Origin of the sequence: Marinomonas sp. PE14-40 (assembly GCF_051623805.1) — a bacterium.
Lineage (GTDB): Bacteria > Pseudomonadota > Gammaproteobacteria > Pseudomonadales > Marinomonadaceae > Marinomonas.
The window spans coordinates 2,131,121-2,188,791 of record NZ_CP130700.1 but is presented as its reverse complement, the minus strand read 5'-3'; the positions used below and the strand labels follow the sequence as shown (position 1 = coordinate 2,188,791).

Annotated in this window: 47 protein-coding genes (1 of these 47 cut by a window edge); 22 read left to right on the top strand and 25 right to left on the bottom strand. The window is 39.5% G+C overall.

What is annotated here, in order from left to right; genetic code table 11:
• Positions 1-12 precede the first annotated feature (12 nt).
• From Q0A08_RS10020 to Q0A08_RS09975, 10 genes are all read left to right on the top strand, one after another.
• Positions 13-1,812: an acyl-CoA dehydrogenase C-terminal domain-containing protein gene (locus tag Q0A08_RS10020; protein ID WP_438466850.1), complete on the top strand. Its 1,800-nt coding sequence runs from the start codon at positions 13-15 to the stop codon at positions 1,810-1,812.
• An 85-nt stretch (positions 1,813-1,897) separates the two neighbouring features.
• Complete coding sequence (locus tag Q0A08_RS10015; RefSeq protein WP_438466848.1) at positions 1,898-2,212, top strand: SCP2 sterol-binding domain-containing protein; 315 nt, start codon at positions 1,898-1,900, stop codon at positions 2,210-2,212.
• Positions 2,213-2,326: 114 nt separating this feature from the next.
• On the top strand, positions 2,327-4,012 hold the full coding sequence (locus Q0A08_RS10010; RefSeq protein ID WP_438466846.1) for an AMP-binding protein: 1,686 nt from the start codon (positions 2,327-2,329) through the stop codon (positions 4,010-4,012).
• Positions 4,013-4,015: 3 nt separating this feature from the next.
• On the top strand, positions 4,016-4,591 hold the full coding sequence (locus tag Q0A08_RS10005; RefSeq protein ID WP_438466844.1) for a DUF2889 domain-containing protein: 576 nt from the start codon (positions 4,016-4,018) through the stop codon (positions 4,589-4,591).
• A 109-nt stretch (positions 4,592-4,700) separates the two neighbouring features.
• Complete coding sequence (locus tag Q0A08_RS10000) at positions 4,701-5,450, top strand: enoyl-CoA hydratase-related protein (protein WP_438466842.1); 750 nt, start codon at positions 4,701-4,703, stop codon at positions 5,448-5,450.
• 283 nt (positions 5,451-5,733) lie between these two features.
• Entirely contained in the window at positions 5,734-6,486 is a 753-nt protein-coding gene (locus tag Q0A08_RS09995) for an electron transfer flavoprotein subunit beta/FixA family protein (protein WP_438466840.1), read from the top strand.
• Positions 6,483-7,412: an electron transfer flavoprotein subunit alpha/FixB family protein gene (locus tag Q0A08_RS09990; protein ID WP_438466839.1), complete on the top strand. Its 930-nt coding sequence runs from the start codon at positions 6,483-6,485 to the stop codon at positions 7,410-7,412. Before Q0A08_RS09995 ends, Q0A08_RS09990 begins: the two co-directional genes overlap by 4 nt.
• 116 nt (positions 7,413-7,528) lie before the next feature.
• Complete coding sequence (fadB, locus tag Q0A08_RS09985) at positions 7,529-9,688, top strand: fatty acid oxidation complex subunit alpha FadB (protein ID WP_438466838.1); 2,160 nt, start codon at positions 7,529-7,531, stop codon at positions 9,686-9,688.
• Positions 9,689-9,716: 28 nt separating this feature from the next.
• Positions 9,717-10,892, top strand: coding sequence for an acetyl-CoA C-acyltransferase FadA (gene fadA, locus Q0A08_RS09980; RefSeq protein WP_438466836.1), 1,176 nt, complete (start codon positions 9,717-9,719; stop codon positions 10,890-10,892).
• Between the two features lie 158 nt (positions 10,893-11,050).
• Positions 11,051-11,584 (top strand): GNAT family N-acetyltransferase, encoded by a 534-nt coding sequence (locus Q0A08_RS09975; protein WP_438466835.1) that lies wholly within the window; start codon positions 11,051-11,053, stop codon positions 11,582-11,584.
• 51 nt (positions 11,585-11,635) lie between these two features.
• On the opposite strand, the gene Q0A08_RS09970 is transcribed toward Q0A08_RS09975, so the two are convergent.
• Complete coding sequence (locus Q0A08_RS09970) at positions 11,636-12,676, bottom strand: alkene reductase (protein WP_438466833.1); 1,041 nt, start codon at positions 12,674-12,676, stop codon at positions 11,636-11,638.
• A gap of 161 nt (positions 12,677-12,837) precedes the next feature.
• Between Q0A08_RS09970 and Q0A08_RS09965 the strand changes: the two genes are divergently transcribed.
• From Q0A08_RS09965 to Q0A08_RS09950, 4 genes are all read left to right on the top strand, one after another.
• Entirely contained in the window at positions 12,838-13,434 is a 597-nt protein-coding gene (locus Q0A08_RS09965; protein WP_438466831.1) for a TetR/AcrR family transcriptional regulator, read from the top strand.
• Positions 13,435-13,548: 114 nt separating this feature from the next.
• Positions 13,549-14,529 carry an MDR family oxidoreductase gene (locus Q0A08_RS09960; protein ID WP_438466829.1) on the top strand — a complete coding sequence of 327 codons (981 nt, stop codon included), beginning with the start codon at positions 13,549-13,551 and terminating at the stop codon, positions 14,527-14,529.
• Between the two features lie 97 nt (positions 14,530-14,626).
• Positions 14,627-14,977, top strand: coding sequence for a DOPA 4,5-dioxygenase family protein (locus Q0A08_RS09955; RefSeq protein ID WP_438466827.1), 351 nt, complete (start codon positions 14,627-14,629; stop codon positions 14,975-14,977).
• Positions 14,978-15,178: 201 nt separating this feature from the next.
• Positions 15,179-16,729 (top strand): glutamate synthase-related protein, encoded by a 1,551-nt coding sequence (locus Q0A08_RS09950; protein WP_438466825.1) that lies wholly within the window; start codon positions 15,179-15,181, stop codon positions 16,727-16,729.
• A 56-nt stretch (positions 16,730-16,785) separates the two neighbouring features.
• Here the strand turns inward: Q0A08_RS09950 and Q0A08_RS09945 are convergent, their stop codons facing one another.
• From Q0A08_RS09945 to Q0A08_RS09930, 4 genes are all read right to left on the bottom strand, one after another.
• The gene (locus Q0A08_RS09945; protein WP_438466823.1) at positions 16,786-17,460 is read right to left on the bottom strand and encodes an HAD family hydrolase; all 675 of its coding nucleotides are present in this window, start codon (positions 17,458-17,460) and stop codon (positions 16,786-16,788) included.
• A complete protein-coding gene (locus tag Q0A08_RS09940) occupies positions 17,453-18,511 on the bottom strand; it encodes an ABC transporter ATP-binding protein (protein ID WP_438466821.1) in 1,059 nt (352 codons plus the stop codon). The genes Q0A08_RS09945 and Q0A08_RS09940 overlap by 8 nt, the downstream gene beginning before the upstream one ends.
• A gap of 45 nt (positions 18,512-18,556) precedes the next feature.
• Positions 18,557-20,752: an ABC transporter permease gene (locus Q0A08_RS09935; protein WP_438466819.1), complete on the bottom strand. Its 2,196-nt coding sequence runs from the start codon at positions 20,750-20,752 to the stop codon at positions 18,557-18,559.
• A gap of 134 nt (positions 20,753-20,886) precedes the next feature.
• Positions 20,887-22,059, bottom strand: a complete 1,173-nt coding sequence (locus tag Q0A08_RS09930) for an extracellular solute-binding protein (RefSeq protein WP_438466817.1) — start codon at positions 22,057-22,059, stop codon at positions 20,887-20,889.
• A gap of 224 nt (positions 22,060-22,283) precedes the next feature.
• On the opposite strand from Q0A08_RS09930, the gene Q0A08_RS09925 reads away from it, so the two are divergent.
• The 3 genes from Q0A08_RS09925 to Q0A08_RS09915 all read left to right on the top strand — a co-directional run bounded on the left by Q0A08_RS09925 (position 22,284) and on the right by Q0A08_RS09915 (position 25,994).
• Positions 22,284-23,027 (top strand): response regulator transcription factor, encoded by a 744-nt coding sequence (locus Q0A08_RS09925; RefSeq protein WP_438466815.1) that lies wholly within the window; start codon positions 22,284-22,286, stop codon positions 23,025-23,027.
• A 148-nt stretch (positions 23,028-23,175) separates the two neighbouring features.
• Entirely contained in the window at positions 23,176-24,975 is a 1,800-nt protein-coding gene (locus tag Q0A08_RS09920) for a sensor histidine kinase (RefSeq protein WP_438466813.1), read from the top strand.
• Between the two features lie 14 nt (positions 24,976-24,989).
• A complete protein-coding gene (locus Q0A08_RS09915; RefSeq protein ID WP_438466811.1) occupies positions 24,990-25,994 on the top strand; it encodes an extracellular solute-binding protein in 1,005 nt (334 codons plus the stop codon).
• Between the two features lie 37 nt (positions 25,995-26,031).
• Here Q0A08_RS09915 and Q0A08_RS09910 read toward each other — a convergent pair whose 3' ends face one another.
• Genes Q0A08_RS09910 through Q0A08_RS09895 form a run of 4 tightly spaced genes read right to left on the bottom strand, consistent with a single transcriptional unit; the run spans position 26,032 to position 29,548 of the window.
• Positions 26,032-26,628, bottom strand: a complete 597-nt coding sequence (locus Q0A08_RS09910; RefSeq protein WP_438466809.1) for a PqiC family protein — start codon at positions 26,626-26,628, stop codon at positions 26,032-26,034.
• A 2-nt stretch (positions 26,629-26,630) separates the two neighbouring features.
• Positions 26,631-28,289 (bottom strand): intermembrane transport protein PqiB, encoded by a 1,659-nt coding sequence (gene pqiB, locus Q0A08_RS09905; RefSeq protein WP_438466807.1) that lies wholly within the window; start codon positions 28,287-28,289, stop codon positions 26,631-26,633.
• Between the two features lies 1 nt (position 28,290).
• On the bottom strand, positions 28,291-28,923 hold the full coding sequence (locus tag Q0A08_RS09900) for a paraquat-inducible protein A (protein WP_438466805.1): 633 nt from the start codon (positions 28,921-28,923) through the stop codon (positions 28,291-28,293).
• On the bottom strand, positions 28,913-29,548 hold the full coding sequence (locus Q0A08_RS09895) for a paraquat-inducible protein A (protein WP_438466803.1): 636 nt from the start codon (positions 29,546-29,548) through the stop codon (positions 28,913-28,915). The genes Q0A08_RS09900 and Q0A08_RS09895 overlap by 11 nt, the downstream gene beginning before the upstream one ends.
• Before the next feature lie 556 nt (positions 29,549-30,104).
• On the opposite strand from Q0A08_RS09895, the gene Q0A08_RS09890 reads away from it, so the two are divergent.
• On the top strand, positions 30,105-32,210 hold the full coding sequence (locus tag Q0A08_RS09890) for a sensor domain-containing protein (protein WP_438466801.1): 2,106 nt from the start codon (positions 30,105-30,107) through the stop codon (positions 32,208-32,210).
• 108 nt (positions 32,211-32,318) lie between these two features.
• Here the strand turns inward: Q0A08_RS09890 and Q0A08_RS09885 are convergent, their stop codons facing one another.
• Positions 32,319-33,095, bottom strand: a complete 777-nt coding sequence (locus Q0A08_RS09885; protein ID WP_438466799.1) for an SDR family NAD(P)-dependent oxidoreductase — start codon at positions 33,093-33,095, stop codon at positions 32,319-32,321.
• 114 nt (positions 33,096-33,209) lie between these two features.
• Here Q0A08_RS09885 and Q0A08_RS09880 point away from each other — a divergent pair, with 114 nt between their 5' ends.
• Complete coding sequence (locus Q0A08_RS09880; RefSeq protein WP_438466797.1) at positions 33,210-33,551, top strand: winged helix-turn-helix transcriptional regulator; 342 nt, start codon at positions 33,210-33,212, stop codon at positions 33,549-33,551.
• Positions 33,552-33,669: 118 nt separating this feature from the next.
• Positions 33,670-34,107 (top strand): DUF411 domain-containing protein, encoded by a 438-nt coding sequence (locus Q0A08_RS09875; protein ID WP_438466795.1) that lies wholly within the window; start codon positions 33,670-33,672, stop codon positions 34,105-34,107.
• A gap of 57 nt (positions 34,108-34,164) precedes the next feature.
• On the opposite strand, the gene Q0A08_RS09870 is transcribed toward Q0A08_RS09875, so the two are convergent.
• From Q0A08_RS09870 to Q0A08_RS09825, 10 genes are all read right to left on the bottom strand, one after another.
• Entirely contained in the window at positions 34,165-37,485 is a 3,321-nt protein-coding gene (locus tag Q0A08_RS09870; RefSeq protein WP_438466793.1) for a hybrid sensor histidine kinase/response regulator, read from the bottom strand.
• A 213-nt stretch (positions 37,486-37,698) separates the two neighbouring features.
• A complete protein-coding gene (locus Q0A08_RS09865; RefSeq protein ID WP_438466791.1) occupies positions 37,699-38,184 on the bottom strand; it encodes a hypothetical protein in 486 nt (161 codons plus the stop codon).
• Positions 38,185-38,427: 243 nt separating this feature from the next.
• A complete protein-coding gene (locus tag Q0A08_RS09860) occupies positions 38,428-40,161 on the bottom strand; it encodes a sodium:solute symporter family protein (protein ID WP_438466789.1) in 1,734 nt (577 codons plus the stop codon).
• Positions 40,162-40,173: 12 nt separating this feature from the next.
• The gene (locus Q0A08_RS09855) at positions 40,174-40,422 is read right to left on the bottom strand and encodes a DUF4212 domain-containing protein (protein ID WP_438466787.1); all 249 of its coding nucleotides are present in this window, start codon (positions 40,420-40,422) and stop codon (positions 40,174-40,176) included.
• Between the two features lie 208 nt (positions 40,423-40,630).
• Positions 40,631-42,301, bottom strand: a complete 1,671-nt coding sequence (locus tag Q0A08_RS09850) for an aminotransferase class V-fold PLP-dependent enzyme (protein ID WP_438466785.1) — start codon at positions 42,299-42,301, stop codon at positions 40,631-40,633.
• A 34-nt stretch (positions 42,302-42,335) separates the two neighbouring features.
• Entirely contained in the window at positions 42,336-42,800 is a 465-nt protein-coding gene (locus Q0A08_RS09845; protein WP_438466783.1) for an Lrp/AsnC family transcriptional regulator, read from the bottom strand.
• Between the two features lie 282 nt (positions 42,801-43,082).
• Positions 43,083-44,189, bottom strand: a complete 1,107-nt coding sequence (locus Q0A08_RS09840; protein WP_438466781.1) for a hypothetical protein — start codon at positions 44,187-44,189, stop codon at positions 43,083-43,085.
• A 283-nt stretch (positions 44,190-44,472) separates the two neighbouring features.
• A complete protein-coding gene (locus Q0A08_RS09835; protein WP_438466780.1) occupies positions 44,473-47,640 on the bottom strand; it encodes an efflux RND transporter permease subunit in 3,168 nt (1,055 codons plus the stop codon).
• Positions 47,640-48,905, bottom strand: a complete 1,266-nt coding sequence (locus Q0A08_RS09830; RefSeq protein ID WP_438466778.1) for an efflux RND transporter periplasmic adaptor subunit — start codon at positions 48,903-48,905, stop codon at positions 47,640-47,642. Before Q0A08_RS09830 ends, Q0A08_RS09835 begins: the two co-directional genes overlap by 1 nt.
• Positions 48,902-50,365, bottom strand: a complete 1,464-nt coding sequence (locus Q0A08_RS09825; RefSeq protein WP_438466776.1) for a TolC family protein — start codon at positions 50,363-50,365, stop codon at positions 48,902-48,904. Before Q0A08_RS09825 ends, Q0A08_RS09830 begins: the two co-directional genes overlap by 4 nt.
• Positions 50,366-50,636: 271 nt before the next feature.
• On the opposite strand from Q0A08_RS09825, the gene Q0A08_RS09820 reads away from it, so the two are divergent.
• Complete coding sequence (locus Q0A08_RS09820) at positions 50,637-50,960, top strand: hypothetical protein (protein WP_438466774.1); 324 nt, start codon at positions 50,637-50,639, stop codon at positions 50,958-50,960.
• A gap of 68 nt (positions 50,961-51,028) precedes the next feature.
• Here Q0A08_RS09820 and Q0A08_RS09815 read toward each other — a convergent pair whose 3' ends face one another.
• The 4 genes from Q0A08_RS09815 to Q0A08_RS09800 form a co-directional block, all read right to left on the bottom strand.
• Positions 51,029-52,960: a calcium-binding protein gene (locus tag Q0A08_RS09815; RefSeq protein ID WP_438466772.1), complete on the bottom strand. Its 1,932-nt coding sequence runs from the start codon at positions 52,958-52,960 to the stop codon at positions 51,029-51,031.
• A gap of 55 nt (positions 52,961-53,015) precedes the next feature.
• Complete coding sequence (locus Q0A08_RS09810; RefSeq protein WP_438466770.1) at positions 53,016-53,522, bottom strand: hypothetical protein; 507 nt, start codon at positions 53,520-53,522, stop codon at positions 53,016-53,018.
• Between the two features lie 109 nt (positions 53,523-53,631).
• Positions 53,632-55,377 (bottom strand): type I secretion system permease/ATPase, encoded by a 1,746-nt coding sequence (locus Q0A08_RS09805; protein ID WP_438466769.1) that lies wholly within the window; start codon positions 55,375-55,377, stop codon positions 53,632-53,634.
• Positions 55,378-55,734: 357 nt separating this feature from the next.
• Positions 55,735-56,460 (bottom strand): sulfite exporter TauE/SafE family protein, encoded by a 726-nt coding sequence (locus tag Q0A08_RS09800; protein ID WP_438466767.1) that lies wholly within the window; start codon positions 56,458-56,460, stop codon positions 55,735-55,737.
• A 160-nt stretch (positions 56,461-56,620) separates the two neighbouring features.
• Between Q0A08_RS09800 and Q0A08_RS09795 the strand changes: the two genes are divergently transcribed.
• On the top strand, positions 56,621-57,514 hold the full coding sequence (locus tag Q0A08_RS09795; protein WP_438466765.1) for a LysR family transcriptional regulator: 894 nt from the start codon (positions 56,621-56,623) through the stop codon (positions 57,512-57,514).
• A gap of 80 nt (positions 57,515-57,594) precedes the next feature.
• Here the strand turns inward: Q0A08_RS09795 and Q0A08_RS09790 are convergent, their stop codons facing one another.
• A protein-coding gene (locus Q0A08_RS09790) for an SDR family oxidoreductase (protein WP_438466763.1) crosses the window boundary here: on the bottom strand, positions 57,595-57,671 show its 3' end. It continues 661 nt past the right edge of the window; the window shows 77 of its 738 coding nt (coding positions 662-738); the start codon falls outside the window, past its right edge — the gene reads right to left on this strand; it ends in the stop codon at positions 57,595-57,597.

Here is a 57,671-nt window from a genome sequence, read left to right as displayed (position 1 = left end):
GAGGTCAAGGCCATGCCTGAGTATAAAGCGCCATTGCGTGATATTAAATTCGTAACAGAAGAAGTGTTGGATGTTAAGAGTCATTATGCCAACCTACCGGGAGCTGAAGAGGCTACCCCTGATATGATCGCTGCAATACTAGAAGAAGGTGCTAAGTTTGCTGAGCGTGTTTTATCTCCACTAAACCGTGTCGGTGACCAGCAAGGCTGTACTTTTAAAGATGGTGTAGTAACAACACCTGAAGGCTTTAAAGATGCTTATCAACAATATGTTGAAGGTGGCTGGCCATCTCTTCCTCATCCTGAAGAGGTAGGTGGACAAGGTCTACCTGAGTCTCTTGGTTTGATGGTGACAGAAATGATCGGTACCGCGAACTGGTCTTGGGGTATGTACCCTGGACTTAGTCATGGTGCAATGAATACGCTTGAATCCCATGGTACAGATGAACAGAAACAAACTTATTTAACCAGACTAGTGTCAGGTGAATGGACAGGTACCATGTGTTTGACTGAACCTCATTGTGGTACAGATCTGGGCTTGTTGAAAACGAAAGCTGAGCCTCAAGCTGATGGTTCTTATGCAATTTCAGGTACTAAGATCTTTATCTCAGCGGGTGAGCATGATATGGCTGAGAATATCGTACATATCGTTTTAGCACGACTTCCTGATGCACCAGCTGGAACCAAAGGTATTTCTCTTTTCATCGTACCAAAATTCAACCTTGATGGTGCTGGTGAAGTGGCTGATCGTAACGATGTAGCCTGTGGCTCAATCGAGCATAAAATGGGTATTCATGGTAATGCCACTTGTGTCATGAACTTTGATGGTGCAAAAGGTTTCCTAATTGGGCCTGAAAATAAAGGCTTGAACTGCATGTTTACCTTTATGAATACAGCGCGTCTTGGTACAGCATTGCAAGGTCTAGCGCACAGTGAATGGGCACTGCAAAATTCTGTTACCTATGCCCGTGATCGTTTGCAAATGCGCTCTCTATCTGGACCTAAAGCACCAGAGAAAGCAGCGGATCCAATTATTGTGCATCCTGATGTACGTCGTATGCTACTGACTCAAAAAGCCTTTGCAGAAGGCGGTCGAGCTATGATTCATTATTGCTCTATGCTGGTGGATATTACCAAAAAAGGTTCGCCTGAAGATAAAGCACACGCTGATGAACTGATGTCCTTGTTAACTCCTATTGCAAAAGCCTTCTTAACTGAGACAGGTTATGAAGCTGCAAACTTAGGTATGCAAGTATACGGTGGCCATGGCTTTATTTCTGAATGGGGTATGGAACAAAATGTACGAGATTGCCGTATTTCAATGCTTTATGAAGGCACAACTGGTATTCAGGCGCTAGATCTACTAGGTCGTAAAGTATTGATGTCTCAAGGTAAAACTTTAAAAACCTTCACTAAAATTATTCATAAGTTCTGTAAAGAGCATAAGGGTGATAAGCGCTTCAAGCCATATATTTCTGCACTCAGTAAGCTAAATAGTGAGTGGGGTGATATCACACTTAAAGTTGGAATGAAGGCGATGCGTAACAAAGACGAAGTGGGCGCAGCATCTGTTGATTACCTAATGTTCTCTGGTTATGTGGTACTAGCATACTTCTGGGCAAGAATGGCTGTGACTGCACAAGTGCAGTTAGATGAAGGTTCTGATGAAGAAGGTTTCTACAAATCTAAATTGCAAACAGCAACCTTCTATTACGACCGTATTTTGCCTCGCACTCGCTCTCATGTTGAAGCGATGCTTTCTGGCTCTGACAACCTATTGTCGATTGATGAAGAGAACTTTGTTTTCTTATAAGTTGTTAATTAATATGAACAAAAAACCTTACTTTCAAACTGTTTGAGAGTAAGGTTATAAACAGATAAATATGTAAGAGGTATATATGAGCAATTCTAAAGTAGTTTTTGATTCAATGATTGAGCGTTTTGATGCAGGGGAAGCAGATGATATGGAAGCTGTTTTTCAATTCGAACTAGATGATGCTGATGACTATCATATTGCGATAAATGACGGTGCTTGCGAGCTTGCTGCTGGTGAACATGATGATGCAACAGTGACATTGTCTATGGACCTTGAAACACTGAAAGACATTATGAGTGGCGAACTAGATGGCATGGCTGCTTTCATGCAGGGTAAGATTCGCGCTGATGGCGATATCATGCTTGCGACAAAATTGAATCAAATTTTTCCTCAGTAATTTGATTGCCAACTCATACCGTATGAGTTGTAGAGCCCAACGTTAATAAGCTAACGTTGGGCTTTTGACATAAGAACTTTCCCCAATATAAAAAAAACAAAGCGGAGCATTAAAATGCTGACAGAAACTGAGTCTTCACTTCATAAAGAGCCTGGTAGCTGGATACCAGAATCATTAAATCCACATAATTTTCAGTCTGTTACAGAAGTATTGAAAAAAAGCTGTAATGACTTTGCTAACCTACCTGCATTTAGCTGCATGGGTAGAACCATGAGCTTTAAAGAGCTAGATGAAAAATCCAATCATTTTGCTTCTTATTTGCAGAATGAAACTGACCTGGTACCAGGCGATAGAATTGCTATTCAATTACCTAACGTTTTGCAATATCCTGTCGTTACTTTCGGTGCATTAAAAGCAGGTCTAATCGTAGTAAATACCAACCCTTTATATACCGCAAAAGAGTTAGAGCATCAGTTTAATGACTCTGGCGCTAAAGCCTTAGTTGTGTTTGCTAATATGGCGAGTACGAGTGAATCAATTCTTGCAAAAACAGGCATTAAACATGTTTTTGTGACTGAAATAGCAGACTTTCACCCACAACCTAAACGCTTGTTAATTAATAGTGTCGTTAAATATCTTAAAAAAATGGTACCGGCTTATAGCTTACCTATGGCTAAGACGCTGAATGATGTCATTGCTAAGGGACAAAGTTATCAGGTCAAGATTGTAGATAAGAGCCCAGGTGATATCGCTGTTTTACAATATACTGGTGGTACAACAGGTGTGGCTAAAGGTGCAATGTTAACCCATGCTAACTTGATATCTAACATGCATCAGCTAGGTGATCGTCTGGATGCCCATTGTATTAAGGGTGAAGAGACATATGTAGCGCCTCTTCCTATGTACCATATTTATGCTTTTATCATTCATGGTTTAACCTTGCTTGAGAAAGGGGCTCAAACGGTTCTTATTCCAAACCCAAGAGACATTCCTGGTTTTGTAAAAGAGCTAAGTAAATGGAAAATTACAGGTTTTGTTGGCCTAAACACTTTGTTTGTGGCGCTTTGTAATAATAAAGACTTTCAAGCTTTAGATTTTTCTACATTGAAAATTACTGCTTCAGGCGGAATGCCTTTAACCCATGCAGCAGCAGATGAATGGGAAGCGGTGACTAAGTGTAAAGTTGTTGAAGGTTATGGCTTAACTGAAACCTCTCCTGTTGTGTCATTTAACCCGCCAGGAGAACAACAAATAGGTACCATAGGCATCCCTGTTGCGGAAACGCTTGTTAAGATTCTAGATGATGATGGTAATGAAGTGCCTCAAGGTGAGTCTGGTGCATTGTGTGTTTCTGGACCTCAAGTCATGAAGGGCTACTGGAAAAGAGAAGCCGCAACACAAGAAATTATGGTCAATGGAAGCTTCTTAAATACAGGCGACATTGCGCTATTCCAAGCTGATGGTTATTTAAAAATTGTCGATAGAGCTAAGGATATGGTGATTGTCTCTGGTTTCAATGTTTATCCAACTGAGATTGAAGATTGCTTGTGTTCACATCCTGATGTGCTTGAAGCTGCCGTTATTGGTATTCCTGATGAGAAAACAGGTGAAGCAGTAAAAGCATTTGTCGTATTAAAAGGTGATGATGTGCAATTTGATAGCAAGAAACTTCGCAACTACTGTCGCGAAAGTTTAACTGCTTATAAAGTGCCTAAAATTATCGAGGTAAGAGAAGACTTGCCAAAAACAAATGTAGGTAAAGTTCTGCGTCGTGCTTTAAGAGATGAAGAGGTTGCTTAAGCTGTGAGTTTGTTATCAAGCTCTTCAATAGCTACTCAACCTAATGAGCCTGTGGTGCGAGAGTTAAAGCATCGCAGGCGAGTTATTAGCGATGGTTATCTGAGAAGTGACGAATTGTGGGAAGTCGAAGCTAAAATGCAAGACATCAAAGCGTATGATGTATGGCGTGACTTTGATGGTGAACTTGTTGCTCAAGATACGCCATTTCATGATATTAGTGTTCGTATTGCGCTAGATGACACATTTGTTATTAAGGAAATTGAAGTTTGTATAGATGCTCACCCATTTCCTAATTGCCATGAGGTTGCACCAAACTTTAACAGCCTTGTTGGTACCTCAATCACATCTGGTTGGCTATCTCATGTGAAAAAAGAGTTTAAAGGTGTTGCTGGATGTACTCATGTTCTTGAGTTGATGCCAGTAGTGGCGACAACTGCTTTTCAAATGATGTGGTATCCATTGAGTGATAAATATCCAGAAAGAGCTAAATTGGCTATTCATTCTTTCTCTGACAACTGCCATGGTTGGGCTGAAAATGGACCTATGATGGCTAAGATTAGACAGGATGAAGCCAGCTAATCTTTATTTAGATTAATTTAGATGAATGCTCATGACATTTAATTGTGTCATGAGCATTTTTTTGCCCAAAAAAAGTTAGAAAAACGATAAAAATATAATGGAGCTTAATATGCAAAATATGATTCTTGAAAAGATAGAAAATGGTATTCAAACATTAACTATCAATCGTGCAGATAAAAAAAATGCAATTACGCTCGATATGTATTCAGCTTTAACGCAAGCACTTGATAAAGCAAAGCATAATGATGATGTAAAAGTAACTCTAGTGACTGGTGCGGGTAAAGATTTTAGTGCAGGTAATGATCTAGCAGAATTTGTAACGCTTGCCCAAACTCCTGAAAAGTTAAATACAACATTTGATTTTCTTCATTCTATTGCAACTTATCCAAAGCCATTAGTTGCTGCAGTTGAAGGTATGGCGGTTGGTATTGGTGTAACTATGCTTTTACATTGTGATTTGGTTGTCGCAAGCCAGTCGAGTAAGTTTATCTTACCTTTCGTAAAACTGGGGCTGGTGCCTGAGGCTGCCTCAAGTTTTCTTATACCAAGTTTAGTCGGGCATCAGAGAGCGTTTGAACTTTTGGTGTTAGGTGAGGCTTTTGATGCAAATTTAGCCCTTGAGTTAGGTTTAATAAATAAATCATGTGATCTTGGATTAGCTTATGAAGAGGCGTTAGCTTATGCCAATAACCTCTCTGCTTTACCTGCACAGGCGGTGCAGTTAAGCAAGCAGCTATTAAAGCAGCCTAAAGCTGATAGTGTGCAGTTAACTCTAGCTAAAGAAAGTCGAGTGTTTAAAGAAAGGTTAGCCTCTCAAGAAGCAAAAGAAGCCTTCATTGCCTTTCTTAATAAAGCTTAATATTCAATTATTTTAATATTAGATATACATGTTTTGTTGAATTAATAATCGGTTGATGGGTGTTTTCGATACTTATATTTCATGTATAGAGTGAGTGCTATCAAGGGCTAGACTTAGTTTGGAGATTTTTGTCAGTTAACTGTGGCTTTTTTGTTATTGATGAAAATCTGTCAGAATTTAGTATTAAGTACAAATGACAGCCATCCAAAATAAAAAAGCATTAGGATGCTTGTAGGTTCTAAATCAGTTTAGAACTTAGTTTAAAAATAGACACGAGGGGCGTATGAAAGTATTAGTCGCAGTTAAGCGCGTTGTTGATTACAACGTCAAAGTAAGAGTACAGGCAGACCACAAAGCGGTCGAGCTTGCTAATGTCAAAATGTCTATTAACCCATTTTGTGAAATTGCGGTTGAAGAAGCGGTACGCTTAAAAGAAAAAGGCATAGCAACTGAAATTGTAGTTGTTTCAATTGGTTCTAAAGGTTGCCAAGAAACACTAAGAACGGCACTGGGTCTAGGTGCTGATCGTGCTGTTCAAATTGAAACAGAAGACGGTGTAGATTCTTTAGCTGTTGCTAAGCTTCTGGCTGAGGTTGCTAAAACTGAGTCACCAGATCTTATTATCTTAGGTAAGCAGGCTATTGACTCTGATAACAATCAAACTGGCCAAATGTTAGCTGCTCTACTTGATATGCCTCAAGCAACTTTTGCCTCTGAAGTTGTTGTTGAAAACGGTGAAGCGCAAGTGACTCGTGAGATTGACGGTGGCTTACAAACACTGGCAGTGAGTTTACCTGCCGTTGTGACGACAGACTTACGTTTAAATGAACCTCGTTTTATCAAACTACCTAATATTATGAAGGCGAAGAAAAAGCCTCTAGATGTTAAGACACCAGAAGAATTAGGTGTTTCAGTTGCATCGAATGTAAAGGTTATTTCTGTGACTCCGCCAGCTGAACGTCAAGGTGGAATTAAAGTAGGCTCTGTCGCTGAGCTTGTAGAAAAATTGAAAAACGAAGCTAAGGTGATTGCATGAGCATTTTAATTATTGCAGAACATGATAACGCTAATCTAAAACCAGCAACTTTAAATACGTTAGCTGCAGCAACACAAATTGGCGGAGATGTTGATTTATTAGTTGTTGGCGCTAACTGCCAAGCCGTTGCGGAACAAGCCTCAAAAGCACAAGGCTTAACACGTGTCTTATTAGCCGATGATGCTGTTTATGAATATCAGTTGGCTGAAAATGTCAGTAAGTTAGTCGTTGAATTGTCTGAAAGATATAGCCATATTCTAGCGCCTGCGACAACGACTGGTAAAAATATGCTGCCACGTGTCGCTGCTTTGCTTGATGTTGCTCAGCTTTCAGATGTAATCAAAGTTGAAAGTGCTGATACGTTTGTTCGTCCTATCTATGCAGGTAATGCTATTGCCACAGTGCAATCAAGTGATGCAGTTAAAGTGATTACAATCCGTGCGACGGGTTTTGACCCTGTTGCAGGTGAAGGTGGAAATGCAGAATTGGTTACTCTTTCTCAAGTGATTGCGTCAGATAAGAGTCGTTTTGTAGGTGAAGAACTTGCTGTCTCAGATCGCCCTGAACTAACTGCTGCAAACATTATTGTTTCAGGTGGGCGTGGTATGGGGAGTGGTGATAACTTCAAAATTCTTGATGGAGTTGCAGACAAACTTGGCGCAGCGGTTGGTGCATCACGAGCTGCGGTTGACGCAGGCTTTGTGCCAAACGATTTACAGGTTGGTCAAACAGGTAAAACCGTAGCGCCTGATTTATATGTCGCTGTTGGTATTTCTGGTGCGATCCAGCATCTAGCAGGTATGAAAGATTCGAAGATAATTGTGGCTATCAATAAAGATGAAGAAGCACCAATTTTCCAAATTGCAGATTATGGTTTAGTCGCAGATCTTTTTGAGGCTGTACCTGAGTTAGAAAACGCGTTGTAAGCGATTGGGTATCCCCCGATTATCAACTTTAACGAGGCAGTGAATACTGCCTTGCCTTAGGCTCATTTTTGAATGAATCCAAGGAAAGGTCAAAATAAGAAAAATTGGAGATCAGCATGATTTTTGAAGGACAAGCAATAAAGGTAGCTGAAAAGTCACCTGGCATTGCCATCGTCACTCTTGATTTACAGGGTGAATCAGTAAATAAATTTAATAGCTTAACTTTGCAAGAATTAGGCGAAGCCGTTTCTGCATTGAAAGTACAACCGGGCTTGAAAGGTGTTGTTTTTGCCAGCGCGAAAGATGTTTTTGTTGTTGGTGCAGACATTACTGAATTTTCGACTTGGTTTGAATTAGAAGACGAGCTATTGGCTGAAAAGCTGCGTGCAGCCCATAAAATCTTCAATGATATTGCTGCTCTTCCATGTCCAACAGTTGCTGCTATTAATGGTGTTGCACTAGGTGGTGGTTTTGAGCTTTGTTTAGCCTGTGATTATCGTGTTATGGCTGATTCAACAAAAGTTGGTTTACCAGAAACGCAATTAGGTATTTATCCTGGTTGGGGTGGTACTGTGCGACTTCCTCGTGTAATCGGTGTTGATAATGCGTGTGAATGGATTTGTGGTGCTGGTCAAAAACGTGCCAATGTTGCTTTAAAAGATGGTGCTGTTGATGCGGTTGTTAAAACTGAAAAAGTTTTAGAGTCTGCGCTTCATCTTGTTGAGCAAGCAGCTTCTGGTAAGCTTGATTATATGGCTCGTCGTGAAGAAGAAACTGCACCTATGGTTTTCTCTGCGATTGAAAAAATGATGATTTTTGAATCTGTACGTGGTGTTGTTGGTGCTAAAGCAGGTAAACATTATCCAGCGCCTATGGCTGCGATTAAATCAGTAGAGAAGAACATTGGCCAAGCATTTGAAAAAGCCTGTGAAACAGAAATTGCTGGTTTTATAAAAATGGCGAAAACGCCAGTTGCAAAATCCCTTGTTAACCTTTTCTTAAGTGATCAGCAAATCAAGAAAACATCAGGGGCATTGATTAAAGATGCGACGCCTGTCAAGCAAGCTGCTGTATTGGGTGCTGGTATTATGGGGGGTGGTGTTGCTTACCAATCCGCTTCTAAAGGTACGCCTATCATTATGAAGGATATTCGCACAGAAGCGATCGATCTTGGTTTAAATGAAGCGACTAAGTTGTTAAATGGTCAGGTGTCACGTGGTCGTTTAACGGCTGATAAAGCAATGAAGTCACTAAGTAAAATTGTGCCTGCTTTGACCTATGGTGAATTTGAGAATGTTGACCTAGTGGTTGAAGCTGTTGTTGAAAACGTTAATGTTAAAAAGTCTGTATTAGCAGAAACAGAAGGTCATATTGCTGATGATGCTATTTTGACCTCTAACACTTCAACTATTTCGATCACTGAGCTTGCGACTGCGCTTAAACGTCCTGAAAACTTTGTCGGTATGCATTTCTTTAACCCAGTGCATAAAATGCCTTTAGTTGAAGTGATTCGTGGTGAAAAATCTAGCGAAGCAGCCGTTGCTAAAACAGTGGCTTACGCACAGGCTATGGGTAAAACACCGATTGTTGTGAATGACTGCCCAGGTTTCTTAGTTAACCGTGTCCTATTCCCTTATTTTGGTGGTTTTGCTGCCATGATGAAAGAGGGCGCAGATTTCCGTCAAGTTGATAAAGTGATGGAAAAATTCGGTTGGCCAATGGGTCCTGCTTATTTGATGGACGTAGTCGGTATTGATACGGCTTACCATGCTGATGAAGTGATGGCGCAAGGTTTCCCTGATCGTATGCAACACGAAGGTGTGAGTGTCATTGATCGCTTATTTGAACTTGAGCGTTTTGGTCAGAAGAATCAAAAAGGCTTTTACACTTACGAAAATGATCGTAAAGGTAAGCCGAAGAAAATTTACAATGAAGAAATCGTCGAGCTTCTAGCGCCGACTGTTGAGTCTCAAACTGAGTTAACAGAAGAAGACATCATTGCTCGTATGATGATCCCTCTATGTATCGAAACTGTTCGTTGTCTTGAAGAAAGTATCGTTGCTTCGCCAGCTGAAGCGGATATGGGCCTTATTTATGGTATCGGCTTCCCTCCATACTTAGGTGGTGCAATACATTATCTTGACCAAATGGGTCTAGCTGCATTCTGTGAGTTGGCTGATAAGTTCAGCCACTTGGGTAAACTTTACCACCCAACAGAACAAATGCGCGCTATGGCAGCTAATAACGAAACTTACTACGGCAATGCTGCTAAGTAATTCATAGGTCGAGATTAGGAGATAATCCATGAAATTGAATCCAAACGATGTAGTCATCATTGATGCCGTACGCTCACCTATGGGTAAGACGAAGAACGGTGTTTTTAGAAATGTACGTGCAGAAAACTTATCTGCAGGTCTAGTAAAAGCTTTATTTAAACGTAACCCTGGAGTTGACGTAAATGAAGTAGAAGATTTGATCTGGGGTTGCGTTAACCAGACGCTAGAACAAGGTTTTAATATGGCTCGTGCTGTTGCTCTTATGGGTGGCTTGCCTGTGACGTCTGCTGCTCAAACTGTGAACCGTTTGTGTGGTTCATCAATGTCAGCGATTCATACTGCTGCTCAAGCAATCATGACAGGTCAAGGTGATGTGTTTGTGGTTGGTGGTGTAGAGCATATGGGTCACGTCAATATGATGCATGGTGTTGATGTAAACCCTGCTATGTCTAAGCATATGGCAAAAGCGTCCATGATGATGGGTGTGACAGCTGAAATGCTAGGTAAAATGCACGGAATTAGCCGTGAAGATCAAGATGCAATGGGTGTGCGTTCACACCGTCTTGCTCACGAAGCTACTTTGGCAGGTCGTTTTGATAATGAAATCGTACCGATTGAAGGGCATGATGCAGAAGGTAATAAAGTACTGGTTGAAGTTGATGAAGTAATTCGACCTGAAACAAGCCTAGAATCTCTAGGTGGCTTACGTCCTGTATTTATGCCAAAAGGCGGTACAGTAACAGCCGGTACTTCTTCCGCTTTATCTGATGGTGCTTCAGCTATGTTGATGATGTCAGCTAAAAAAGCAGAAGAGTTGGGAGTTACACCTATCGCTCGAGTTAAGAGCATGGCTGTGGCTGGTTGTGATCCTGCGATCATGGGTTATGGCCCTGTTCCAGCATCGAAGAAAGCACTTAAACGTGCGGGTTTAACTATCTCTGATATTGAAATTGTTGAGTTGAATGAAGCTTTCGCAGCGCAGGCGCTACCTGTAATGAAAGACCTTAAACTGCTTAATGATTTAGAAACCAAAGTGAACTTGAACGGTGGCGCTATCGCCCTCGGTCACCCTCTGGGTTGTTCAGGTACGCGTATTTCGACAACATTGCTTAATGTAATGAAGGAGAAAGATGCAACACTAGGTCTTGCTACTATGTGTATTGGCATGGGGCAAGGTATTGCAACCGTTTTCGAACGTTTGTAATTGAAAAGGGGTGCGCCCCCGCACCCAATTTCAATGTTATTTGAAAGTCCATCTCTGTCTTTTAGCCCCTCTTTGAGGGGCTTTTTTTTGTTTAAAAAAAGTGCTTATAATTTATCTACTTTGAGCTAGAGGTTAAACCATCAAAAAGGAGTTAAGGTGTGGAGTATCGACAAGCAGGCTTGAGAGACCTAGAAGCTATTGCAAACCTACATGCTAAAAGTTGGCAAGAAACCTATACCGGTATTTTGTCTGATGAATATTTAGATAAATGCGTATTACAAGACAGACTAGATGTTTGGCGTGAAAGGTTGACTAACAAAAGTACAAATCAAGTTGTTTTACTTGTTGAAGAAGCGAATAACCTGCTTGGCTTTATTTGTTTAGTGAAATCGCCAAGTGCAAAAACTATCTTGTTAGATAACCTACATGTTGATTCAAGCTATAAAGGCAAAGGCTTAGGTAGGCAGCTTATTTATAGGGTTCTATCGAGTATGGGTGAGCTCGAAGGGCTTAGCTTATATTTAGAGGTGCTAGTAAAGAATGAAAATGCTATTCGCTTTTATGAAAAATTAGAAGGTAAGCGTGCCGAGACCAATATATGGAATTCACCTTGTGGTAGCAAGGTAGAGGAGTTTGTTTATCTCTGGCCAAGTGCCTTGACGCTCAGGAAGTCTCTAAGACTTATTAGATAATTCTAGAAAGGAAGTGCCAGTTAATACTGACACTTCTGAAAATATATCATTTTACGACAGCTCAGCTAACATCTCATCTGAGTATTCTATCAAAGCTTTATTGTATCTCACTTTTTCAATATAATCAGGGTTGGCTATAAAGGGCCTGCCTATGGCTAAAAGATCAAATTTTTCTTCTTCTATCGCTTGGCTACCTGTTTCAGCGCTGAAGCTGCCAACGCCTACTAGCGTTTTATGATAATGTTTTCTGACATAGCTTGAAGCTCTACCACCTAGGTAGTCAAATTCCATCGCATCATCGAAAATACCTATGTGTAAGAAAGCCAAGTTACGTTTTTCAAGTTCAGGTAGTAGGTAATCAAATACTTCTTTGTCTTTTGGGTTACCTTCTAGATTAAAATAAGCACCAGGGCTTACTCTTAGAGCGGTTTTCTCATTACCAATTCTCGCTGTAATGGCATCTACTACCTCGAGGGCAAAGCGAGACATATTCTCTGGTGTTTCTCCGTAATTATCATTTCGCTGATTACTTGCATGATGTAAGAATTGGTCGATGAGATAGCCATTAGCACCATGTATTTCAACCCCGTCAAATCCTGCATCTATAGCATTTGAAGCAGCCTGTGCATAATCTTTCACAAGTTGATTGATATCTTCCTGAGTGGCTGCTTTTGGCGTTTGGTAAACCAGCTCTCGCATTCTAGGTACAGTACCCTCTACTTTAATAGCTGAAGGTGCCAGTACATCTGTTCCAAAAAAGTGTGAATGAGCCACTCTGCCAGTATGCCAAAGTTGCGCAAAAATTCTGCCGCCTTTTGCATGTACTGCCTGAGTAACTTTTTGCCAGCCTTCAATTTGTGCACTTGAATATAGCCCTGGTGTATTAGGGTAACCTTGTCCATCGGGGCGAATGATGGTTGCCTCACTAATAATTAATCCTGCATCAGCGCGTCTAGCATAATAATCTGCGACTTCTTGGGTAGGCACTAAATCATTATCAGCCATGCAACGGGTGAGCGGTGCCATAAGAATACGATTTTGTAATTTGATACTGTCGTTTAATGCGTATTCTTCAAATAAATTAGCAGTCATTTTTAATTCCTATTGTTTACCTGCGACTTTGAAATAACAGGTGTATACCTTGAATGTTTATTCAAGATATAACTGTTTGAGTAATCATTCAAGGTTTATTTTGAATAAACATTCAAAATAAAGTATTATTTTTCAATCATACAATAAGTGAGACAAATTCAATGCCACCGGCAAAGTTCGATCGTGAACAGGTGTTAAGGTCTGCAATGAACACCTTTGTTCAAAAAGGCTATAGCAAAACAAGCATGCAGGACTTGACCAAATCTACAGGCCTTCACCCAGGTTCAATCTATTGTGCTTTTGAAAATAAGCGCGGGTTACTATTGGCTGCATTGGCTCAATACAAACAAGATAGTGAATTAAAATTTAAAGATCACTTTACGCAAGATGTCGCTGTATTGGATTCTCTAAAGCAATACCTTGATGCCATAGTGCTAGATTGTGCTGAGAAAGAAGGCAACAAAGCGTGTCTTTTAACTCGAGCACTGACTGAAATAGCAGATCAAGATAAGGAAATTAAAAGTGTAATTAGTGATAGCCTTTATGATTGGCAAAAGGCATTTCAGAATCAATTCGAAATAGCTATCGAAGCTAAGGAACTATCTCCAAAATGTGATATTTTCCATATGTCGCGTTACCTCTCTATGGGGATTTATGGGTTACGTACTTTTGCTCAAACCAACACAACCCAAGTGATTTTACAGGAATTGGCAGATCAACTTTTTAACGATATAAAACGCTTAAGTCTTACTCACTAGTATAAGACTAAAGGTGCATATATTTTAAAATTAAAGACTCTATATGATGGTTAATGAATAGCGTTTTTAATTTGTATTCAGTTGAATTTAGCCTCATTTGATTAGGATGACAGTATGTTTGATGCATTAGTATTGACACAAGAAGATAAAACGACAAAAGCAAAAGTTGAACAATTAGAAATAGGCGATTTGCCCTCAGGAGATGTGCTTATTGAAGTGGCTTGTTCATCTCTTAATTATAAAGATGGTTTAGCAATCACAGGAACGGGTCGAATTATTCGAGATTTTCCTATGGTTCCTGGGATTGATTTTGCCGGTACTGTTGTTTCTTCAAATGATGCTAGATACCAAGAAGGCGATTCTGTCATCCTGACTGGTTGGGGAGTGGGTGAGAATCATTGGGGTGGCATGGCTAAAATGGCAAGGGTAAAAGCTGATTGGTTAGTGCCTATGCCAAAAGGATGTAATGCAGATAAAGCAATGATGATAGGCACAGCAGGCTTAACTGCTATGTTGTGTGTTCAGGCTTTGCAAAGTGCTAATATTAAGCCCGAATCTGGTGAGGTATTGGTGACAGGCGCTAGCGGTGGCGTAGGCTCAGTTGCGGTGAAGTTATTATCAGAACTAGGTTATCAAGTCGTCGCATGCTCGGGTAGAGTTGAAGAAAATGGACCATTATTAAAAGAGCTTGGTGCTAAAGAAGTGATTGACCGACATGAGCTTGAGCAAGATGCTAAACCACTAGAGAAACAGCGTTGGGCTGGTGTGGTCGATACCGTTGGGAATAAAATATTGGCTAAAGCTTTAGCGCAAATTGACTATGCAGGTGCTGCCGCTATTTGTGGTTTAGCTGGTGGATTCGCTTTACCAACAACGGTGATGCCTTTTATTCTTCGTGGGGTTAACTTGTTGGGTATTGACTCTGTACACTGCCCAATAGAGAAAAGACTAGCTGCCTGGGAGCAAGTAGTAGACATTCTACCTGAGTCTTTTTATCAAGCAGCATGTCAAAAAATCAGCTTAAAAGATGTGCCTAGCTATGCCGAGAAAATCATAAAAGGCCAAGTAACGGGTCGTGTATTAGTCACACTTTAATATAAAATAGAGCTAAGCCTTGATAGTGCTTAGCTCTATTTTAAAGTGGAGCGTTTCTAGTTATATGTGTAAGTGATCTAAAGGATAAAAGAGCTAAATGAGTAAAGTTAAAAGACCTGTAAATCGTCATAAAGCCTATCATGCACATGTGTACTTCGATGAGTCGACATTAGCTTTAGCAAAACAAGTATGTTTACAGGCAGGTGAAATACATAAAGTGAAAGTCGGTAGAGTTCACGAAAAGTTAGTGGGCCCGCATCCTAAATGGAGTTGTCAAATCGCTTTTTCGACAAGTGTTTTTGATACTTTAATTCCTTGGTTGGAAGTAAATAGGCAAGGGCTGAGTATTTTCGTTCATGGTCTAACGGGTGATGACTTAAAAGATCATACTGAATACGCTTATTGGTTAGGCGAACCAGAAGAGCTTAACCTTGCAATGTTTCGATAAATAAAATGTTCGTACGTTTCCCTTAACAGGTAAAACAACGGGTATAAATTCCGCAACTATTTCTTTCAAACCTTCAGCTCTCCAATTTAAGAAGAGCAAGCATTCTCTAGCAGATTAGCTTATTTGAACCATACTTATTTAACGCTTTTAGCCATGACTCTCTACAGCAAGGCTGAGCAGATTTAAATTTAAGGGGTACTTATGAGTAATCAACCAATCATAGCAAATAATAAACCTATGAAAATTAGCCTAGAGATGGGGCAAGAGTATTACTTCTGCACCTGTGGTCGCTCAACAAAACAACCTTTTTGTGATGGTTCCCATAAAGGCACAGGCTTTAAGCCCCAAATGTTTAAAGCAGATTCTAATGATGATGCTTATTTGTGTGCTTGCAAACATAGTGCGAATACCCCATTTTGTGATGGCTCACATAAAGCGTTTTCAAATGAACAAGTAGGTAATGAAGGGCCTGGTATTCAGCAATCTAAAGGTTCAATGCCTATAGCCGTTGCTACAGAGGAAGAGCCAACCCTAGCATTCATTCATCAGTTAGCGAGAGAAGGCTTATCCAAATTAGGACATCATGGGCCAATGACATCAATGGGGGTACCAAGACACCTCTTACCCCATTGGGATGATTTACAAATTATGACGGCACAAATGGCAACCAAGCCTTTACTAGAAGATGTGCCAGTAGCCACTGAGCTCATTATTGGGCCCAATGCCAATAAGCCTCTCAAATTAGATATTCCATTATTTGTTTCTGATATGAGCTTTGGAGCTTTATCAGAAGAAGCAAAAACCGCATTAGCCATGGGAGCAGAGTTAGCTGGTACGGGTATTTGCTCTGGTGAAGGCGGTATGCTGCCTGAAGAGCAAGCTGCAAATAGTCGGTACTTCTATGAATTAGCTAGTGCCGGATTCGGTTATCAAGAAGAGCTGCTAAAAAAGGTTCAAGCTTTTCATTTTAAAGGTGGGCAAGGTGCTAAAACAGGTACGGGTGGGCACCTTCCTGGTAATAAAAATAAAGGAAAGATCAGCCAAGTTCGGGGTATTCCTGAAGGTCAATCTGCGGTTTCTCCACCGACCTTTAAAGATTTACATAGCTTAGATGATTTTAAACGATTCGCCGATAGAGTAAGAGAAGTGACTCAAGGTATTCCTGTCGGATTTAAATTAAGTGCAAATCATATCGAAGCCGATATGCAATTTGCTCTAGATGCTGGTGCGGATTACATTATTTTAGATGGTCGTGGCGGTGGTACTGGGGCAGCTCCTGAGATGTTTCGTGATCATATTAGTGTCCCAACCATTCCTGCTTTAGCGCGAGCACGACGTTTGCTGGATGAACAAGGAAAGTCTGGTCAGGTTACGCTTATTATCACAGGTGGTATTCGAACACCCATAGACTTTGTTAAAGCCATGGCACTTGGTGCGGATGGCGTGGCTGTTTCAAATAGTGCCATGCAATCCATTGGTTGTGTCGCTGCCAGAATATGCAACACGAATAATTGCCCAGCTGGAATCGCAACTCAGAATGAAGATTTGCGTCAAAGACTCAATGTTGAAAAATCGGCAAAACAGCTAGCAAACTTCTTTAATGCCTCAGCTGAGTTGATGGCTGTGATGGCAAGAGCTTGTGGCCATAATCACCTGAATCAATTTAATAAGAATGATCTAGCCACTTGGCATAGGGCAATGGCGTACTTATCTGGCGTGAGATATGCTGGTTTTTCTCAAATAGATTATTGAAATGTAAGAGGGGCTAGCTGTCCCTAGCTCCTCTTTCTTAATATTTTATCTGTAGTTTATTGAGGATTTATTAAATCTCCTAGAGCTTGATAGCTTGGCACTGTTTTATTTGCGCCAGCTTTTAATAAGTCTTGAGATGAAAACTCACCTACTAAACCAACTACAAAGCAACCTGCTGCTTTAGCGGATATCACGCCATTAGGAGAGTCTTCAATAACTAAACAATGCTTAGCAGTTAACCCATTGCGTTTTATGCAAGTTAAATAAGGCTCAGGGTGAGGCTTGTGCTGAACCACGTCATCACAACAAATTAAGTCCTTAAACTCATTTAATAATGCATGACGTTCAATAAAACAAGCCATTTGCTTTCTAATTGATGAGGTGACGAGATAACAAGATTTATATCTCGCTGTATTCTTAATAAAATCTAAAGCACCCTCAATGGCTTGGATTTGATGTATGCCCTGATCAAATAGGTCCCTTTTGTAATTTAGTAATGTCTGCGAGTTTTGTTGATGTAGTGCTGCAAAATGATCAAAAAAATGTGATTCTGGACTGCCTTGAAACGACATGATTTGATCATGATTATAAGGGATTCCAAAGGCATCTAATGTTGCCGTTTTTGTTTTCACATGTAGCGGCTCTGAATCTGCTATCACACCATCAAAGTCGAATATAATCGCATCAAAATTTATGTGAGTGGAAGCTTTGTTAACCGTAGAATTAAACAATGGAAACTCCTCTAGCATCAATGCTGACATGGACTTCACTCTGATTAGAAAAAGGTTCATCGAAACTGTAATCTATCATAAAGAGAGGTACTCCCCATGGCGTATCTAATTGGTACTCAGTGTGGCTACCGAGATAAACTGACTTGATTACTTTGGCCGGAAAGTGCAATGCATCGCTTGTTTCTGGGTTCACAAACTTTAAGGCATTAGGACGAATAAATACTTGGTGCTCTCCTTTCGATTGACTACCCTGATAACTAAATAAACTGAACTCATCACGCTTAAAGACTATTCTCTCTTCTACTTGGGTGAGATTGCCAACAAGCTTGTTTGCGTCACCGATAAACTGAGCGACAAAATCATTTTTAGGTGATTTATACAGCGTTTCCGGGCTCCCAATTTGGCTGATATTTCCGTCTTCCATCACAATAATCTCATCCGAAATAGCCAAGGCTTCTTCTTGGTCATGGGTTACATAGATAGCTGTCACGCCTATCTCTTGCTGTAGGTCGCGGATATCTTGCCTAACCTGACGTCGTAATTTCGCATCTAGGTTTGATAGCGGTTCATCGAAGAGTAAAACATCAGGTTGAATAACAATTGAGCGAGCAATCGCCACTCTTTGTTGTTGCCCACCTGACAGCTCACTGGGAAAGCGCGATGTTAAGTGGGTGAGTCCCACCGTTGCCAACGCCTTATTTGCTTTATCTAGCATTTCTGACTTTTGTGACTTGTGATTACTTAAACCATAACAGACGTTTTGTAATACTGTCATATGAGGAAAGAGTGCATAGGATTGAAAGACCATGCCCACATTACGGCCAGAGGCCGAAACTTTACTGACCTCTTGACCACTAATGTATATTTCACCTGATGTCGGTAGTTCTAGGCCTGCAATCATGCGTAAAGTAGTCGTTTTACCGCAACCAGATGGACCTAATAAGGTCACCAATTTGCCTGAGTCTACTTCAAAATTAATGGATTTAACGACTTGGGTATCGTTAAACGCTTTAATCACATTTTTAAATATTACTGAAGAGTTGTGTGACATGTTAATACCTGACTATTTTTGTTTTTGTACGTGATTTAAAAGACGTTATTTTTGTGCTCTTAAAAAAACTCGACGTTTACCGACAAATAGCTTCATCAATAAAATGGCGAGGCTCATTATGACGATTAGCGCAGTGGCATAAGCGATAGCAACGCCAAAGTGGTTGCCTTCAACTAACCCTATGATATAAGCAGACGATAAGTTGTAATCCGCACTGACCAGAAAAATGACGGCACTGATACTGGTAATAGAGCGAATAAAGCTATAGATCATCGAAGAAACAATTGCTTGCTTGATAAGCGGGAAGATAATGCGCCTTAAAGTGGTGAAGCCTGTTGCACCCAGTGTGATGGAGGCTTCATCCAAACCTTTGTCTAACTGAGATAAAGACGCGATGCCTGAGCGTACACCCACTGACATATTACGAAATACAAAACAAAGCACGATGATCATGCCTGTATAAGTTAAATCAATGGGAGCCTGATTAAAGGCGATCACGTAAGATACACCAATCACTATGCCTGGGATCGCAAAGCTCAACATGGTGCCAAACTCAAAATAAGCCTTACCAGGAAAGTCCACACGAGATAATAAGTAGCCAGTTAATAGGCCCAAAAAGGAGGTTAACGGCATGGCTATAATAGCAAGCAAAAGAGTGGTGAAAAGAGAGTCCCAAGCGACACCTGTTGCCACCAAAGCGTTATTCATAAACTCCACTCTAAAGGCTTCTGCGTAATGTGACAGAGAGAAGGAATTATCTACGCCCCAAGTTTCAACAAAACCGCCTAATAAAATCATGACATAGATAGTCAGTGTGAATGCAACCCAAGGCAGAGCAGTTCCAATAGACAAAAACTTGACCAGTTTAGGTAGCGGGCCATAACTACCGCCATCACCTTTACCTGTTACCGTGGTGTAGCTGGTTTTACCGACCCATTTCTTTTGAATGAAGAAGGTGGTTAAGGTGAATATGAGCAGCACAATTGCTAGGGTAGCTGCTTTGCCATCATCGGCAGAGGCTCCAGCAATAGCAAAAAATATTTGTGCTGAAAGGACTTGATAGTCCCCCCCTAATACAAGGGCGTTACCTAAGTCAGCCATACTTTCAATAAAGCCTAATAGAAATGCGTTAGCCAGACCTGGCCTCATCAAAGGCAGCGATACTGTAAAGAAGGTTTTAGTCGGGCTCGCACCTAATGTTTGAGATGCTTCTTCCATAGAAGGGCTGACACCTTCAACCACGCCAATTAAGACTAAAAAAGCGATCGGTGTATAAGAGAGAGTTTGTGCTAACCATAGCCCCCAAAAACCGTAAATCCAGCCTCCTAGCTCGACTTCAAATACGCTGTTTAGCCATTGAGTCAAGGAACCAGATGCACCCAATAATAAGATCAGAGCCATGCCCACAACAAAAGGCGGCGTGATCATGGGCAAAATGCTAAAAAAGCCTAAGAATTTTTTACCAATAAATTGTGTACGCGTCACTATCAAGGCAAATGCTAACCCTAATAAGGTTGTGCTTAACCCTGTCATGATGGCAAGAAAAAGCGTAGACCAAGCGACGCCACAAATAGAAGTGGCATTGGGGCCGCAATCTAGTCCCCATAAATTGATAATGGCAAAACGTTGGTAGAAGGCTTGAAATGAATAACCAACCTCTTCAATGAAAAAGGCACGAATGAGGATGTTGATGACAGGAAAGGCGACAAATACTAAGACTAAAAAAATGATAATAATGAGGCAAGATGTTGCAAAAACATCGCCTTTCATAAATCCACGATAGGCTAAACCACTGGCAATCATGAGTAAGAAGCTGAGCACCATTAATAGGGTGCCTGCACCTGTGCCTAATTGATAGGCATCTTCAGGAAGAAGCGGAATAAGCCAATCAAAATTAACCCCAAAATCGCCTACTAAAAAGGCTTGTACTAAGGTAAAGCCAAGGCCAAATAAACCGTAATGTAGCTGACGCTTGAGAAAAAGAGCTTGTCTTAGGTGATTTGAACTTTTATGGCTGAGGACATAGTCGACCATGTAAAGTGAAAATGGGATAAGGGGTAGTGCTAACCAATACTTTTCTAATTGAATAAGTTGGTTTAGAAGTGGTGCTGTTTCTTCCATGAAAAGAAAATTTATTGTTAGCCATTGGAAAGACCAAAAGTTTCCATCAATTCGATACCAAGGCATTAACAGGACGGCAATAAGCCCCAATATTAATGTGTTTCGATGAAATTGGTTCACGGGTAAGTTCTCCCAGACGTGAGACATTAATGACAAAAAAGAGATTAGAAAGGCATAAAGTTAGTGTTATGACTTTGTTGTAAGTATCTGTTTGAAAACGCTAACTCAGAGGTGTCTGAGCTAGCGTATTTTTGTTAACGTGAGATAGGGAAAATTTCATTGGTCCATTTTTGAATGATGGCATTCTTAAAGGACTTGGTAGAATAGCGTGAGTCAGACAGAATTAATTTAGCATCGGTTAACTGTTCTGAACCTTTTGGTGCTGCCGCTGAAGTATTAGAAGGGAACTGTAATGATCCCACACTAGCTAATAGTTCTTGCGTTTCTTTTTCATATAAAAAGGTGGTGAATGCTTCGGCTGCTGCACGGTTAGGTGCTCCGCGAACAATACCAACAGGCCCTACTTCATAAAGAGTGCCTTCGCATGGGGCGATCATTTCAATCGGGAAGCCTTTTTGTCTCAAATCGACGATGTCATGGCCAAATCCTATACCAATGAGCGTTTCACCCGCGGCTGCCATTTTTACGCCTTTAGAGCCTGATTTTGTATATTGGCTGACATTTTGGTGAACCTTAGTAACGGCATCCCAACCTTTTTCTTGGTCTCCGTCAAAAGCTTGTAACATGGTTGCCGCAAACTTATAGGCAGTACCAGACGTGTTCCAGTTAGCCACGACAATTTGATTTTTATAAGCCGGTTTTTCAAGGTCTTTCCAACACATAGGCTTTGGAATATCTAACTTCGTTAACAAGTCTGTATTGACACCTAAACCTAGTACCCCCATGTAAAGTGCCCCGAGGCGATTACCACTATCCCAGGTTAAAGATGACGCCCAAGGTTGAACGGATTCATCTACTGGGTATTTATGCTGAGAAAATAAGTCGTCTTGCAGCGCGGTTTTATACGGATCGTCTGTACCATAAAAGGCAACATCGACTTTAGATTTGTAGACTTTCTCTTTACAGTTTTCTAATGCATCATCGGTAACAGATTTACATTTACGTTTAGCTGCTCGAGCAGATTTCTCTAGTTCACCCTTAATTCGGGACATCATTTCACTGGTGCTTAAACGAATAAACTTGGCTTCGAATTGATTTGTTCCGTTAACTTGAGCAACTTGGCGGTTAAACTCATCAATGACCACAGCGCAAGCGGCAGATTCGGCGCCACAATAGGTAACTAGTTTGCCATTAATTCCTTTTAAATACTGATAGTCACTTGATGCTGCATTCGCAGGGGTTAGAATTAAGCAAGAGGATAGACCTAGAAGTGCTGGAATGAGTTTAGACTTTTTGAGAGATTGCATAATATTTCCTGTTGTTTTTATTGTGTCCTATTCATCTTGTAAGTTGGAGGGTTTATATACAAACATTTTAATATTAAAGAATTTGGTTATATTTGTTAGATTTAAAATAAATGACAAGAGGTTGTAATATTTGTAATTTTTGTAATATTAAAACCAAATTATAAGGTGTAATTTATTAGCATAAGAGATATTTTATATTGCTAGGTTAATTTATAGGTTTCCCTATGAGTAGAGTGAAAATATTAGTTGTTGATGACGATAAGGATATCCTAGACTTTTTAAAGAATTTTCTGCAGGAAAATGAGTTTGAAGTTTACTCCCAGGATCATGGAGAGAATGTATTAACATTAATCGAAGAGCATAAAATTGACTTATTAATTATCGACTTGAAGTTGTCAGGTATGAATGGCCTAGACATTTCTAAGGATGTCGCTTTAAATTTTGATATTCCTATTATTATGATTTCTGGTGTTAACGATGATATTGAAAAAATTGTAGGTCTTGAGTCGGGCCTCGATGACTTTATTGATAAACCTTTTAATCCAAGATTGCTTTTGGCGAGAATTCGTTCTCGTTTGAGGCGTTCTTTACAACCTCAAAAAGAAAGATTAAAAGCAAAAGAAAGCATGACTGGTAAGCATCATGCAGATTTAAGCTTTGGCGATTTTCTGTTGGATTCGAAACGTTGCACCTTATATCGAGAAACGGAAGGTTTTATAGAGCTGACTAATACTGAATTTAGGTTGCTAGAGTTTTTTGTAAAAAATGCGAATAAAATTATCTCAAGACAAGATTTGTCGGATGAGCTGGGACTAGAATCTAGCTCTTATATGATGCGTAGTATTGATGTACTGATATTAAGGCTTAGACGAAAGATAGAGCTTATTCCTTCTAAACCTAAATACCTCCAAACACGGCGAAATCGTGGGTATATGTTTTCGACAGTGTTAGAAGGTGAAGATGAATAACTTGCTTTCTCATAAAAATAAAAGTCGTCTAATAAGCCTTCTCATTATACTTTTTCTAATCTGTCTAAGCAGTATTTTATATCTCTCAGAGGGTTTTTATCGTAATAATCAAACCCTAATAAATAATCAAAATAACAATGAATTGTTATTGTCCGCTATTGATCTTATGCAGGTTTCACAAACCTTGAATGGTTTAGATAAGCAGCGCTCTCCCAGTGTTTTTTCCTATGAATATACCCAAACATTACAAATATACAGACAAATAAAAGCTGATTTAGAGGTTCTAAATGCTGTTGAGTATAGCAAGCAACTTGAGGAGATTATCGTACTTTTAGACTCGTTTAATAGCGTTGTAAAAGTGAGGAACGATTACAATTACCGTAAGAATAACCTCAGAGTCACTGTTGATAATGGTATAAACCTCAATGCTAATAATGAAAAACTTTATCTTTGGAATTTATTGAAATCTGCAATTGAAGCAAAAAACCTGTTGTCATTAGGAGAACTTTATCGCGATTTTATTCATGTTGTTGAGTTAGTTGAAAGTGAAAACGATGCAGAATCAAAAATAATTAAAAACATTTCTTTTGGGGCATTAAATGTTTTTTCGACATTAGAGAAAATTATCACGCTTAATGTTGTTTTAAATAGGAATCTTGAAGAGATCGTTATTAAAACGAATTTCCTTTCGAATGAAATAATATCAAATTCAGATAATAGGCTAGTAGATAAGGGTTTTATTGAAACTAAATCTATTTATTTTTTATCTCTTGCTTTTGTTTTATTTTTTTCTTTATATCTTGTTATTACTATTTTTTCATTAATTAGAAAAAATAGAAAGGTAATGCTGTCTCTCTCTGATATCTCAGACATTAAGTCATTTGATAAAAATGACATGATATCTAGTGAGTTAACTGATAAAGATCTATTGTTCTATAGCAAAATGATACCTTCGATTGTTAGAGAAAATAATGCTAATTTTATTGTGCTAAATAAAAGTGATAGTCCCATTTATTGTTCAAAAGCTTTTTATGATCAGAATAAAACCGCCTTACTAAAAACTCAAGAACGAGATCGTCAAGATAGATTAATTTACCAGGTACAAGATAATCACTATTTTCTTTCTCTTGCACATAACCAGCAAAATGAAGCGTTGGACCTTGATGCAATTGAGCCATTATTCTCCGTTGAAATTGCGTCAATCCAAAAATTAGGCAGTAGTGAGTTTAGGTTAGTCTTCATTAAATCTGAATCAGATGAGCAATCGAAACAAAGCGAAAGGCTGGATTCCTTGGCTATCATCACGGGCGCAGTGGCTCACGATATCAATAATATGATCAGTGTAATCGTTAGTTCACTGGGTATTTTGCGTGACTCGAAATCACTTATCTTGTCAGAAGATGGAAAAGTGATTGATAGAGCTTTGTTTTCAGCAGATAAAAGTATCAGTTTGATTGATCGCTTATTAACCTTCTCCCGTTGTAAAAAGCTTGCACCTGAATTAGTTGAAATCAATGATCTCTTAGAAGGTCTTTATGAGGTCATTTGTTTTGCCACAGATGAGAAGGTTAAAGTTGAGCTTGTTTTGACTGATAAGCCTTTATATACCTATATCGATCCAGGGCAACTAGAAACCAGCATCATTAATTTATGTATTAACTCCAGTAATGCTATTCAAGACGAAGGTGTGATAACGATATCTTCCAAAGTGAATGCGGCTGATAAATTAACGATTAGTGTGGAGGACAATGGTCATGGCATTCCGAAAAATATTCAGGGGCGTGTGTTCGAGCCTTTTTTCACCGGTCGTAAAAAGGGAGAAGGGCATGGATTAGGCTTGAGTATGGTTTATGGCTTCGTTAAACAAAGTGGCGGTTCTATTGAGCTCTCGAGCCAGATAGGGCAAGGCACCTTGGTTTCCATTAGTTTTTCTTTAAAACACAGTTAGAGAAGTGAGTTTTTATGAAAACATGTCGTTCGTTACTTCTACTTAGTTTTTTAACTTTGTCTTCTTTGACTGTTGCTCAAGAGCCGACACTTAAGGTGTATTGCAGTGCTAAACCTAATAGTTGTTTATGGCTGAAAGAACAGATGTTGTCTGAGTTTAAAATGCCAAGCCAAGTGCAAGTCAAAAGCTCTGGTGACGTATTAAATCTAATTGAAGCGGGTAATGAAGCGGGTTTTGATATCTGGTGGGGAGGCACAGGTGATACTCATTTAAAAGCTGCTGAAAATAATCTTTTAGCGCCCATTTTTTTAAATAATCTAGAACAGCAACTTTTTTGGTCACGCAATATTTTAGAAATTTCAAAACAGCGAAGTATAGGAATCTATGCCGGTATTCTTGGAATCATGATTAATAAAAAGGTTTTGTCTGAATTTAATCTTGAAATTCCTCAATGCTGGTCTGATTTAGGTGATACTCGATATAAGAGCCAAATTATTATTGGTGACCCCAACTTATCAGGCACAGCGTATACTTTTTTAAGTACGCTATTTCAGATCTATAAAGGGAAAAGAACGCGTCAGATGGTCTCAGATATCAAACAAAATGTGAGGCGAACAACAAAGAGCGGTCATAAGGCATTAACACCACTTATTGCCGGTGAGAATGGTATTTCTATTGCGTTTATTCATGATGTGGTTTCGGTACTTGATGATAATGATGATCTAGAAGTTATTATCCCTTGTGAGGGAACTGGGTATGAAATTGGGGCAGCTAGTATCATTAAGAACAGTCCTTATTCAGATGCAGCACAGCGGTTTATCGAGTTTAGCACCTACCCCGAAATTCAAAATAGTTTGGCTTCGGATATTGGTTTGCAACTTTACTCAAATATTCATTCAGTTAAATCTAGAGCTTACTTCGATGATAGCTACTTCAACTTAATTAACTATGATTTTTTTACCTATTCGCGTCCGCAAGTTAGACAGCGTATTTTAGATATGTGGAACTCGTTAGATTAAGAAAGTAATGAGCTGACATAGTTAACTTAATACATTTTTACTGTTTCTGTTTTATTAAAGTTTGATAATTCGTATTAATGTCTTGAGCTAAATCGTTTATTAAGTAGCGCATTTTTGCAACTGAATGCGGGTAGCCGTCAGCTTCTATTTCTGCTTTAAAGGTAAAGTTGTATTTAGGTGAAAGCGCTTGAGTTTCTTGGGTATTAATAAAGCTATAGCTACCAGTAAGTACGACTTTGGAATCTATCGTGGCATAAAAGTGGTCGATATCAAGGATTAAATTTACTTGAGAGTTTGCATTGATATCCTGCTGTTTACCTGATGTAACTTGTTTCTTTACTAGTGTCCTTAAATCCTGATGAAGCCCTTTTTGAATCGCATCATCTAAGCTCTCAGCCCAAGTATGGTAATAAGCATAACTTAGTTCATGCTCACTTAACTGTATTACTAAATTAGGTTGTTTTAAGTACTCTGGTAAGCTTAATTGTATATCTCTAATTGGACTAACTTTTTCTAAACCTTGCGTATCAAACTGTTGATTAAGAATATAATAATGGCTAGTGGGTGTAGGTTGGCTGTTACAGCCTAATAATAGAACACTGATAAATATAGGGATGATACGCATTAAATTCATTGTTATTGGCCTGTGTTTGGAGCTTTAAAGGGTTCAATATCAGAAGGCTGATTATCTGAAAAGATTAAGCTATTAGGTCTATTTTTGACCTTATTAAGTAAAGGCTTAAGCTCATGTAGACTAGATTGTACCGCTTGTAATGTGTTCAGTAACTCGTCGTAGCCAGGTGACCCTTCTGAAAGCCCTTGTGTCATGGTGGATACTTTTTTAAGTGTATCTTGTAGCTGCTGAGGTAATTGAGCGGCATGGGTTTGATCAACTAATGCATTTACCTTATTACTAGTTTGATTAAGGTCATTTAAGGTAGTACTCAAATCTTTTAATACTTGTTGTGTATCTTTTGTTAAGGATTCAAGTGGCAACTTGTTAAGTGTATCAATAAAGTCACCTGCTTTATTTGCTATCTGGCCTAGGTTGTCTTCAATCGTTGGAATGACCTCATAGCCATCTTTAAAGGAAACACTTGTCATAGGATGTTCAGGAAAGTGCTGTAACTCGACAAAGAGACTACCTGTCAGTAAGTTACCTGTAGCGAGGCTTGCTTTAAGCCCTTTTTTTATCCATTTTCGTGTTTGTAATTTAATACCCTCAGCGCTAAATTCTGTATCAGGTAAACCAACAAGACCAGGTTCTAAACTAAGTAAAACAGGGATTTTAAGGTCATCCTCTAATATAGCTTCATGCTTATTTTCATTGAAATTAGTATCTAACACTTTACCAACATGTACTCCGCGATATTCAACTGGAGCGCCAATTTCTAGCCCTCTAATTGAGCTGCTAACAAGCATAATATATTCGACTGTGTGCAGGTATTTTGTTGCACTTGCTTGCTCTACATTAGTATAAATTCTAAAGATATCTTCTTGAGTTGCTTGAGGGCCGGGCTCCATACCTTGGGGAACACCAAAAGTAATGCCATTGGTCAACAAGGTCTCGACATTACCTGTTTGTACACTAATACCATCGCTATTTAGATCTAATCGCAAACCACTGGTGTTCCAAAAACGTGTATTTTTAGTAATTAATTGATGGAAAGGCTCATTAACAAAGGCATCATAATAGACAACTCTTTCTTCAAAATTGAATTTAACTTTCTCAAAGCGACCTATGGTTAAACCCTTATATACGATGGGGTCTCCTGTTGTGAAAGCAAATTCGTCATCACTGTTTAAAGTGATTCTTAATCCTGGAGTGCCCGCTGGGGTAATGGGAGGGGTTTCAAGGCCGACAAAATCATACCTAGATACATCACTGTGTCCTGGGGATATTTCAATATGACCACCTGACAAAATAGTACTTAGCCCTGAAATGCCTTCTTTACCTACTCTGGGTTTTACTACCCAGAAATTGCTATCTTCTTTAAGTAGAGGGTCTGTGTTTTTATCAAGGCGAGCAGTTAGCTCAATACTATCAAATTGATCGGATAGCTTTAAATCAACTACCTTTCCTATGGTGATATCCCTTAATTTTATCTTAGTGATATCAATCTCGAGGCCTTCAGCATTCTCAAACGAAATTGTGATTAAAGGGCCTTGATTACTCCAATTATAATAGAGCATCCATAGGCCTATTGTGAGGGCAACAAAAGGAACCAGCCAAACTTTTGAAATAGGTCTTGCCTGATCTACTTTGGCTGGTGAAATATACACTTCTGGTGGCATTTTATTTCTCATTCTCAAATTGGTGGGGCTGATTTGCCCACATTAATCTGGGGTCAAATGACATGGCAGCTAACATGGTGGTGATTACCATACCTGCAAAAGCTATTGCAGCCATCCCTGGATAAACGCTCATTACTTTTCCCATTTGGATAATAGAGGCTAAAATTGCAACGGCAAAAACATCAACCATTGACCAGCGGCCTATTAGCTCCGTAGTACGATACAGTTCAAGGTTAATGCGCCTCGAATCTGTTTTCTTAATGGTGACACTTAGACATAACCAAGATAAAGCAAGAATTTTTCCTATGGGTACCAAGATACTAGCGACAAAAATGACCACTGCGATAGGGTAGGTACCAGGTTCCCATAGAGAAATAACACCCCCTAAAATTGTACTGGCTGTTTCTTGTCCTAACCAATTGGTATACATAATAGGTAGAAAGTTCGCGGGAATATACAAGAGAATACTCGTTATCAACAAAGCAATCGTGTGTTGTATGCTATTGCTGTTTATAAGGTGCAAATGACGGTGACAAGTACGACATTTAGGTTGGCTCATGTCATTTAAAGTTAAGCAAACGGGGCAACCGTATTGGTGATTCTGTTCGGCATTATCTCTATGGTTATCTTTCATGAATTTTTACCTTTCGCCAAATCTGATATCTATCAAGCAGAGACAAACTTGCCACTAAACAAATGATAAAAAAAACATAGCTCCAAAAAGATAGGCCTAAGGTTACAGTCGCCAAAGATGATATTTTGATAAAACTAATCAAAGTTGCGACTAGAAAAATTTCAGCCATATTCCAATCAATAAGAAAAAAGACACTTTGTAGAAGTTGCTGAGTATAAGGGAGTAAACGCTTTTGCTGTAAAGAAATAAGCACGTAAATGAGAGAGACAAGGCAAATAGCAGGAATAAGTAAAGTGCTAAAAAAGAGCAAGACGGCAATACTAAAGTAGTCCATTAAGACCATATTAATAATGCTATCAGCAAAACTGATGACATACTCTTTTCCCTGATTACTAAAGTATAAAAAGGGAAAGGGCAAAGCAAAAATAAGAAAAATAAAACTAGAAATAGAGAGGGCTAGAATTTTATTGTGCGCACCAAGTTGACGGCGAGTAATCAAATGATTACATCTTGGGCAAGAAGCTGTTTGCCCGTAATCAAGTTCAGGTAAAGAAATGAGCAAGTCGCACCCATGGCAGGCGAGTGTCGTATCGCTTTCTGGTAAGTCTTGAGTCAAATCATTCATCTGTTTAAGTGTTTTTTTTACCTATTTCAGATTTTAATTAGCTAGCCTAATGAAAACTTTAAGCTAGTTCAAATTTACAATTGAACCTACTTTACTGATAGAGGGGGTTATCGCCTAGTGGATTTTCGATTTAAGTTGTTCAGAGCGAGTATCACTTCAAGATAACCAAACCTATTGTCACTTATTTTGATCAAGTTAAGTTAGCAAAAACAGTGTAATTAATTAATCAGCTTGATAATTTAAGCACGTATTTCATTTAATTCACCGAACGAATAATTATGCGATGAATTAAAGCTTTTAAATTGATCAAAGAGGTTGCATGGTTTTTGATCAGGTTAGCCTGTAACCTTAGTACTAGATTTAGGTTAAGTAAGGTAAAAACAAACCATTTCACTGAGTTTATTGTCACGATTATCTCATTTTGCACAAGCTTGTTGCTTATTTTAATGAGAGGTAGGTAAACTAAATTTGGTTTTATATAGACTATAGTTTATTGCTAAAGCCGTTGATTAAGGTCTTTAGTGATGAATTTGATGAGAGTTTGAAACAGTAATTTATGTCTAATGTCGATCGAGTAAGTTCAGACATGGATGAAAAAGTTAAAAGGATTTTCGATGCAACACCTGTACCCATGGTACTGTCTCGTCCAGATGGTAGTTTTGAGTACGTTAACAAGGCCATGCTAGACCTATTGGGTTATAGTCAAAGTGAAATCTACCAAACCGATATTATCATCTCTCACCCAGATAATTTTGAAGCAAATGAAACCATCCGCGAACACCTAAGAAATGATCCTTACAGCAGTGTTGTCATAGAGAAAAAATACCTACATAAATCTGGCAGAACCATTGAAGGTTTATTAACTCTGACAGCAGAGCCTGATGAAGATGGGTCAATTAAAAGAATGATTGCACAAGTGGTTGACCTAACTGAACAGAAAAAGACAGATGCGTCTTTATTAATGTTTAAAACCTTGCTCGATAGCTCTAGCGATGCCATTTATGTAATCGATTCTAAAACGTCTTACATTATTGAATGTAACCAGCCTGGTTATCTTAATCTTGGTTACCAAAGGGATGAGGTTGTCGGAAAGCTCAAGGTTTCAGATATTAATCCTAAGATGGCTCGTAAAGGCGCATGGAAAAAATTAACTGATGAGTTAAAAGAAACGAAAAGTATGCTGTTTGAGCGAAATAGCATACACAAAGATGGAACAAATTTACCGGTTGAAGTTAGCCTTAGTTACATTCAGTTTGATTCTCAATCTTATGTATTGGCTGTTGTTAGAGATATAAGACAACGTAAAGCTGCAGAAAAACTGATTTGGCAACAAGCTAATTATGATCATTTAACCGGATTGCCTAATCGCCGTTTAGTTACAGATCGAATTCAGCAAGCTATCCATCAAGCGGATATTAATGACACCTATATAACGCTTTTGTATCTAGATTTAGATAGATTTAAAGAGGTTAATGATACCTTTGGTCATGCTAAAGGAGATCAGTTATTAATTGATGTTGCTCGTAGGTTGAATGAAGCAGTAAAACCATCTGATACCGTAGCAAGGTTAGGTGGGGATGAGTTTACGTTAATCTTATCTGAATTCGATAATACTGAACCATTTAATAAAGCTGCAGTAGAGAGTGTGGCGAATAAAATTTTATATAGTCTTAATCAATCATTTCAGCTAGATAACGAACAAGTATATATCTCCGCTAGCATAGGTATCGCTTTTTACCCTGGTGATGCTAAAAACTCAGACGACTTATTTAAAGCAGCAGATCAAGCAATGTATTCGGCAAAAGCACAGGGGAAGAATTGTTTTCAATATTTCTCAGCAAGTATGCAGGAAGAAGCAATCGCCAGAGCTCAGTTAATCAATGAACTACACAGGGCGATTGAAGAAAAAGAGTTCAGTCTAGAATACCAACCAATTGTCGAGTTAAAAACAGGTAAAATCTGTAAAGCAGAGGCCTTAATCCGCTGGCAACATCCTCAAAAAGGTATGGTCGCCCCTGACGCATTTATTCCGATGGCTGAAGATACGGGTTTAATTTGCGAAATAGGCGATTGGGTATTTAAAGAAGTCGCTCAGCAAGTGGCACGATGGCGGATAAAGTTAGATCCGAACTTTCAGCTCAATATTAACACTTCACCAGTTCAATATTTAGAAAGTAACTCATTCTTAGGTAATTGGATGACTTATTTAAATGAGTATAAAGTGCCTGGAGAGGCGTTAGCGGTTGAAATAACTGAACGCATTTTGATGGACTCCCATTCATCTATTTCAAAGAAATTGGTTAACTTCCAGTCTTTAGGGATAGATGTGGCTTTAGATGATTTTGGTATGGGTTACTCTTCTTTGTCTTACATTAAAAAGTTTGATATTGATTATCTAAAAATAGATCGTTCTTTCGTCAAAAATGTAACAACCAGTATTAATGACAAAGTCTTATGTGAAGCTATGATTGTAATGGCTCACAAGTTAGGTATTAAAGTTGTCGCTGAAGGTATTGAAACAGAAGCACAAAGGCGCTGTTTAAAAGATATTGGCTGTGATTACGGCCAAGGCTTTTTGTTTTCAAGACCGATTGGAGTAGAGGTATTCGAACAAAAAATGATTCAAAGTCATTTAGAGGCGATTAAGCTCTCTAACGGATAAGTTAAGTTTTCAAAAGGATAAACTTAACTGGATAGAAATAAAAAAGGTAGAGATAATTCTCTACCTTTTTCTATTCAGTTCAGGTGGGCCTTTCTAGTGAGTTTTATACTAGTTACGGCCAGATAAAACACCACCGTCAACATCCCAAATCGCCCCAGTTACCCAACTGGCTTTTTCACTCAATAAGAAACAAATGCTACTGGCAATATCATCTGGTGTACCAATGCGGCCAATTGGATGAAAATCATCAAAGCCAGCTAAAGCATCATCAAGCTCATTTTGATCAATAAAAGAATGATAAATAGGTGTTTTGACAACCGCTGGGGCGACCGCATTAACTCTAATGTTAAACTCAGATAACTCCATTGCCATATGTTGTGTTAAAGCATGCAGTCCTGCTTTTGCCATTGAGTAGGCGCTTGATGGCGTTGCTTTAATGGCCTGTTTTGCCCACATTGAACCTATATGCACTATTGAACCTGATTGGTTTGCAATCATGTTTTTAGCAATGGCTTGACTGATAAAGAAGCTCGCTTTATTTAGGACCATATATTTATCGAAATCAGACGCTTGATGCTCGATAAATGCAGTTGGCTTAAAGTAGCCCGCCGCATTAACAAAGTAATTAATTGGGTGTGTTTGTTCTGTAATTGCGTTAATTAGGGTGCTAACCTCTTGCTCCTGATAAAGGTCAACTTGTAAAGTTTCTACTTGGTTGACACTATTTATCTGGTTAAGCTCGGCTTTTGCTGCTGCTAACTTCTCTTTTGAACTAGATGCAATAATTAAATCACATCCTTGTGCGGCAAGTTGTTTTGCAGTGGCTAATCCCATACCGCTTGAACCGCCTAGAATAAAGGCTAAAGGTGTATTTGCTTGTGTCATAATATCTCTCCTAATTAGGTCTTGTTAAAGAATATGTAGTTAGCTTAAATGGAGAACTAGCGGCTTGAAAACCAAGCACAAATTGGTTCTATAGGTACTTTTTGGTATATCTTGATGAAAACATTAGAAAATAAAATTAGTCGAAAAAAAGCCCCTGAAAACAGTGCGCGTATGGTTGAGACGATATATGGCTGTAAATGGTCTTTGACGGTTTACCAGCTATTAAAAGAAGGTGTTAATCGTCCAGGAAAAATGGTGAAAAGTGTTGAGGGATTGAGTACTAAAGTACTGAATGAGTGCCTTAGAAAAAACACTGACTTTGGCATATTAGAGCGAATAAGCTTTAATGAAGTACCCCCAAGAGTGGAGTATCAAGTGACTGAATTTGGGCAAAAATTCATTCGTATCCTAGATGAGCTTGAGCTATTGCAAGATGAAATAAATCAACTGAATTGAACATTGTTTTAATTTTTATAAAAACTGTTTGACCTTAGACCTATCTCCAAGCCTTAGAATCAATTTCTAGAACAATACCCAGAAATGGTTTTAGCCATGGATTCTATGTGGAGTACCTATGAAAATTAAATCGAACACCTTTATCTTGGCCGCAGCACTTGTTAGTTCTCAAGCATTTGCAGCAACGATAGACCTTTATAAATCTGCGAATTGCGGCTGTTGTGCTGCATGGGCCAAAATTATGGAGAAAAACGGTCATGAAGTGACTGTCCATGCTGATAAGGATTGGTCAAGTGTTCGTCAAAGTCATGGTTTACCTTACCAGCTAGGCTCTTGTCACACCGCAATTATTGAAGGCTATCTTATCGAGGGGCATGTACCTCAAGCAGAAATAGAAAGATTACTGAAAGAGAAACCCACAAACATTGCGGGCCTTTCTGCTCCTGGTATGCCTATGCATTCTCCTGGCATGGCAAAAGAAGGTGCGCCTTTTAAAGACTTCCAAGTGGTTGCCTTTGATAAGTCGGGCAAAACTAGCTTATATCGTCAATATTAATGCTGAATAATTAGCATCTATGATTTAGCTTTATCTTAGTTTCTAACTAAGATAAAGCTATTTGATTGCTTGAATAATACTACGCAGCTTAGCGGGTTTAACTGGCTTAGGTAAATAATTCACCTTTTGTTGCTGGCAGTCCTGTATCACTTTAGGATCACGCACTGCCGTGATTAATACCGCAGGAATATTTGTTTCAAACTTGTCTCGAATTACTTTAATCAAGGCTAATCCATCTAAATCCTGAGCAAGCTGATAATCCACTAATAAAAGGTCGGGAGCGTGCTCTTGATCTAAAGCCTCTTGAATTCTTGTAAAGCAGAAGACAGGGTGTTGCCAACGTTCGAGTAAAGATTGCATCGCATCTAAATTGTTTGGATCATCATCAATACACCAAGCTGTAATTTGATGTTTAGCCTCAAATGTTGTCTTGATAGTCGGACTTTCCTGTTGCTCTATTTCTTCTTGTTCTTTCGCTAGAGGGACTTTGATACTGAAACAGCTACCAGAATTTACTTTAGATTTAACCTCGCTAGTAAGACCTAAAACGTTTTGCATACGTTTCACTAATCCAAGCCCAAGACCAATACCTTCTTCATTGGTATTTTGCCAGCGATAAAAGTCTTCAAAAATGTGACCTTGTTCTTGAGCTGGTATGCCAACACCTGTGTCCCATACTTGAATTAATAAGTGATCATTGCGTTTTCGACAGGCTATGAGTACTTTGCCTTCTTGAGTGTATTTGACTGCATTAGAAACAAAATTTTGAATGATACGTCTAAGGTATACAGGGTCGCTATGTACCTTGTACTTGCCTATATGGCTTTTAAGTAAGACATTTTTATCTTCGGCGATAACAGAAAATTCATTAACGATAGGCTGTAATAAGTCATTTAAATGAATATCAAGAAGCACAGGTTTAATGGCGCCTTGGTCAAACCGTGCTATTTCTAACAAGGTTGAAATCAAGGTCTCTGTGGATTGCACAGACTCATTCAACTTATCTACAATAGATTGGGTTGAGCCTTGAAGTGATTCCGCATCTAGTGCACCTAAATAAAGTCTAGCAGCATTTAATGGCTGTAAAATATCATGGCTTGCTAAGGCCAAAAACTCAGTTTTAGTATGGTTCGCTTTTTCGGCTTCAGCTTTGGCTTTAATTAACTCTAGCTCTGCTTTTGCCCTGCGATTGATCTCTTGAATAAGCTCTTGGTTGACGCTTTTTACTTCATCAGATCGAGCCTGTACTCGGTTTTGTAAGTCTATATTGGCTTCTTTGAGTGCGTGTTGGCTTTCTATATGTTCGGTAACATCGGTAAAACTGGTAACAAACCCACCTTCTGGCAAAGGGTTACCTAGCATTTCAATAACTCTGCCGTTTGCTCTTCTTCGTAAGAACCTATGTTGGCTGGCATTACGTAAATGGGTCAAACGCTTTTGCACTAAGGTCTCAACATCACCAAAGCCACATTCGCCATTTTGCGCATTAAAACGAATCAAACTTTCGATTGGTACGCCAACTTTGAGTAAGTTATCGGGATAATGGTAAAGCTCTGCGTAGGTTTTATTCCAAGCAACCAGCTGTAACTCTTTATCTATGACACTAATGCCTTGGGCGAGATTATCCATAGAGACAAAGAGCAGGTTTTGATTGAATTGAATGGCTTGAGTTGCTTCATCGAGATAGGTCACCATCTCTTCCACCTTCATGCGTTTACCTACCATGACCGAATTGATAATGGTTCTGGCTGATGAACCACCAAAAACACCGCCTAAGATACGTTCACAAAAGTCGATAAATTGACGATTAGGAGAGTCTTTTTCGAGTAAGGTGAAATTATGCTGCTCTTGATACTCAAATAATATTTGTTGGCTTCTCTGTTTACCTAAGAAGGTTTCCAGCAAGACAATAAGATCACCGTTTTGTGCCAAGGATTTAGGCTTAATAAAACGGCCTTCTAGCTCAGAGGTTGGGCTGACAAATGCCGTTGCTTGAATTCTATCTATGAGCCTTTCGCTCGCTAGAAGGGAGCCTGCAATATAGCCTACAATGTTTGCAATGAGGCTAATACATGCCCCTAAGGATATAACCTCTGCACGGGTTTCAAAGTTATGGCTTGACCACTCTTGAGTGCCCAGTAGAGGGAAAATCAACCAAAGTAGCCAAAACACAAAACCTAGCCCGAAGCCCGTATACACACCAACAGCATGTCCACGACGCCAGTACAAACCACCAATAACAGCAGGTACAAGTTGCAAGACCAAAGAGAAGGCTAATAAGCCAGTGCCCGCTAAGGATTCACTGGTGGCCATTTCCTGATAGTAGAGGTATGACAAGATAAGAATGGCGGCAATGACAAAGCGTCTAATATGCAACATCTTTTTATGGTAAAGCGGCTGAGCCTGATTTCGAGAGGAGGCTCTTGCCAGCATAATTGGCAGGATCACATCGTTCGAAATCATGATACTTAAAGAGAAGGTCGCAATGATGATCATGGCGGTGGTGGCTGATAAACCACCAAGGAAAATTAATACTTCTAAAAAGGTGTTATCTGAGGCCAAGGCAAATTGAATAACATAGGTATCTGCATTTGTATCTATGCCAAATAAGTTTTGGCCTGTCATAGCTATTGGCGGAATGAGTATGGCAAATATGGTCAGATAAATAGGGAAAACCCAACGGGCCATATTCAGCTGTTTTTTCTCTTGGTGATCAACAACGGTAACGTGAAATTGTCTCGGTAAACAGATGACGGCCGCTGCGCCCATCAAAGTTTGCATCAGAAAGCTGAAAGAGAAAAAGTCGTCTGTTTGCCAAACTTGAGAATCAAAAGTGTGCTCAAGGGTTTGTGAAAATGAAATACTGTCTTTGTCATTGAGGAGAACGATGGCAATAAAACCAACGCCGATAATGGCAAAAAGCTTAAATAAGGACTCAACCGCAATGGCTAGCATCATGCCTGAACGGTAATCGGTCACCTCAATTTTTCTAGTACCAAATATCACTGCAAAAATACCCACAGAAATCGTTGCAATCAGAACAATAGCAGAAGATGAAACCCCCTCTTGATTTACGAATAAACTGAAGTTAGATCCTATTGCCTTAAGCTGTAGCGAGATATAAGGAATGATTGCCAACATGGCAATCATGATGACCAGAGGGGCTGTTAAAGGGCGTTTACCATAACGGGAAGAAATGAAATCTGCGATCGAGGTAATGTTTTGCTTGTGACTAACAAAGGTGAGTTTTTTTAAAAAAGGGAAAGCAAATAAATAGAGTAAAACCGGGCCTAATAGAATGGGCAGATAACTCCAACCAAAACGAGCCGCTTCACCAACCGCGCCATAAAAGGTCCACGCAGTACAATAAATAGCCAAGGAAAGGCTGTAAACCAAAGGGTGTCGGGTTAACTGCTTTATTTTAGGGTTTTCTTTATCACCCCAACGGGCAATCCAGAATAAACCTAAAATATAAGCTATGGCTAATAGTATCCAAATAGGAGTTAAAATATGGCTGCTCCTAGCGTTTGTATTTAGTGTTTAGGTTTTTTGTTTTACTGCAATCTACTTGGTATCTACCCATAAACTAGCTTAGTTCTCGCGTTTAAAGTCTTCATTAAAACCGGTTTCATAATCAATAAATGCCATTTCAGACTCGCCATAATAGATACTTTTTGAGGCGATGGTGACCAAACGAATAATAGATTCTGGCGTAATATCAGAGATGATTTTTTGTGACCACTGGGTGCCCTGATCAGTGTCTTGGACAAAGTATAGTTTGCTGGTATTACCTTGGTTATCAAGTAATGAGGCTTCTACCTCAGAGAGCGGAAAGGGTGAACTTACTATCAAGGTTTTGCCGTTTTCGATATAGATATTGAGTTCAAAATTACCGTTTTGAAAAGTACATTTACCACTGGTGTAACGACAGTTAGATTTAGCTACAAGTGGGTAAGTTTCCCCTTCAATGGCTTTATGAGGCTTCTCACTAACTAGGTTATCAACACCAAAATAAGCCAATAAGGCTAAGATAGGAGCTACTATCAGTGCGATAACTATGTGTTTGTTTTTGAACATATAAATTCCTGCTTATGATTATTAAAGAGATACAGGTGAGGTTCTGCTCAAGCCTTGAGTAAAGGTAAAGCCTGTCATCCACTTTATCGCATCGCATTCCGTGTTTATCTTTTGCCCATATTAGAATATAAGCAATAAGTATTTATGAGTTTATATATGAGAAAAGATACCGACACAAGGATCGGTATCTTTTTGTTTAGCTTGGTCTAATTAAGCTTAAAGCCAAATTAGACCAAGTCAATTTTAGTGATCCGTTGCTTGGCCTGCGCCAGCTGGGATACGGATATGTTCCACCATATCTTGTACATCTTTTGGTGCTTCGCCATACATTCTGTATACCACTAGGGCAACAGCAAAGTTAACGGTTGCACCTACTGCACCAAATGCATTTGGCTCAATACCTAAGAACCAGTTGTTTGGTAGATCACCTAGGAAGGATGTGCTGGCAATAAACATGATGCCTTTATGCTGGAATACATAGAAAAGCGTCACACTTAAACCTGCAATCATGCCGGCAATGGCACCTTCACGGTTCATCTTCTTAGAGAAGATCCCCATCATTAATGCTGGGAAAATAGACGAAGCAGCAAGACCAAAAGCGAGGGCAACGGTACCTGCGGCAAAGTCTGGTGGATTAAAGCCAAGATAACCTGCAAACACTATGGCACCTGCCATGGCAATTCGGCTGGCTCTGAGCTCTTGTTTCTCTGTGATGTCGGGTTTGAGAACCCCTTTTAACAAGTCATGGGAGATAGCTGACGCAATCGCAAGTAATAAACCTGCCGCGGTAGATAGTGCCGCTGCAAGACCACCTGCTGCTACAAGTGCAATAACCCAGTTAGGTAGCTTAGCGATTTCAGGGTTAGCAAGTACCATGATATCTCTGTCTACTTTGACTAGCTCATTTTTAGACTTGTCCGCTTCGTATTGAATACGGCCATCACCATTTTTATCTTCAAATTTAAGAAGACCTGTTGTTTCCCAGTTTTTAAACCAATCAGGACGCTCAGCATAAGCTAGGTTTTCTTCAGCCGCTGGTGGTTGCATTGTATTGATTAGGTTTAAACGAGCCATAGCAGCAACAGCAGGTGCTGTTGTATACAAGATAGCAATGAAAACCAGTGCCCAACCCGCTGAAGTACGCGCATCTTTCACTTTAGGCACAGTGAAGAAACGGATAATTACGTGAGGAAGACCAGCTGTGCCTATCATCAGAGATAGTGTGTAAGCGACCATGTTGGTGGTGCTTAAACGAGTTTGAGTACTGTATTCAGCCCAACCTAGTTCAGTCACTATCTGATCAAGTCGATCAAGTAGGAAAGTTTCAGAACCAATCAAAGTACTGCCTAAACCGAGTTGTGGAATAGGGTTACCTGTTAGGTTAAGTGAAATGAAAACAGCAGGGATAGTATAAGCAAAAATGAGTACGACATACTGAGCTATCTGCGTGTATGTAATCCCTTTCATACCACCCATTACTGAGTAGAAGAATACGATCGTCATCCCCACCAATAGACCCACTTCATACTGCACTTCTAAGAAGCGAGAGAAAGCCACCCCTATCCCTTTCATCTGTCCAATAACATAAGTTACTGAGGCCACAATCAAGCAAATTACAGCCACAATACGTGCTGTTTTTGAGTAGAAACGATCACCGATAAATTCAGGTACCGTAAACTTACCGAACTTACGAAGATAAGGAGCAAGAAGTAATGCAAGCAAGACATAACCACCCGTCCAGCCCATCAAGAAGACAGAACCACCGTAGCCATAAAATGCAATTAAGCCAGCCATACCAATGAAAGACGCTGCTGACATCCAGTCAGCACCCGTTGCCATACCGTTAAGTACAGGGTGAACGCCACCCCCAGCAACATAGAATTCTTTGGTAGAACCAGCACGAGCCCAGAATGCGATGCCCAGATATAAGGCAAAGGTAATTCCAACAACAATATAGGTTAATGTTTGTAATTCCATGATGATCTCCGATTATTCATCAACGCCGTGCTCAATATCGAGCGCCGCCATTTTTTTTGCATAGATGAAAATAAGCACAACGAAGGTATAAATTGCACCTTGTTGAGCAAACCAGAAACCAAGTTTGTATCCACCGATCTGAATATTATTGAGCACATCGACTAGTAAAATGCCGCATCCAAAAGAAACGACAAACCAGACCACAAGCAGCTTGATCATCAAGCTAACATTGGCGCTCCAATAGGCATTATTCTTACTCATTATTATTATCCTCATTAGGTAAGTGCATATTGATGATGAACCCCTAATGAAAAAGTCAGTATTAGACTTTAGTCGAGACGCTTTGTTTACAGAGTTTGAAAGGAAAGAATACGAAGGATTTTAGCGAGAAATAGAGACAGGTCTAACGACGACTTTCAAAACGTCGTTAGACCTTTGTAGAACTAAGTTAGTGGCTAAGATAGAGCAACTAGTAGACGAAATCTTCTTTAGCGACGAAGTCTCTGTGCTTAGAGGCTAATGCTAACGTTCCTGTGTTTGCCTCATATTGAGGTATCTGAGGTGCTGATTCTACTAAGCTTAGTGCTTCATTTAAGTAAGCTTGCCATAGATCGTGTTTTGCTCGAATGTCTAATATCTCAATCTGACTTGAGCCTAAGTTAGGTGCATGCATCAAGCTATCTAAGCCAAGGCTTAAACTCATTACCTCTGCTTTTTTACCTTCATACAACCAAAGATCTGTAGTCTGATCATATTCATATAAAGACATTAGTCTAAGACCATGCTTAGCAACAAACTCTATCGCTTGTAAAATGAACTCAGCTTCTTCTTCTGCAATAAAGTAGTTTAAGTTAAAGCGAACCCAACCTGGTTTGAAGCGTTTGTCTTGGGCGATTAAATCGACGAGTTCAAGGGATGTTTGCTCATCAATGTTTAGTAGGTCATGACCATAAGGACCAGCACAAGAACAGCCCGCACGCATTTGAATGCCAAAGAGATCATTCAATAGACTCACGACTAAACCATGGTGCAGGTAACCAAACTCTGTTTTTACCCTAAATGACGTAATAGACAGGCGCTTGGCATTTGGATTGCCTAAAACTTCAATGGCGTTGTTGTTATCAAATTTTTGTTTAATAAGGTCAGACCACTTTTCTTCTAATGCTTCAATAGCGTCATCACCAATATCTGACTTCACTTTAAACGCAAGACCAGCACGAATAGATTCTATGATAGCGGGTGTGCCTGCTTCTTCACTTCGCTCGCCCGGCGCTAAAAAGGTGTGATTATCACGGCTAACAAAAGAAACCGTACCACCTCCAACCGTTGAAGGTCTGTCATTAGTGAGCAGGGCACGCTTAATAATCAAAACACCCGGTGTACCTGGGCCGCCAACAAGCTTATGTGGTGAGAAGAAGAGCGCATCTTTATTCGCGCCTACTACGTCAGAGTTCATAGCCACTTTCATGTAAGGTGCACCCGCTGCAAAATCCCAAAATGATAATGCTTGATGTTGATGTAATAGCGCTGCAACAGCATCTTGCTCTTGGATAATGCCTGTTACGTTAGATGCAGCAGAGAAACTTCCTATTTTTAGAGAGGTGTTTTGGTGTGCTTGCAGCTGAGTTTCAAGGTCATTTAAGCAAATGCCGCCATCTTGAGCTTCTTTGATACGAACCACTTTTGCACCAGACTCACGCCAAGGTAATTCATTAGAGTGATGCTCGTAAGGACCAATAAAGATTACAGTGTCGGAATCATTTAGGTTATGGGCTAAGGTCAGAATACGAATGAGTTTATCAACCGCTGCGGTTGCGCCTGAACCACAGAAAAGTACAACATCATCTTTAGTTGCATGACATGCTGATGCAATAAGCTGTCTCGCATCCTCACGGTAAGCGCTTGTTTGACGGCCAGTAACAGTCGCTTCTGTATGCGTATTGGCATAAAACGGCATGACTTTTTGAGTAATAAAACTTTCTATAAAGGATAAGCTACGGCCTGATGCAGTGTAATCGGCATAGGTGATTTTACGTGAGCCAAATGGTGTTTCAATAAACTCACTGTCACCAATAAGCCCTTGTCTCACTGACTCTAACGCCATAGTTAGTTTTGTATTTTGTTGGGTTGAAAGGGTCATGCACTTATCCTCTACTATGATCCCTGCTCCCATGTTAATCCTTTACGCTGGGTAAAGGCAGTTCCGTTGTCCACTTGATTTGCTCCATTGCAAAATTCGAAGTGACGTCGGTTAGCGAGGTTGCAGAAATCAGTCGTTTATAAAATTCGTCATAGGCTTTGATGTCGGACACCAGCACCCTTAAAAGATAGTCGTATTCACCCGCCATGCGATAAAACTCAACCACTTCTGGAAATTGAGCAACCACATTTGAGAAGTTGTCTAACCAGTTAGCGTCATGCTGATTTGTCTTCACTTGCGCAAATACAGAGACACCTAAATTGAACTTATCACTGTTTAACAGAGCAACTCTTTTACGCACATAGCCCTGTTGTTCTAACTTTTGAATACGACGCCAGCAAGGGGTTTTTGAGAGTCCTACATGGGTCGCCATGTCTTCTAGGGAAATACTATCATCCCTTTGAATTAAAGTAAGTAGTTCTAAGTCTGTGCTATCCATGGGTATTTTTTCTCTTCAAATTGTATTTTGTTGGTATTTTATTTCTACTTGTTAGGGGTTTTCAAGTACTTTTAGAAGTGGTTTTTATCAAAGCTGAAATTAGCAAAAAAAGGTTGTGTGAAAAACAAAGAAAAATAGTTAAAAAAACATTAAAAAAGTGAAAATAAATTCAGAAAAGGGATGTTTTTAACGATGACTAGGAAATGAAAGGCCAAAAAAATACCCAAAACAGAAATATGTTGGGTATTTTTGATTCGTTTTAGATTACTGTTATTGTAATAATTAGGTGGTCAATAGATTGAGAGCTTTATTAGAGTCTGCATTTGCCTGGGCAAGAACAGAGCCTCTGGCATCATTAACCATATTCTGTTGTGCTCGCTCTGCAACTTGAATCGCAAAATCAGTACTGGTTATTCTGTCGTGCATCGCATCGAGTTGCTCTTGTGTACTGAAGAGCTTTTTCATTGTGGTATTAAAATCTGTTTCTTGTGCGTTGTATTGAGATCGAATATCTCTAACGACATCCATGCTGCCATTAATAGAAGAGAGTGAATCTCGAATAGATTCAGGACTATTCAGATCTATCTCGTATAAACCTTCTCTTTCAAATTTGCCATCCACATTATGAGTGACCACGGTAACGCCATATTGAGTTTCGTTATGAGAGGCGAAGGTCTGGTTAGTATTCTGAGTTAAAAGAGGGTCTCCACCATACTTGGTAGAATCGAATAAATCTTGAATACCAGCCACAATATCTAATGCTTGAGCTTGAGTGCCTTCCACTTGAGTTTGAAACTCTTCTTGTGATTGACCTTCCTTTCTCTCGTTTGGCGTATCTTGAGCAAGTTTCTGTAACTCTTTCAAACCACCTTGAATTTCATCTAAAGAATCATTTGCCACTTGAATCATGGAGTAGGCATTAACCGTGTTACTGATCTGCTTTTGATTCTTGTTGATTTCAGTTGTTAAGCGTTCAACAGAACGTGTTAACAGGGCTTCTTTTTGGTTTGGATTAATTTGTTGAAACGTATTATCAGCCTGTTGTTGGCTAATGTGTTTAGTATTAATTTTGTCTACATAAGTATCACGGGCTGGGCGAGTGTCTTGTCCTCCGCCTGTTCTAACAACATCTTTAGTCGCTTCGACAGCAGGCGCTGCAGAAGTGCTAGCCGGAGCATTAACACCTGCATTTGCGGCAGCAGAAGCACTTGTTGTTACAGGGTTAGTAGCAGCTTGGCTCGCAGCACTAGGACTAGAGGCTATTTGACTAGACGCAACACTACCTGAAGCAGCAGGTGTTGTAGCTGCAGAGACAGGCGCAGCATTGCTGGAAGCTGCTGGCAGTGTCATAGGTGGTATTGTTGTAGTAGAGCCATTAATAGTAGACATTGACTAAATCACTTTCTGTTTACGTTTTAATCAGTATAACTTTGAAATTCATCGGAGTTAATAGCTTATCACTGATAAAAACCTAGGAGAATGGCTATTTTCTTCAGAGGTGGTTGATTTATATGCTATTTATCAAATTGTAAAATTACATATAGATTGATTAAATCCGGTTACATTTAGTTAAGTAAGGTACAAAAAGGGAAAGGTTAACCTTTAAATGAGAGAGGAAAACAGCCTCAATTCGCCGTTTCCTTTGCCTGTTCAGCAAAGGAAACGGGTTCAGTTATTTAGTATTTATCCCCAAGACACCTTGGCGAAAGCGCTCGATTAAGCCTTTTATATCTTCATGTACCATGAGTAGTGCAGGGATAAGAACCAAGGTAATGACTGTTGCGTATAAAATGCCATATGCAAGTGAAACTGCCGCAGGAATTAAGAACTGTGCCTGACGTGAGGTTTCACCTAATAAAGGCATTAAGCCTACAAAGGTGGTGATAGAGGTTAATAATACTGCTCTTACTCTATCTCGGCATGCTTGATTGATCGCTTCTTTGATTGAGTTAGTTTCTTGCTTAAGCTCATTAAAGCGAGAGGCTAATAGCAGGCTATCGTTCACCACAACACCACTTAAGGCGATGATGCCATTCAAAGATAAAATCCCCAAAGCCAAATCATTAGACCAATGACCTAACATGGCACCTATGATGCCAAAAGGGATCGCCATCATAATGAGAAATGGTTGCACATAGGATTTAAGCGGAATAGCCAAGAGAATATAAATAATCAACATCGCCATGATGAAGACAACCAGCATGGACGATTGAGTTTCAGCTTGCTCTTTTGCTTCTCCTGCAAAGCTGATATCAAGGCTTGCAAACTGTTGTTCTAACTCAGGTACTAACTCTGATTTAATTTGACTGACTAATTCAGTGGCAGATAAAAGGTCCTTATTCAATTCAGAACTAATATAAACAGCACGTTTAGCATCAATACGCACAATTTCTTGTTCGGTAAACCCAGAGCTGATATTCACTAATGCACTCAAAGGAACCTGATTACCGTCGTCTAAGCGTATTTGAGTATCTATTAGGTCAGTCATACTCGCATCAGAGCTATCTGGGTAACCTAGTTGTACCTCCACTTCGTCACTGTCTCTTTGATAAGACTGTACCTTACTGCCATCAAAGTAACTTAATACTTGGCTAGATAAGCTTTGTGTGGTTAAACCTAATGCTCGCCCTTGTTCAGTTAAACTCAAATTTAGCTGTGATTGGGACAGTGCGGCATTGTCTTCGACTCCACTGACCGCAGGAATAGAAACGAGGTAGTCCTTAAGTAACTGAGATGCTGCGCTTAATTCTTCATTACTCGAAGATCTTAATTCAATACGTAGTGCATCAATACTGCCTCGACGAGTTTGAACCTTTAAGCTTTTAGCACCTTCGGCTTGGCCGATGCTTTTTTGCCATGCAGACGCAAATTGTTTAGCGCTATAAGATAGATCAGAATCTAACTCAATAGTGATCCTACCTGATTGATCGCTACTAGAACTGACTTGTAGGTTAATAATGCCATTGTCAGTGCTTGTCTCATCTCTAAGTTTTAGCTCTGTGCTATAGGCTGCTGCTTCCATACGAGCAAGCACTTGATAGGTTTGGCCGTAACTCACATCATTATGCATGCTAAGGCTCGCACGCACGGTATCTCCTGGAATACTTGGGAAGAAGCTGACTCGAATCGCCCCAGTAAATGGCATACTGGCAACCAATACAAAAATACCGACAAAGAGAATCAAAACCCCATAACGATTAGCCAAAGCAAAATCGATACTAGGCTTATAAATACGTTGAGTAAAAAAGCCTAGACCTTTATCCGCTAAACTTTGTACCCAGCGAATTAACATCATGGGCCAAAAACGGCTTTTAGCTGGTCGAGTATTTAAATGAGCTAAGTGAGCAGGGAGTATGAGTTTAGACTCAACGATAGAAAGCATTAAGCAAACGGCAACAACAGTGCCAAATTGAGCGTAGAGAGTACCTAACCTACCTTCAATATTGGATAAGGCAAAACAAGCTGCAACCGTTGTAAATACACCAAATAAGGTGGGGACAGCGACTCTTAAAGTTCCTCTAATCGTGCTGGCAATATTATCCCCATGCTTGGACCTTTCACTGTAAACACTTTCTCCCACTACAACGGCGTCATCCACCACTATGCCAAGGGCCATGATGAACCCAAAGGTGGTAAAGGCATTTAGACTCATTCCTAAAAAGCCATCTCCCATTAAAAATAAGGTCCCAAAGAAGATAAAAGGCAAGCCTAAAGCAACCCAGAGGGCAACACTCAGGTTCAAAAAGATAGCCAGCATTAAAAAGACCCAGAACACACCGTTGATTGCATTATCAATAAGAAGGTCTAAGCGTTGATTAATCGCCTTACTGCGGTCATACCAAGTAGCAAGCTCTACACCCGTTGGGAGTCTGCCTGATTCTGACCATTCTTGGCTAACGGCTTTGGCGGCAATTACAGAGTCGGAGATGTCAGTTAGGCCAGTGGTAATGACTTGAATAGCAATGCTGTCTTCATTATTGAAGCGAGAGAGTACCGCTGTATCTTCATCATAGGTGTCTCGAATAACCGCCACATCGGATAATAAAAGGCGGCTACCATCGCTAAAGGTTTTGATGGTTAGTTCGGCAAAATCACGGGTTTGGTAAGCTTGTTCAGAAGATTGGATTTGAAGGTATAAGTCCGCATTTTTAAGGGTGGCGGTATTGGCGTTGGTTGATTCTTGGTTAATGGCGTCCGCTACATCACTCAAGGTCATGTTGTAAGACTGCAAACGGCCTTCATCAATATCTACTTTGATAGTGGCATCTAACCACCCTGAAATCGTTACTTGGCCAATATCAGGGTTAGCCAGTAGATCAGCTTTTAAATCAGTCGCAAGGTTTTGTAGTGTATGTCGGCCAACATCACCATAAAGCTGTAGCCAAAGGGCGTGCTCTTCACGTGCAGCCTTTTCTAGAACAGGGCTCTCAGCATCAGAAGGAAAGCTAGAAATTGTATCTACCTTGGCCTTCACATCTGTCATGAGTACATCAATATCATATTCAGACAGCTTTTCTAAACTAACGCTTACTCCATTTGCGTTAGATGTAGTTGTCATGGTCTTGATACCTTCAACCGTTTCCAACTCATTCTCTAACGTAATCGCAATGCCTTCTTCGGCTTGATGTGCAGAACCACTGTCATAATCAATGCTAATGGTTATGGTATCGGGTTCGGTACTGGGAAAGGCTTCTTTACGTAAATCTCCCATGGTCAAAGCACCAAGGGCAATCACAAGTAGCATTAGTAGATTAGCTGCAACCGGGTTATGCGTGAACCAAGGGATAATGCCACTTGGGGAGTTCGCCGAGTTCGGGCCATGAGGGTGGGCAGATGACATTAGTTATCTCCCTTCACATTCAAGGCTTGGCTTGGATTCGCTGAGTTTTCTTGTGAACTAGACTTCTGTGCTAATAACTTTCTTGAGTTATCTTGGGGCTGGCTAGCATCTAAATTGCTTTTAACCTTCATACCCTCTAAATAACTATTGTAAGGGCGAATCAAGACCCGTTGTTCATCTGCTTGTAAGTCGGTAGGTGGGGTAATATACACTTGTCCGTTAGCACTAAAGACAGGATCAGCACTAAATGCAGCGAGTCTATTTTCTTGGTTTAAATACCAGACTTGGCTTTTCTGACTAAAGGCCGTACTAGGTAATTGCCATAGTTTGTCCATAGAACCCCCCTTTAAGCTGGCTTTCACAAAGCTGCCTGCATAAAGCGCTGGGGTTTGCTGTAATGGATTATCAACTGCGATAACTAAGGTTCTAAGACGAGTGCTGCTATCTCTATGGCTATCTGCAGAAAGCACATACGCTTGCCATTTAGCTTGAGTTTCAACATCCGTTAAAGTGACTGGCCAGCGTTCTTTTTGCATGGTTTCGATACTAGGCAACTTAGCCCAATCTTTAGCTGAAAGCGCTATCTTAATATCCATACGGTCTGTGTTGTAAATGGTGCCAATCTCAGTACCTGCCTGTACATAACTGCCTGGAACGATTTCACGGCTAACAACGAGCCCATTAAATGGGGCTTTGATGCGAGTATCCGCAAGATTTTGTTCTGCTTCTTTAAGGCTAGCTTTAGCGTCTAAAAGGGCTGCTTTTGCCTCAGCGATTTGCGGCTCTCTTAGCACTAGATCTGAACTAGGTTGGCCAGAAAGCCCTGATGCATTCCATTCATCAAGTGCTTGTTCAGCACTTCTTAACTCTTCTTTTAATGCGACTACCGCACTGGTAACGGCATATTCTTGGGTTGCCACGCTAGCTTGATAACTTGTGTCTGAAATGATGGCAAGTAACTCTCCTGCTTTTACCTTTTTACCTGCTTCAAACTCTTTGGCTAAATGGGTGATCTGCCCTGAACTCTGTGCTTCTAAGGCAAGAGAATATTTAGGTTCGGCACTACCAAATGCCTCAATAACAGGTTGATAATGCCCAACCTTTGTAGGTAGAACAGAAACCTGAGGCAGTATTTGTACACTCGCTTTTTTAGGTCTCGTTTGGTTCTTCTTCGCTTCAAGTTGGCTTGAAACAAAGGTGAAAATTAGCCCAGACACCAATAAACAGGCGATTAAAAAGGCAAATTGGGAGAATTTGCGTGTCATGGTGATACTCCATTTGAGGCAGAAAGGGTGTCCCTTGTGTTTTGATCTTTATCTTGAGTGTTAGTGACTTGGCCAGATAATCCAAGTGCTAACCCTAGAGTAATACGGTTATCAAGGCGCTGATAAATAAGATCATCCAATGAGGCAATTAAGTTAAATACATCCTGTTGCACTCCCAGCAAATCGACAATATCAACACTGCCGTTTTTAAAGTTCTTTTGATATTGCAGCAGGTTGTTCTTTTCAGCGGTTAAGGCATCTTCAAGGTGCGTTTGGCGAAGGTTCAGTGACTTCTCAAGGCTAATGGCATTTTCAACTTCAAATACTGCATCTAAGAGAGCTGCTCTGTAGACCTGATAGCTTTGAGCCGCTTCATATTTTGCCACATCAATCGCAAGGTCTAGTTTCCCTTGTTGGAATAGAGGAATGGTTAGCTGCCCTAATAACCCCCATACTGGCGAAGTGAAAAGCGCAGCAGAAGGAGAGTAAGCCACATCGGTTAAGCTAGCGCTCAAACTCAGTGAAGGGAGTAAATCTTTATAAGCAACTTGGACTTCTAGGTCCGCTTGTTCGATATCATAAAATGCAGACATTAGATCAGGGCGACGCGCTAAGGTTTGCTCAGGTAATTGCGCTAAAGGAATGAGCACCTTAGGGTAGTCTGTTGGCATTTGAATATCTTCAATTTTGCTATAACCCAAAAGGCGCATCAAACTGCGCTGGTTAATAGCTAAATCTTCACGATATTGCTCGACCTTTTCTTTAGCGCTAGATAAAGAGCTTCTTGCGCCATCTAACCCTTCAAGATCACCATTACCATTTTTATAACGGTTTAATAATAGGGATTCGTTTTTTGCTAAGAGCTCAACTCTATCTTCTTCAACTTTCAATGCTCTTGATTGAGCGATTACCCCTAGCCAAGCAGACATAACTTGAGCAACTAAGGAATCTAATGAGGCCTGATAAAGTGCTTGTTGGCTTGAAAAGGCCTTCGCCGTGGCTTTATTTCCATCCGCTATTTGAGACCATAAATCAGCTTCCCAACTGACCGTAAGACCTCCCGTATAGGTATTATTTTTCCCTTCATCATTGTTGGCTTTAAATGATGCATCCAATGTTGGCAACAAGCTATCATCCGCTTGATTTAACTGTGCCCGGCGTATTTTAAGAGTAAGTAACACTTGCTGAAGGTCTGGGTTAGCACTAATTCCTTGTTCGATTAAAGCAGTTAAGCTTTTATCATCAATTAACTCCGTTAGGCTGGTGGCTTCACCTGTAATCGGTGCAGATTGCCATTGCGCTTTTTCTGTTTGCACTTCAGAGGCGGCCAAGCTATTAACATTCGCAGGCTCATCATCAGAACTTGGTAGGCTTTGACAAGCGGCAAGGCTAAAAGCTAGCACAGTCATGCTAGAGAATTTAACTAACTTGTTATCGATATCTCTCTTAAAAAGAGGCATAAAGCGTATGGTCTCAAAGATGATAAGTTAAAATAAAATATATAAGAGAATCATAATACTTAGCTAATACTGAGATGTTTAGCAAAAGCTATTCGAAGTTGAATTATTTACTTTATTGACAGTAAATTCTGAATAAAGCTGACATAGAGTGCATGTTTGCCTGAAAAAAGGCTAACTTGATACATTTTGTGATATTTAGACTGAACGAATGAGAAATGAGCAAGGGCGTTAAGCGTCTTGCTATACATAATGATAAGGACAATCAGAAATCATGCAATATAAATTGGAAATCTACGCCCCAGAAAACGAGGTAATCAAGATATGTGATCTGCTTATTGAAATGGAAGCGGGCATAGTGGGCAATTATGATAGTGTCATCTCCATTGTTAATATCTCAGGCTTTTGGCGACCTAATGGCGCATCGACGCCTGTCACAGGAGAGAAGAACCAGATTAACTTTGGTCATGAAGTCCGTATCGAGGTGCGTTGTGACAAAGAGAAAGTTGCGGCGACGCTCAAAGCTATTCGTCAAATCCACCCATACGAAGAGCCTGTCATCAATATTATTCCCCTTGCAAATCATGAGTTTGAATAGATAGAAATTATCTTTTGGGAAATAGCTAAATACGAACTTTCCTTGTTCGTATTACCTAAATTTATTACTTAATCAAAGTAGGACTCCCAGCAGCCTCCGTTAACGGTATCTGTTGGTAATAAACTTAGATCACTGGATGCAGCAATGAAGTATTCATCTGTACCATCAGAACTACATTGTAATGGTTCACTGAAATAAAATTGATTAACGCCGTTTAATTGCACCCAAGTACCGGATGGATTTTCAGCACTTTCCCACCAAATCCTTTGCCAACTATTATAATCAACTTGATAAGGGGCAGCATGGATATTCTGATCATAGTCTTTACCAAGATTTATCATGATGACATCGTGGCCCTGGTTACCATTGCCATCGGCATCATAATTAAAGTCTCTGATAATGTTTAAAGTGTTATCTATTACAAAAAGGTCTGTATCGCTGCCTTCAAACTCAGTATCTTTACCTGAGGCATTATCACCATCACCCCATAAATAGTCTTGACCCCCATGACCTACTAAGATATCAGAACCTCTTCCTCCAAAGATATAATCAGTTCCGCCTGCACCAATAAGCAGGTCGTTACCGTCCATACCGTATAATCGACCAGCGATAGCTGAATCGTCATAATCTGTAAAGTCATGTACTGCTAAGGTATCCGCATTGTCTGTTCCAGCAATATATCTGTCGGTCCCATTGCCGGTATCGGCTATATTAGCACCCTGGAAAAAGCGGCCAGCATAAGCGCCATAAAGATATAGCGAGTCACCGTCATCCAACTCAAGTCCATTAAAGAAATCTTGAGCACTAGTATTATTGCTGACATTAAATGCGCTTAACTGGGAGTCGATTGTGCTAGGGTCATATCGACTACCATTACCATCATAATAATCGCTACCATCGCGAGTTATTTCTAAGCGAGTTTTATCGACAACCTCATAAATTTGCCCTAGCGCGGTGTTAAGTGAAACAGAGCTACTTTGTAAGTTATTACTTATGTAGTTTTGGAAAGAATAGCCAGGGCTCAAAATTGCCACTATGCCGCCATTACCACTACTTGTTTGGTCAGCGTTAAGCGTAAAGTCCCCATGCGAAGTACTGGTTTCTCCTCGGACGTCACCAAACTCATCAGAGCTTGTTACCACGAATATATCTTGCTCATCAAAGTCTAAAAAGTCTACATAGTCTGCTTGCGACACCACACTTTCAGACTCAACACCAGATGCCATAAGGCTATTAACGGCTGTCATGAGTGCACTGGTACCTGTGCTATACATGGCGGAAACGAGTGGGTTTCCTTGAGTTGCTGTAGAGGCTCCTAAAATAGAAACCCGTAATATGGTTTGACCTACTCCCCAAGTTTCCCAATCGACAGCTGCATTTGCACCTGCGACCGTATCATCAAAGTCACCTGAAGTGACAATGTCTTTACCTGCTCCTCCATAAACTTCATCAATGTCTGAGCCAGTGCGTTTACCTGGATCAATAAAATCGTTACCATCGCCACCATCTAGATAATCTTGATCTTTGCCGCCAAAAAGGACATCGTTACCGGCTTCGCCATAGAGATAATCATCTGCGGCCCCACTATCAAGGTAATCATCATTATCACCTCCATAAAGGGTTTCTCTGCCCCCATCACCTAGTAAGGTATCTTCACCATCCTCACCATAAAGCCAGTGATCGCGATTATCGTCACAGTTGATTTGTAAGGTATCTTGACCATCGCCACCGTAAACTATGATGTTAAAATTAGTTGCTGGCTCGTAACAATTTTGTGCTAAAAAAGTATCGTTCCCACCACCCATTTCAGCATATACATCTAAATTTTTTTTACCGCTAGCTAGATGCCAAGCCCCATGATATTCGTAATAATCGTTGCCCCCATACATATAGGCATACCAATCATGGTTTTTTGAGTGGCCTGAATCAGTTGTATAATAATATCTATCAACTGTTTTTGAGTCATTACCACCACTACCTGAGTATTCGTGCTTAGCCATTTGTATTCTCCAAAATTTTTAGTTTTAATTTTTTTATATTTAGACTAATTTATCTTTACTCTCGCATGCCTTTCTCCTTTAAATTGATTATTGAATCCATTAAATAGTCAAATAAAGTTCTTTTTTGAGTTTTTATAAAGATCTCGACAGGTAAACCAGATCTCAATTTAATATTTGGGTTTTGTTTTTTAAATTTCTCTAGTTCTAGAGATATTTTAATAATGAAATAGGATTGATTCGTTAGAGGGTTAAACTCAGTACTTTCTGATATAAAGTAAATGTATCTTTCAATTGGTTTTTGTTGTTTAAAGTTATAAGATGAAAAAATTAATCTTACTGAGCTTCCTATATCTACTTGATCAATATCTAAAGGGTTTAGTTGTGCTATAATTTCAAACTTATTGGATCCATTCGGACGTATTTCCCCAGAAGAAATTACGGCTCCTGAGGTAGGTGCTAGATAAGACCAAGAGATAAACACTCCAATAAAAATACCAATAGCGCTAAAACAAATATAAAGTGGTGCTTTTATTTCTTTAAAAAAAATTTTTTCAAAAAACATTATTCGTTACCTATTGTATTGCTTTTAATGTTTATGCTTTTTTGAGCCTCTAATTTCATTTTATAGTCATAATTGTATTGGGTAGTTTTTTCCCTTGAATCAATTTCTTTTAGTTTTTTTTTGACGATTTTTGAGAAGGTTGCATCTGGATTTTTAAACGTTTAAGAACATCATCCTTTAGTCCTTTCCCAACCAAGCGACCCTTATCAAGTACAATAGCTTTGGATGCTATATCTATCATATTCGGCTTGTGGCTAATGAAAACTATTAAGCTGCCTTCTTGACTCAAGGTCTGAAGGGTTGTTTTTAAAGACTCGCAGGATTGAGCATCTAAGTAAGCATCTGGCTCATCAAGTACCAAAAGAAAAGGGTTTTGATATAACGCTCTTGCAAAACCTATGCTCTGCTTTTGTCCACCAGATAGTTGCGGCGTATTTGTCGTTAATTTTGTGTTATAGCCATCAGGTAACTCTTGAATAAAAGCATGCGCGCCTGCCTTTTTCGCTGCTTGATATACATCTTCCATTTTTGCATTGGAATCTAAGCGTGCGATATTTTCCCAAATAGTGGCAGGTGCCAAATTTACTTCTTGGGGTAAGTAGCCCACATGATTAGAAAGGTTTTTAGAAGACCATTGGTTAAGCTCGTTACCGTCTAATCTGATTTCCCCTGCTGTGGGTTTTAATAAACCCACTAGGGCTTTGCTAAGTGAGCTTTTTCCTGCACCAGATTGACCTAAAACAGCTAAAATATCTCCTTTCTCTAGATCAAAATGAATCCCATGTAATAGGTAACTAGTTAAATGTTTGGCTTGATAATTATTAGCTGCTTTTTCTTGTTTTGAAATCGTTAAATGGTTAACTGATAGTGTATTTTTAGGTGCTTGGAGAACCGCTTTTTCGACTAAGGTCGACAAGTGATCGTTAAATAATGAGACGAGATTTGAATATGCATTTCGGCCAGTTAATAACTGGGACCAAGACCCCATGAGTTGCTCTATTGGGCTTAAAGCTCGAGACATTAAGATAGAGCCTGCGACAACCATACCTGGGGACACCTGATTTTTTAATAGTAGAAAAGCGGCTATTCCCATAATAGCTACTTGAGACAAAATGCGAATTGTTCTAGCAAGTGCTAGTAGACTTGAAGAGCGTTCTTGAGATAATAGATAATCGTTTTGCGCATCTAAGCGCTTTTCTTGGAAGCGTTCGATCAATGCGTCATTCATGCCTAGTGCAAGAATTTCGTCAGCATTTTTAATACTTTGATCTAGCCAGATCTGGCTTTGGTTTTGTTTGTTATGAAAATTGGTTTGGTGTTTTCGCGTACTAAATTCACTAATAAGTGTTAAGCCAAATAAAATAAAGGCTGTAATTAATGTAAATACGCCTAGCCAGACATTCATACTAAAAAGTATGATTAAAAATATGCAGGCCCAAGGTGCATCAAGCAAAGGAAGCAATGCTCGACCACCGATTAAAGATTTAACTTGTGCTAAATCACGAATACCTTGTGCACCTACATGATTACCATTATGTGTTGCTGTTAAACTTGCTTCTAAGGTTAATGGGGTAAGCTGATTTTCTAGCCAGTTCCCCACTTTAAATAAAATATGAGACCTTCCCCATTCAATAACTCCATAAGTTACTAATGATAAGAAAGCTAAGATACTAATTAAATAAAGTGTTTCAAATTGAAAGCTCATCATGACTTTATCAAATATAGCCATCATATAAAGTGGAGAAGTTAAAAGTAAAACATTAGTTAGAGCTGATATTGATAAAATTATTAATAAAGAATAAGAAACGTTTTTTTTTAGTTGATTAATATTACTTTTTTCTTTCAATTTTAACATGCCCTCAATTTTATACTTTATAATTTAGTTATTATTAATTTATCTTGTTAACAAAAAATTATTAAATAATCGTATGAGATAGATTTTTTTTTGAATAGGTGTGTTTTTGCAACACTATGTTGCAAAAAATGGCCATAGTGGGTGTTTATTAGAAAACTCTAAACAAAAATAAATTTAAATAATTATATAGGGTTGGGGTTATATTTTTAATTATTTTACTTTTTATAACTTAAGTTATGGCTTCTTATAAAAATATTAATGCCTGAGGTGTTAAATTATTAATGATTATAATTAAAGCTAATTGATTTAATTAAATGTACATTGGAAATATGTTCTGTATTCCTATATGAAAATTACTTAAGTGAAGAAAATAAGCTTAACCGCTGCTATACAGGTCATTCCTCGAATCAAGGTTTTAAACTGTTTAAGGTTAAGTTGTTTAAGCAGTAAATAACCAATGCCGGCACCCACTAAAAGGGCAGGTAGGGTAATCAGACTTTGTTTGGCTAAAGGCCAACTGAGAATACCTAAAGAAATGACCACAGTAATCTTGATGATATTAATGATTAAAAAGACCCAAGCCCGCGTCGCGACATAGCTGTTTTTACTGAGCTTTTGTTCTAATAAGTAGAGGCTAATGATAGGGCCCGCTGCATTTGCCAAAATACTAATAACGCCAGCAAAAAAAGCCATAGAGCGAGAGACAGATTTAGTTTGCATAAAGCTGACTTTTTTCCATTCTAGGTAAGTGCCTAAACCTAAGGTGAAGAGAATAATGACACCTAGCAACTTGCTAAAGGTATTGGCATCAATATGGGAAAGTAGAAATGAGCCAAGTACAATACCCAATGCCGCCAAAGGCAATAAACGTTTTAAACTTGACCAAGACACATCAGTGCGATAGCTACTTACAGCAAGCATATCTGCCACTAAATACATGGGTAATAACACTACAATCGCTTCTGCGCTTGGAAATGCTGTCAAAGTGAGTGTGAGAATAATGAATCCCATCCCACCAGTTGAAAACTTAGAGATGCCAGTAATAAAACCAGCAAGAAGTAATACGATTTGGCTGTTATCCATAAAGGTTAATATATCCTCTAAAAATGAAATATCTGTTTTTGTTTATGAGCGAAGTTCGAAAGCTTAGGAACTAGGTGGATTTGGATGAGGCCTATTTTAATTTGCAATATGATCGTAAGATAACGCTATTTTTTTATTAAGATGAAAGGTTTTATCGATCGTGAATAATGTCCATCTTTATGCTTTTGTGGCCGTGGTTGAGCAGGGAAGTTTTCGAGCTGCCGCTAATTTTTTACATAAAACTCAATCAACCATAAGCGCTGCGATTGCAAGTTTAGAGCAAGAGTTTGAAGTGCAATTACTCAGCCGAGATGCTTATCGACCTGAGCTTACGCCAGAAGGTAAGGTGTTTTATCAAGAAGCGCGTATCACCCTAGAAAAGATGCAAGGACTAGAAGCATTGGGTCATCAGCTAGCATCAGGTATAGGTCCAAATTTGGCCCTGACGCTAAGTGCATCTTGTGTGCAGTTACAAGGTTTAGTGCAGCTACAAATGTTTGTCGAAAAGCACCCAGAAATGCATTTAAACATGAGTACAGAGCATTTATCTGGCGTATTAGAGTCTTTGCAATCGGGTAAAGCAGATATAGCCATCAGCCCAAATTATGGCTTAGGACAAGAGTTTGAGTTTGTTGAAATAGCTAAACTTAAATTAGTGACAGTGGCAGCCCCTCATTATCTTGAAAACCAAACACAGCGTATTATTCCTCAAGCTGAACTAAAAAACCGTCCTCAAGTTTTAATTGAAGATTCAGGTTCTTTGCACCCAATAGAAAGGTTAAATGTGATTTCTAATGGCCAACGCTGGACGGTTAATGACTATATGATTAAGCAGAGGCTAATTGTGACAGGCTTAGCTTGGTCTAGGTTGCCTTATCACATGGTTGAAAAAGAGCTAAAAGAGGGGAGTGTCGAGATGATAGAGGTGGAAAATTTTGCCTCTAATGTTGTATTACCGATTTACCTTATTCGCTTAAAAAGCAATATCTCTGCTATCGCTAACAGTTTTTGGGATTATATGATTAAACAATACCAACCAGCCTATAACGACTAGCAACATGTTAATGAAAAAATGGACCTAAGTTGTTGATATTTTTAGGTCCATTTTAGAGGTTACAAACTATTTAATATGCATTAGCTACCGAGATCTGCCAGTACAATCGATTTAGCAAAGTCTTGATAAGCTGTTTCAAACTGTTTTGCCATTGGAT

What these genes read in the sequence shown, in the direction of transcription:
- Q0A08_RS09880 (WP_438466797.1), top strand. Translation starts at nt 33,210, where the DNA reads ATGAAAACATTAGAAAATAAAATTAGTCGAAAAAAAGCCCCTGAAAAC.
- Q0A08_RS09900 (WP_438466805.1), bottom strand. Translation starts at nt 28,923, where the DNA reads ATGAAAGATAACCATAGAGATAATGCCGAACAGAATCACCAATACGGT.
- Q0A08_RS09810 (WP_438466770.1), bottom strand. Translation starts at nt 53,522, where the DNA reads ATGTTTTTTGAAAAAATTTTTTTTAAAGAAATAAAAGCACCACTTTAT.
- Q0A08_RS09805 (WP_438466769.1), bottom strand. Translation starts at nt 55,377, where the DNA reads ATGTTAAAATTGAAAGAAAAAAGTAATATTAATCAACTAAAAAAAAAC.
- Q0A08_RS09835 (WP_438466780.1), bottom strand. Translation starts at nt 47,640, where the DNA reads ATGTCATCTGCCCACCCTCATGGCCCGAACTCGGCGAACTCCCCAAGT.
- Q0A08_RS09990 (WP_438466839.1), top strand. Translation starts at nt 6,483, where the DNA reads ATGAGCATTTTAATTATTGCAGAACATGATAACGCTAATCTAAAACCA.
- Q0A08_RS09915 (WP_438466811.1), top strand. Translation starts at nt 24,990, where the DNA reads ATGAAAACATGTCGTTCGTTACTTCTACTTAGTTTTTTAACTTTGTCT.
- Q0A08_RS09830 (WP_438466778.1), bottom strand. Translation starts at nt 48,905, where the DNA reads ATGACACGCAAATTCTCCCAATTTGCCTTTTTAATCGCCTGTTTATTG.
- Q0A08_RS09885 (WP_438466799.1), bottom strand. Translation starts at nt 33,095, where the DNA reads ATGACACAAGCAAATACACCTTTAGCCTTTATTCTAGGCGGTTCAAGC.
- Q0A08_RS09960 (WP_438466829.1), top strand. Translation starts at nt 13,549, where the DNA reads ATGTTTGATGCATTAGTATTGACACAAGAAGATAAAACGACAAAAGCA.
- Q0A08_RS09825 (WP_438466776.1), bottom strand. Translation starts at nt 50,365, where the DNA reads ATGCCTCTTTTTAAGAGAGATATCGATAACAAGTTAGTTAAATTCTCT.
- Q0A08_RS10000 (WP_438466842.1), top strand. Translation starts at nt 4,701, where the DNA reads ATGCAAAATATGATTCTTGAAAAGATAGAAAATGGTATTCAAACATTA.
- fadB (WP_438466838.1), top strand. Translation starts at nt 7,529, where the DNA reads ATGATTTTTGAAGGACAAGCAATAAAGGTAGCTGAAAAGTCACCTGGC.
- Q0A08_RS09940 (WP_438466821.1), bottom strand. Translation starts at nt 18,511, where the DNA reads ATGTCACACAACTCTTCAGTAATATTTAAAAATGTGATTAAAGCGTTT.
- Q0A08_RS09910 (WP_438466809.1), bottom strand. Translation starts at nt 26,628, where the DNA reads ATGAATTTAATGCGTATCATCCCTATATTTATCAGTGTTCTATTATTA.
- Q0A08_RS09875 (WP_438466795.1), top strand. Translation starts at nt 33,670, where the DNA reads ATGAAAATTAAATCGAACACCTTTATCTTGGCCGCAGCACTTGTTAGT.
- Q0A08_RS10020 (WP_438466850.1), top strand. Translation starts at nt 13, where the DNA reads ATGCCTGAGTATAAAGCGCCATTGCGTGATATTAAATTCGTAACAGAA.
- Q0A08_RS10010 (WP_438466846.1), top strand. Translation starts at nt 2,327, where the DNA reads ATGCTGACAGAAACTGAGTCTTCACTTCATAAAGAGCCTGGTAGCTGG.
- pqiB (WP_438466807.1), bottom strand. Translation starts at nt 28,289, where the DNA reads ATGCCACCAGAAGTGTATATTTCACCAGCCAAAGTAGATCAGGCAAGA.
- Q0A08_RS09800 (WP_438466767.1), bottom strand. Translation starts at nt 56,460, where the DNA reads ATGGATAACAGCCAAATCGTATTACTTCTTGCTGGTTTTATTACTGGC.
- Q0A08_RS09820 (WP_438466774.1), top strand. Translation starts at nt 50,637, where the DNA reads ATGCAATATAAATTGGAAATCTACGCCCCAGAAAACGAGGTAATCAAG.
- Q0A08_RS09895 (WP_438466803.1), bottom strand. Translation starts at nt 29,548, where the DNA reads ATGAATGATTTGACTCAAGACTTACCAGAAAGCGATACGACACTCGCC.
- Q0A08_RS09855 (WP_438466787.1), bottom strand. Translation starts at nt 40,422, where the DNA reads ATGAGTAAGAATAATGCCTATTGGAGCGCCAATGTTAGCTTGATGATC.
- Q0A08_RS09950 (WP_438466825.1), top strand. Translation starts at nt 15,179, where the DNA reads ATGAGTAATCAACCAATCATAGCAAATAATAAACCTATGAAAATTAGC.
- Q0A08_RS09850 (WP_438466785.1), bottom strand. Translation starts at nt 42,301, where the DNA reads ATGACCCTTTCAACCCAACAAAATACAAAACTAACTATGGCGTTAGAG.
- Q0A08_RS09890 (WP_438466801.1), top strand. Translation starts at nt 30,105, where the DNA reads ATGTCTAATGTCGATCGAGTAAGTTCAGACATGGATGAAAAAGTTAAA.
- Q0A08_RS09840 (WP_438466781.1), bottom strand. Translation starts at nt 44,189, where the DNA reads ATGTCTACTATTAATGGCTCTACTACAACAATACCACCTATGACACTG.
- Q0A08_RS09865 (WP_438466791.1), bottom strand. Translation starts at nt 38,184, where the DNA reads ATGTTCAAAAACAAACACATAGTTATCGCACTGATAGTAGCTCCTATC.
- Q0A08_RS09995 (WP_438466840.1), top strand. Translation starts at nt 5,734, where the DNA reads ATGAAAGTATTAGTCGCAGTTAAGCGCGTTGTTGATTACAACGTCAAA.
- Q0A08_RS09925 (WP_438466815.1), top strand. Translation starts at nt 22,284, where the DNA reads ATGAGTAGAGTGAAAATATTAGTTGTTGATGACGATAAGGATATCCTA.
- Q0A08_RS10015 (WP_438466848.1), top strand. Translation starts at nt 1,898, where the DNA reads ATGAGCAATTCTAAAGTAGTTTTTGATTCAATGATTGAGCGTTTTGAT.
- fadA (WP_438466836.1), top strand. Translation starts at nt 9,717, where the DNA reads ATGAAATTGAATCCAAACGATGTAGTCATCATTGATGCCGTACGCTCA.
- Q0A08_RS09930 (WP_438466817.1), bottom strand. Translation starts at nt 22,059, where the DNA reads ATGCAATCTCTCAAAAAGTCTAAACTCATTCCAGCACTTCTAGGTCTA.
- Q0A08_RS09970 (WP_438466833.1), bottom strand. Translation starts at nt 12,676, where the DNA reads ATGACTGCTAATTTATTTGAAGAATACGCATTAAACGACAGTATCAAA.
- Q0A08_RS09815 (WP_438466772.1), bottom strand. Translation starts at nt 52,960, where the DNA reads ATGGCTAAGCACGAATACTCAGGTAGTGGTGGTAATGACTCAAAAACA.
- Q0A08_RS09965 (WP_438466831.1), top strand. Translation starts at nt 12,838, where the DNA reads ATGCCACCGGCAAAGTTCGATCGTGAACAGGTGTTAAGGTCTGCAATG.
- Q0A08_RS09860 (WP_438466789.1), bottom strand. Translation starts at nt 40,161, where the DNA reads ATGGAATTACAAACATTAACCTATATTGTTGTTGGAATTACCTTTGCC.
- Q0A08_RS09845 (WP_438466783.1), bottom strand. Translation starts at nt 42,800, where the DNA reads ATGGATAGCACAGACTTAGAACTACTTACTTTAATTCAAAGGGATGAT.
- Q0A08_RS09955 (WP_438466827.1), top strand. Translation starts at nt 14,627, where the DNA reads ATGAGTAAAGTTAAAAGACCTGTAAATCGTCATAAAGCCTATCATGCA.